Annotated in this window: 43 protein-coding genes (2 of these 43 running past the window's edge); 34 read left to right on the top strand and 9 right to left on the bottom strand. The window is 40.6% G+C overall.

What is annotated here, in order from left to right; all coding sequences use genetic code 11:
• A protein-coding gene (locus DK428_RS00965) for a MacB family efflux pump subunit (protein WP_109064094.1) crosses the window boundary here: on the bottom strand, window positions 1–1,170 show its 5' portion. Its footprint begins 762 nt before the window's first position; only the first 1,170 of its 1,932 coding nucleotides appear in the window; it begins with the start codon at window positions 1,168–1,170; its stop codon lies beyond the left edge, outside the window.
• A gap of 19 nt (window positions 1,171–1,189) precedes the next feature.
• Window positions 1,190–2,383 carry an efflux RND transporter periplasmic adaptor subunit gene (locus DK428_RS00960; protein ID WP_109064093.1) on the bottom strand — a complete coding sequence of 398 codons (1,194 nt, stop codon included), beginning with the start codon at window positions 2,381–2,383 and terminating at the stop codon, window positions 1,190–1,192.
• 273 nt (window positions 2,384–2,656) lie between these two features.
• On the opposite strand from DK428_RS00960, the gene glnS reads away from it, so the two are divergent.
• The 9 genes from glnS to DK428_RS00915 all read left to right on the top strand — a co-directional run bounded on the left by glnS (window position 2,657) and on the right by DK428_RS00915 (window position 18,260).
• Window positions 2,657–4,336, top strand: a complete 1,680-nt coding sequence (gene glnS / locus DK428_RS00955) for a glutamine--tRNA ligase (protein ID WP_162616582.1) — start codon at window positions 2,657–2,659, stop codon at window positions 4,334–4,336.
• Window positions 4,337–4,406: 70 nt separating this feature from the next.
• The gene (locus tag DK428_RS00950) at window positions 4,407–4,850 is read left to right on the top strand and encodes a YcgN family cysteine cluster protein (RefSeq protein WP_109064136.1); all 444 of its coding nucleotides are present in this window, start codon (window positions 4,407–4,409) and stop codon (window positions 4,848–4,850) included.
• Between the two features lie 91 nt (window positions 4,851–4,941).
• Window positions 4,942–7,041 (top strand): 4-alpha-glucanotransferase, encoded by a 2,100-nt coding sequence (gene malQ, locus DK428_RS00945; RefSeq protein WP_109089999.1) that lies wholly within the window; start codon window positions 4,942–4,944, stop codon window positions 7,039–7,041.
• 12 nt (window positions 7,042–7,053) lie between these two features.
• Window positions 7,054–9,246 carry a 1,4-alpha-glucan branching protein GlgB gene (gene glgB / locus DK428_RS00940; RefSeq protein ID WP_109064090.1) on the top strand — a complete coding sequence of 731 codons (2,193 nt, stop codon included), beginning with the start codon at window positions 7,054–7,056 and terminating at the stop codon, window positions 9,244–9,246.
• Window positions 9,247–9,380: 134 nt separating this feature from the next.
• Window positions 9,381–11,390, top strand: coding sequence for a glycogen debranching protein GlgX (gene glgX, locus DK428_RS00935; RefSeq protein ID WP_109064089.1), 2,010 nt, complete (start codon window positions 9,381–9,383; stop codon window positions 11,388–11,390).
• Window positions 11,391–11,417: 27 nt separating this feature from the next.
• Window positions 11,418–12,728: a glucose-1-phosphate adenylyltransferase gene (gene glgC, locus DK428_RS00930; protein WP_109064088.1), complete on the top strand. Its 1,311-nt coding sequence runs from the start codon at window positions 11,418–11,420 to the stop codon at window positions 12,726–12,728.
• Between the two features lie 382 nt (window positions 12,729–13,110).
• Window positions 13,111–14,550, top strand: a complete 1,440-nt coding sequence (glgA, locus tag DK428_RS00925; RefSeq protein ID WP_109064087.1) for a glycogen synthase GlgA — start codon at window positions 13,111–13,113, stop codon at window positions 14,548–14,550.
• A gap of 123 nt (window positions 14,551–14,673) precedes the next feature.
• Window positions 14,674–17,139, top strand: coding sequence for a glycogen/starch/alpha-glucan phosphorylase (locus DK428_RS00920; RefSeq protein WP_109064086.1), 2,466 nt, complete (start codon window positions 14,674–14,676; stop codon window positions 17,137–17,139).
• Between the two features lie 119 nt (window positions 17,140–17,258).
• Window positions 17,259–18,260 (top strand): CAP domain-containing protein, encoded by a 1,002-nt coding sequence (locus DK428_RS00915; protein WP_109064085.1) that lies wholly within the window; start codon window positions 17,259–17,261, stop codon window positions 18,258–18,260.
• Window positions 18,261–18,329: 69 nt separating this feature from the next.
• On the opposite strand, the gene DK428_RS00910 is transcribed toward DK428_RS00915, so the two are convergent.
• A complete protein-coding gene (locus DK428_RS00910; RefSeq protein ID WP_109064084.1) occupies window positions 18,330–18,935 on the bottom strand; it encodes a DedA family protein in 606 nt (201 codons plus the stop codon).
• Window positions 18,936–19,148: 213 nt separating this feature from the next.
• Between DK428_RS00910 and rplY the strand changes: the two genes are divergently transcribed.
• The 16 genes from rplY (at window position 19,149) to DK428_RS00830 (ending at window position 40,340) form a co-directional block, all read left to right on the top strand.
• Window positions 19,149–19,436 (top strand): 50S ribosomal protein L25, encoded by a 288-nt coding sequence (rplY, locus tag DK428_RS00905; protein WP_109064083.1) that lies wholly within the window; start codon window positions 19,149–19,151, stop codon window positions 19,434–19,436.
• 145 nt (window positions 19,437–19,581) lie between these two features.
• Window positions 19,582–20,187, top strand: coding sequence for a lipoprotein HlpB (locus DK428_RS00900; RefSeq protein WP_109064082.1), 606 nt, complete (start codon window positions 19,582–19,584; stop codon window positions 20,185–20,187).
• 118 nt (window positions 20,188–20,305) lie between these two features.
• Complete coding sequence (locus tag DK428_RS00895; RefSeq protein ID WP_109064081.1) at window positions 20,306–21,184, top strand: D-alanyl-D-alanine carboxypeptidase family protein; 879 nt, start codon at window positions 20,306–20,308, stop codon at window positions 21,182–21,184.
• A gap of 246 nt (window positions 21,185–21,430) precedes the next feature.
• Entirely contained in the window at window positions 21,431–22,753 is a 1,323-nt protein-coding gene (gene mukF, locus DK428_RS00890; RefSeq protein WP_109064080.1) for a chromosome partition protein MukF, read from the top strand.
• A 28-nt stretch (window positions 22,754–22,781) separates the two neighbouring features.
• Window positions 22,782–23,093 (top strand): hypothetical protein, encoded by a 312-nt coding sequence (locus tag DK428_RS00885; protein ID WP_109064079.1) that lies wholly within the window; start codon window positions 22,782–22,784, stop codon window positions 23,091–23,093.
• Between the two features lie 10 nt (window positions 23,094–23,103).
• Window positions 23,104–26,568: an acyl-[ACP]--phospholipid O-acyltransferase gene (locus DK428_RS00880; RefSeq protein WP_109089998.1), complete on the top strand. Its 3,465-nt coding sequence runs from the start codon at window positions 23,104–23,106 to the stop codon at window positions 26,566–26,568.
• Between the two features lie 20 nt (window positions 26,569–26,588).
• Window positions 26,589–27,329, top strand: a complete 741-nt coding sequence (mukE, locus tag DK428_RS00875; protein WP_109064077.1) for a chromosome partition protein MukE — start codon at window positions 26,589–26,591, stop codon at window positions 27,327–27,329.
• Window positions 27,329–31,822: a chromosome partition protein MukB gene (gene mukB / locus DK428_RS00870; protein WP_109064076.1), complete on the top strand. Its 4,494-nt coding sequence runs from the start codon at window positions 27,329–27,331 to the stop codon at window positions 31,820–31,822. Before mukE ends, mukB begins: the two co-directional genes overlap by 1 nt.
• 65 nt (window positions 31,823–31,887) lie before the next feature.
• A complete protein-coding gene (locus tag DK428_RS00865) occupies window positions 31,888–32,802 on the top strand; it encodes an endonuclease NucS domain-containing protein (RefSeq protein WP_109064075.1) in 915 nt (304 codons plus the stop codon).
• A gap of 3 nt (window positions 32,803–32,805) precedes the next feature.
• The gene (locus DK428_RS00860; RefSeq protein ID WP_109064074.1) at window positions 32,806–33,678 is read left to right on the top strand and encodes a DMT family transporter; all 873 of its coding nucleotides are present in this window, start codon (window positions 32,806–32,808) and stop codon (window positions 33,676–33,678) included.
• Window positions 33,679–33,692: 14 nt separating this feature from the next.
• The gene (gene sbcB, locus DK428_RS00855) at window positions 33,693–35,117 is read left to right on the top strand and encodes an exodeoxyribonuclease I (RefSeq protein ID WP_109064073.1); all 1,425 of its coding nucleotides are present in this window, start codon (window positions 33,693–33,695) and stop codon (window positions 35,115–35,117) included.
• Window positions 35,118–36,218: 1,101 nt separating this feature from the next.
• Window positions 36,219–36,704, top strand: coding sequence for a non-heme ferritin (gene ftnA / locus DK428_RS00850; protein ID WP_109064061.1), 486 nt, complete (start codon window positions 36,219–36,221; stop codon window positions 36,702–36,704).
• 16 nt (window positions 36,705–36,720) lie between these two features.
• A complete protein-coding gene (ftnA, locus tag DK428_RS00845) occupies window positions 36,721–37,221 on the top strand; it encodes a non-heme ferritin (RefSeq protein WP_109064060.1) in 501 nt (166 codons plus the stop codon).
• A 326-nt stretch (window positions 37,222–37,547) separates the two neighbouring features.
• Window positions 37,548–38,321 (top strand): FNR family transcription factor, encoded by a 774-nt coding sequence (locus DK428_RS00840; protein ID WP_109064059.1) that lies wholly within the window; start codon window positions 37,548–37,550, stop codon window positions 38,319–38,321.
• A gap of 122 nt (window positions 38,322–38,443) precedes the next feature.
• The gene (gene uspE / locus DK428_RS00835; protein ID WP_109064058.1) at window positions 38,444–39,376 is read left to right on the top strand and encodes a universal stress protein UspE; all 933 of its coding nucleotides are present in this window, start codon (window positions 38,444–38,446) and stop codon (window positions 39,374–39,376) included.
• A 127-nt stretch (window positions 39,377–39,503) separates the two neighbouring features.
• Complete coding sequence (locus DK428_RS00830) at window positions 39,504–40,340, top strand: DUF4198 domain-containing protein (RefSeq protein ID WP_109064057.1); 837 nt, start codon at window positions 39,504–39,506, stop codon at window positions 40,338–40,340.
• An 86-nt stretch (window positions 40,341–40,426) separates the two neighbouring features.
• Here the strand turns inward: DK428_RS00830 and topA are convergent, their stop codons facing one another.
• The gene (topA, locus tag DK428_RS00825; RefSeq protein ID WP_109064056.1) at window positions 40,427–43,033 is read right to left on the bottom strand and encodes a type I DNA topoisomerase; all 2,607 of its coding nucleotides are present in this window, start codon (window positions 43,031–43,033) and stop codon (window positions 40,427–40,429) included.
• 98 nt (window positions 43,034–43,131) lie between these two features.
• Between topA and DK428_RS00820 the strand changes: the two genes are divergently transcribed.
• Complete coding sequence (locus DK428_RS00820) at window positions 43,132–44,028, top strand: LysR family transcriptional regulator (protein WP_109064055.1); 897 nt, start codon at window positions 43,132–43,134, stop codon at window positions 44,026–44,028.
• Window positions 44,029–44,075: 47 nt separating this feature from the next.
• On the opposite strand, the gene DK428_RS00815 is transcribed toward DK428_RS00820, so the two are convergent.
• The 4 genes from DK428_RS00815 to pepN all read right to left on the bottom strand — a co-directional run bounded on the left by DK428_RS00815 (window position 44,076) and on the right by pepN (window position 49,258).
• Window positions 44,076–44,912 carry a PHP domain-containing protein gene (locus DK428_RS00815; RefSeq protein ID WP_109064054.1) on the bottom strand — a complete coding sequence of 279 codons (837 nt, stop codon included), beginning with the start codon at window positions 44,910–44,912 and terminating at the stop codon, window positions 44,076–44,078.
• Complete coding sequence (locus tag DK428_RS00810; protein ID WP_109089996.1) at window positions 44,909–45,541, bottom strand: Type 1 glutamine amidotransferase-like domain-containing protein; 633 nt, start codon at window positions 45,539–45,541, stop codon at window positions 44,909–44,911. Before DK428_RS00810 ends, DK428_RS00815 begins: the two co-directional genes overlap by 4 nt.
• Before the next feature lie 12 nt (window positions 45,542–45,553).
• Window positions 45,554–46,573, bottom strand: coding sequence for a quinone-dependent dihydroorotate dehydrogenase (pyrD, locus tag DK428_RS00805; protein ID WP_109064052.1), 1,020 nt, complete (start codon window positions 46,571–46,573; stop codon window positions 45,554–45,556).
• A gap of 75 nt (window positions 46,574–46,648) precedes the next feature.
• Window positions 46,649–49,258, bottom strand: coding sequence for an aminopeptidase N (gene pepN / locus DK428_RS00800; RefSeq protein WP_109064051.1), 2,610 nt, complete (start codon window positions 49,256–49,258; stop codon window positions 46,649–46,651).
• Window positions 49,259–49,411: 153 nt separating this feature from the next.
• Between pepN and purE the strand changes: the two genes are divergently transcribed.
• From purE to DK428_RS00765, 7 genes are all read left to right on the top strand, one after another.
• Complete coding sequence (gene purE, locus DK428_RS00795; RefSeq protein ID WP_109064050.1) at window positions 49,412–49,909, top strand: 5-(carboxyamino)imidazole ribonucleotide mutase; 498 nt, start codon at window positions 49,412–49,414, stop codon at window positions 49,907–49,909.
• A gap of 177 nt (window positions 49,910–50,086) precedes the next feature.
• Window positions 50,087–51,175 (top strand): 5-(carboxyamino)imidazole ribonucleotide synthase, encoded by a 1,089-nt coding sequence (purK, locus tag DK428_RS00790; RefSeq protein ID WP_109064049.1) that lies wholly within the window; start codon window positions 50,087–50,089, stop codon window positions 51,173–51,175.
• 92 nt (window positions 51,176–51,267) lie between these two features.
• Window positions 51,268–52,458 (top strand): amino acid aminotransferase, encoded by a 1,191-nt coding sequence (locus DK428_RS00785; protein ID WP_109064048.1) that lies wholly within the window; start codon window positions 51,268–51,270, stop codon window positions 52,456–52,458.
• Between the two features lie 229 nt (window positions 52,459–52,687).
• A complete protein-coding gene (locus tag DK428_RS00780) occupies window positions 52,688–53,674 on the top strand; it encodes a FecCD family ABC transporter permease (RefSeq protein WP_109064047.1) in 987 nt (328 codons plus the stop codon).
• Between the two features lie 9 nt (window positions 53,675–53,683).
• Window positions 53,684–54,472 carry an ABC transporter ATP-binding protein gene (locus DK428_RS00775; protein WP_109064046.1) on the top strand — a complete coding sequence of 263 codons (789 nt, stop codon included), beginning with the start codon at window positions 53,684–53,686 and terminating at the stop codon, window positions 54,470–54,472.
• A gap of 144 nt (window positions 54,473–54,616) precedes the next feature.
• On the top strand, window positions 54,617–55,600 hold the full coding sequence (locus DK428_RS00770) for an ABC transporter substrate-binding protein (protein ID WP_109064135.1): 984 nt from the start codon (window positions 54,617–54,619) through the stop codon (window positions 55,598–55,600).
• Window positions 55,601–55,685: 85 nt separating this feature from the next.
• Entirely contained in the window at window positions 55,686–55,895 is a 210-nt protein-coding gene (locus DK428_RS00765; protein WP_109064045.1) for a TOBE domain-containing protein, read from the top strand.
• 109 nt (window positions 55,896–56,004) lie between these two features.
• Here DK428_RS00765 and DK428_RS00760 read toward each other — a convergent pair whose 3' ends face one another.
• Window positions 56,005–56,562 carry a TetR/AcrR family transcriptional regulator gene (locus DK428_RS00760; protein WP_109064044.1) on the bottom strand — a complete coding sequence of 186 codons (558 nt, stop codon included), beginning with the start codon at window positions 56,560–56,562 and terminating at the stop codon, window positions 56,005–56,007.
• A gap of 146 nt (window positions 56,563–56,708) precedes the next feature.
• On the opposite strand from DK428_RS00760, the gene DK428_RS00755 reads away from it, so the two are divergent.
• Window positions 56,709–57,671 carry the 5' portion of an HlyD family secretion protein gene (locus DK428_RS00755; RefSeq protein WP_109064043.1) on the top strand. It continues 9 nt past the right edge of the window, so only the first 963 of its 972 coding nucleotides appear in the window; the start codon lies at window positions 56,709–56,711; its stop codon lies beyond the right edge, outside the window.

The following is a 57,671-nucleotide window of genomic DNA, read 5'->3' as shown; positions in this document are numbered from 1 at the left end:
CTCTTGTGTAAACGTATTACCTAGTTTTAACGTAAGCCCTTCCACATCAAAAGATTGTTCGCTAACGCCTTTTAAACTGGTCGATGAAAAGGTTTGGTTGCCGTAAATCAACGTGCCGCTGGAGGTACTGTTTGGCGTAACACTTTGTACATAGCTTTGATTGCTTAAGGCGTTGGCGTCATTTACCGTTAAATTTTGCATTTGTTCTGCACGTCGATCACCAAAGCCGGTACCGTTAAAAATAGTCATGGTGTTTGTGCCGATGCCTTTAATGTTTTCCAAAATTTTTTGTTGCGAACCGTTCCCTAATGCCACGACGGACACTACGGAGGTAATGCCGATAATAATCCCGAGCATGGTTAATAAGGAACGCATTTTGTGGGCAACAATGGCACTGACGGACATACGAAAGGCTTCCATCAGCTGATCTTTGCTAAAACCAAAACGCCCTTTAAAAACACTTGAATTTTTGACCGCACTTTTCACCGGATGGGTTTGCGTGTCGCCAATAATTTCACCGTCTTTAATTTCGATGACACGGTTGGCACTGGCGGCGATCTCGCGGTCATGAGTCACCATAATAATGGTGTGTCCTTCGGAATGCAGTTGACGCAGAATTTCCATGACATTTTCGCCACTTTGCGAATCCAAAGCACCGGTGGGTTCATCCGCTAAAATGATTTCGCCACCGTTCATCAAGGCGCGAGCGATACTGACCCGTTGTTGTTGACCGCCGGAAAGTTGGTTGGGCTTATTTTGCCATTTATCTCCTAAACCGAGTTTTTCCAATAACTGTTTGGCACGCGTTAGACGCTGTTCTTGCGACATTTCCGCATAGATTGCCGGCAAGGCCACATTTTCTGCGGCGGTGAGACTGGAAAGGAGGTTATAGCGTTGGAAAATAAAACCGAAGGTTTGGCTACGTAAATCGGAAAGTTGATCGTTGCTGAGTTCCACGGTTTCGTTGTTATGAATTTTATAAGAACCGCTGGTGGCCGTGTCCAGACAGCCGATGATATTCATGAGCGTCGATTTGCCTGAGCCCGATTGCCCGATAATTGCCACGAAATCGCCTTTTTCAATATTCAAAGAAATGTCTTTTAGAATATGAACGCGATTTTCTCCCGTGCCAAAGTAGCGGTTGATATTTTTCATTTCAATAATATTCATTGGAAATTTCCACCGCACTTTAGAAGATTCGTGGGCCGCGCATATTATTGCCAACAGTTTCACCTGCGGCAACTTGTGACACGATCACTTTTTCACCCTCGGCGACCCCGGATTTAATTTCCGTTTGGTAATCATTTTGTACCCCGATTTCCACTTCACGTCGTTCCGGTTGGTTGTTGCCGTTCAATATGTTCACAAAGGTTTTGCCGTGTTGTGTTTGAACCGCCATGTTAGGTACGGAGAGTACGTTTTTGGCTTCGGCAATTTTGATGTTGTTTTCTGTTGTCATGCCGATACGCAACACCTGGTCAGGATTATCTACAACAATATTGGCGTAATAATACACCGCACTTGAGCTTGAACTGCTCGAGCCGGAACTGCCGGAACTCGAACTGCCGGAGCCGGAGGAATTATCACTGATGGTTGTTGTTGCCGGATCGACAGAATCAATTTTGGCGTGATAAACTTTTTTATTGTCAGAAAGAATGGTAAAGCTCACCGATTGACCGGCTTTGACTTTGGTAATATCACCTTCAGAAATTTCCGGTTTAATACGCATTTTGCTTAAATCGGCTATTTTGACAATAGTCGGTGTTGTTTGATTGGAGTTTACGGTTTGGCCTTCGGAAACCGGCGTAGAAATCACGGTGCCATCAATCGGCGCGGTGATTTTAGTGTAGCCAACATTCGTTTCGGCGGTATTTACTTCAATTTCTGCTTGCTTAATATTTTCTTGAATAACATTCATTTCCGCTTTGGCGTTATCTAACGTTGATTTGGCGGTATTCAAGGTATCTAACGAAGTGGCTTTTTGGCTGTAAAGTTTCGATAAACGATGGTAATTGGATTGCGCCACATCATAAGCCGTTTTACGGGCGATTAGCTGTGCCTGATAACCGGCTAATTCTGCTTTACGGGTATTTAACGTATTGATTTGCGTTGTGGAATCAATATCGGCGATTAAATCCCCTTTTTTTACTTGCTGTCCTAAGGTGACATAGAGTTTTGTGACCTTACCGGAAACTTGCGCCCCCACATCGACGGTATTGACACTTTCAATAGAGCCTGTCGCTACAACATTTTTTTCAATATCGCCGCGTTGAACGGCTTCCGTTAAGTAACTTGCTTGAGCATCGGTATCTTGTGTAAAAAAATAACCGCCGGCAATGACGGCGGCAGCGACTAAAGCAATAATTAGAGGTTTTTTGGTCATATTTTTCTCAAAAGGCTAATAAAACAGTACAAACATAAAGAAAAAGGATTAACAAATACTTAATTTAATGAATGAACGTTCATTTAGTTGCGTATTTTAATGGGAAAAGGAATTTTTTGCACGAAAAATCTCAAAAGTGAGACAGGGATTTTCAGCGCAATTCGTTTTTTCATGGCAAATAACATAGGTGTTCTTTTAGATAAATTTTAGCTTTCAATGAAAAATGTGTAGAATAGTGGGGTTATTGTTTTATGTATCTTTATTGAGAAAATTATGACTAATCCAGAAACAAATTTAGAGAATAAGAATCCGGAAAGTGCCCGTACGCACAACTTCATTACCCAAATTATTGATGAAGATTTAGCTTCCGGTAAACACAAAAGCGTTCACACCCGTTTTCCGCCTGAGCCGAATGGCTATTTGCATATCGGTCACGCCAAATCTATTTGCTTAAACTTCGGCTTGGCAAAAGAATATAACGGGTTATGTAACCTACGTTTTGACGATACCAACCCGGTGAAAGAAGATGTGGAATATGTGGATTCCATCAAAGCCGATGTGGAATGGTTGGGTTTCAAATGGGAAGGTGAACCGCGTTACGCTTCCGATTATTTCGATGCGCTTTATGGCTATGCCATTGAGTTAATCGAAAAAGGTTTAGCATATGTGGATGAGCTTTCACCGGACGAAATGCGTGAATATCGTGGCACGTTAACCGAGCCGGGTAAAAACAGCCCATATCGTGATCGTAGCGTAGAAGAAAACCTAGCGTTATTCGAGAGAATGAAAAACGGTGAGTTTGCGGAAGGCACGCTTAGTCTGCGTGCGAAAATCGATATGACATCGCCGTTTATGGTGATGCGCGATCCTGTGATTTACCGCATTAAATTTGCCAGCCATCACCAAACAGGCGACAAATGGTGCATTTACCCGATGTACGATTTTACGCATTGTATTTCCGATGCCATCGAACGCATTACACACTCAATATGCACATTAGAATTCCAAGACAACCGTCGTTTATATGATTGGGTGTTGGAAAACATCAGTATTGAGCGTCCGTTGCCGCACCAATATGAATTCTCCCGTTTAAATTTAGAGGGCACATTAACCTCTAAACGTAAGTTATTGAAATTAGTGAATGAAGGTATTGTGGATGGTTGGGACGATCCGCGTATGCCAACCATTTCCGGTTTACGTCGTCGTGGTTATACCCCTGCTTCATTACGTGAGTTTTGTCGCCGTATTGGTGTAACTAAACAAGATAACGTTGTAGAGTATTCAGCACTTGAAGCATGTATTCGTGAAGATTTAAACGAAAATGCACCGCGTGCAATGGCGGTGATTGATCCTGTTCGTGTTGTGATTGAAAACTTTGAAGGTGAAGAAACTTTAACGGCACCAAATCATCCAAATCGCCCTGAATTAGGTGAGCGTCAATTACCGTTTACGAAAGAGCTTTACATTGATCGCGCTGACTTCCGTGAAGAAGCGAACAAACAATATAAACGCTTAGTATTAGGCAAAGAAGTGCGTTTACGTAACGCTTATGTAATTAAAGCGGAACGCGTGGAAAAAGATGCCAACGGTGAAATTACCACGATTTTCTGTACTTATGATCCAGAAACCTTAGGTAAAAATCCGGCGGACGGTCGTAAAGTAAAAGGCGTTATCCACTGGGTTTCTGCGGTTAATAATCACCCGGCTGAATTCCGTTTATATGAACGTCTTTTCACTGTGCCAAACCCGGGCGCTGCAGAAGAAATCGAAAGCGTGTTAAATCCAACTTCATTGGTCGTGAAACACGGTTTTGTAGAACAAAGCCTAGATAACGCGGAAGCTGAAAAAGGTTACCAATTTGAACGCGAAGGTTATTTCTGTGCTGACAATAAAGACAGTCGTGCAGAACATTTGGTATTTAACTTAACGGTAAGCCTAAAAGAAGGCTTCTAAGCCGATAGCGCATAAGGTGCGGTCGTTTTTCGTGATGAATTTCGACCGCACTTTTATTTCATTTTTTACTATGCAATTGGCCCCTAATTTCTGGCAACACAAACACCTGCTCGACATGAATGACGACGAATGGGAAGCGTTATGTGATGGCTGTGGAAAATGTTGTTATCGTAAATACATTGACGGTTATGGTAAACATGAACGCTTGTATTACACACGCATTGCCTGCAATCTGTTAGATTTGGAAACCGGAAAGTGCGGTAATTATTGTGAACGTTTTAAGCTGGAAGAAGATTGTACCAAGCTGACCAAAGATAACTTACCGGATTTTGAATGGTTGCCTTCCACCTGTGCCTACCGCCTGCTTTACGAGGGAAAACCTTTGCCCCAGTGGCATCCATTAATCAGTGGTGATCCTGATAGCGTGAGAAAAGCCAATATTTTGATTCAGCACGGTATTCATGAACGTGATGTAATTGATTGGTTTGATTTTATTCTTGACGGAGATCACTAATTTACATTAAAAACATTGTAATTCTTTCAACCTTCTCTAAAATACTCATAAATCGTTAGTTTTTTATCGCTGTATTTTGTTGTAGGTTTGTATGCAAGTTTTTGACTCTTTAAAACAATCAGCCGAAAAAGTCGGCATCTCCCTTTCCCATTACGATATTGACGGACATTTAATTTATGCACCGCCGGAAACGGTGCGTTACTTTACCGAGCTGTTGCAGCCACCAAACAATCGACACATAAATAAAGGTGCTTTTCATGATGTGTTTGCGGCCTTCGAAAATGAACCGATACACTATGATTTAACCCGCTTGTCCCTCACTGATGCCTCGTCATTACATTGTTCGATTCTTGATGAGCAAGGCAAAAAATGCTTTGAACAGACGTTTTCTTCTCCCCAATCTCTTACATTACCTTCGTTGCCGTTTGGCTATTATCAACTCCTTCTTGCCTCCGCAGAACAACAATTCACCGTTCGTCTTTTGGTTACGCCGCGCACGGCATACCAACCGGACGTGCTAAAAAATAAAAAAGCTTGGGGCATTAATGTTCAATTATATAGCTTACGCTCTAAAACGAATTGGGGTATTGGTGATTTTGGCGATTTGGCTTATTTAATCGAGCAGGGCGCAAAACAGGGGGCGGATTTTATCGGCATTAATCCGTTGCACATGCTATATCCAGCCGTGCCGAATTGGGCGAGTCCGTATAGTTCTTCCTCCCGTCGTTGGTTGAATTTTATTTATTTAGATATTCCTGCATTGCCTGAATTTAAACTCTGCCGACGTGTGCAAAATTGGTTTAATACTGATGAAATTCAGAAAAAAATCGCTTCTTTACGCGAACAGGCGAGTGTGGATTATACGCAAATAACAGAGCTAAAACTGACCGCACTTGAGGGCTTGTTTGCTTTCTTAAAGCGCAGTAAATCCGCTCAAATTATTGCCCGCCGTGATGAATTTAATGCGTTCGTGAAAGCACAAGGAGCGGTGTTGTTATGGCAAGGGTTGTTTAATGTGTTAGATCGTATTGAACATCAACACCAAGAAGCGGAAGAAAATACCATCGGTTGGTTAGGTTGGCGCAAAGAATGGCAAGTGTTAAGCGACAGTAAACGCAAAGCGTTATTAAAAGAACATGCCGAACAAGTGGAATTTTTTGCATGGCTACAATGGCTCACTACAGAACAATTGGCCGAATTGCAAGAGCGTTGTCATCAGGTAGGAATGCAACTGGGGATTTATGGTGATTTAGCGGTTAACAGTTCCCGTGGCAGTGCAGATGTATGGTCGGATCCGGAATTATATTGCGTTAATGCTTCAGTGGGGGCGCCGCCTGATCCGCTTGGTCCGGTAGGACAGAATTGGAATTTACCGCCTTATAATCCAAGCGTTCTCAAAGCTCGAGGATTCCAACCGTTTATTGATATGCTACGTGCCAATATGCAAAGTTTTGGTGTGTTGCGTATTGATCATGTGATGGGGCTATTTCGTTTATGGTTAATTCCGGAAGGCAAAACCGCCGCCGATGGTGTGTATGTGCATTATCCGTTTAACGAATTAATGGCTATTCTTGCCATTGAAAGCCAACGTAATCAATGTTTGATTATCGGTGAAGATTTAGGCACCGTGCCCGATGAAGTGCGGTGGAAATTAAACGAGTTTCGTATTTTCTCTTATTTCGTGTTGTATTTCGCACAACGCAACAAAATGTATCCGCTCAAACAGGATTATCCGCAACATGCCTTTGCCACTATTGGTACGCACGATGTGCCGTCACTACAAAGTTTCTGGCATTGCCGTGATTTAGAATTATTTGGTCAGTTGGGGATTTTACAGGGAGAGGTGTTAACACAAAAATATGAGCAACGGGTGATTGATAAACAAGCCCTGTTAGATAGTTTACACCGCGATAATTATTTATTGCCTGATTATTGGGGCGATGCTTTAAGTATGGCAATGCACGACAATTTGAATCGTCAAATTCACCGCTATTTGGCGGAAAGTCAAAGCCAATTGGTAGGCGTGCAATTAGAAAACTTATTAAGCCAAGAGATCTCTTTTAACTTACCGGGAACTTCGACGGAATATCCGAACTGGCGTAAGAAATTAAGTCAATCATTAGAACTGATTTTTGATGATCCGCACATGACGTCATTTCTTTCTTTCATTAATCAAGCCCGCAAAGCTTAGCGAGGATTTATTATGACCCAATTAGTAGCGCAATCCGTTATCAATCAATTTTTTGATGGAACACATTCCGATCCCTTTGCCGTGTTAGGAATGCACGAAACCGACAACGGCATTGAAATTCGAGCGTTGTTGCCCGATGCCAATCGTGTGTTTGTAATTGAAAAAGAAAACCAAACGACACTCTTTGAATTGACACGCTTGGATGAACGGGGATTTTTCGCCGGTGTGGCGCCGAAAACACGAGATTTCTTTGTTTACCAATTACAGGTGTATTGGGGCAAAGAGTCACAGATTATCGAAGACCCGTATCGTTATCACCCGATGATTAATGACTTGGATCAGTGGCTTTTATCGGAAGGTTCATTCTTGCGTCCGTATGAAGTGCTAGGCGCTCATTTTATTGAATGTGACGGTGTGTCGGGAGTAAATTTCCGTTTATGGGCGCCGAATGCCAAACGGGTTTCTGTGGTCGGTGATTTCAACTATTGGGATGGCCGTCGTCACCCGATGCGATTACATCCATCCAGTGGTGTGTGGGAGTTGTTTTTACCGAAAGTGTCATTAGGACAACTTTATAAATTTGAATTAATCGATTGCCATGGCAATTTGCGCTTAAAAGCCGACCCTTATGCCTTTTGTTCACAGTTACGTCCCGATACAGCGTCACAAATTAGTGCGTTACCGGATGTAGTCCCAATGACGGAAGCCCGTCGCAAAGCCAATCAATGGGATCAACCGATTTCTATTTATGAAGTGCATTTAGGCTCTTGGCGTCGTAATCTCGAAAATAACTTCTGGTTGGATTACGACCAAATTGGTGATGAACTCATTCCTTATGTACAAGAAATGGGCTTTACCCATATTGAATTTTTACCGCTTTCCGAATTCCCGTTTGATGGCTCTTGGGGGTACCAACCGCTCGGCTTATATTCGCCGACCAGCCGTTTTGGCACTCCGGACGGTTTTAGACGTTTGGTTGAGCGCGCCCATGAGGCCGGGATTAATGTGATTTTGGACTGGGTGCCGGGACATTTCCCAAGCGATACTCATGGTTTAGCCGCCTTTGACGGAACCGCGTTGTATGAACACGCTGATCCGCGTGAAGGGTTCCATCAAGATTGGAACACGCTCATTTACAACTACGGTCGAAACGAAGTGAAAAACTTCCTCTCCAGTAACGCTTTGTACTGGATTGAACGTTTTGGCATTGACGGCATTCGGGTGGATGCGGTGGCTTCGATGATTTATCGTGATTACAGTCGTGCCGAAGGAGAGTGGATCCCGAATAAATACGGTGGACGGGAAAACTTGGAAGCCATTGAATTCTTAAAACACACTAACTGGAAAATCCACAGCGAAATGCTGGGAGCTATTTCTATTGCAGAAGAATCTACTTCCTTCGGTGGCGTCACCCATCCATCGGAAAACGGCGGTTTAGGCTTTAATTTTAAGTGGAATATGGGTTGGATGAACGACACGCTTTCCTATATGCAAAAAGACCCGGTTTATCGCCAGTATCACCACAACCAAATGACATTCGGCATGATTTATCAATATAGCGAGAATTTCGTGTTGCCGCTTTCTCACGATGAAGTGGTGCATGGAAAATGTTCTTTACTCGGCAAAATGCCGGGTGATGCATGGCAAAAATTCGCTAACTTGCGTGCGTATTATGGCTATATGTGGGGTTATCCGGGCAAGAAATTGTTATTTATGGGTAACGAATTTGCCCAAGGTCGCGAATGGAATTATCAAGAAAGCTTGGATTGGTTCCTATTGGATGAAGGTATTGGTGGCAGATGGCACATCGGCGTACAACAATTAGTGAAAGATTTGAATAAAATTTACCGCGAAAACGCACCGCTCTTTGAGTTGGATTCGGATCCACAAGGCTTTGATTGGTTAGTGGTGGATGATGCGCAAAATTCCGTGTTTGCCTTTGAACGTCAAAGTCGTTCGGGTGAGCGGGTGATTGTCATCAGTAACTTCACTCCGGTGCCACGCCATGATTATCGCATTGGTGTTAATGTCGCCGGTAAATATCATGAAATTTTAAATACCGACTCCGCTTTCTATGAAGGTTCTAATGTCGGAAACTGGGGCGAGGTGGAAAGCGAGGCGATTCCAAGTCACAACCGAGAAAACTCTATTTCGGTAACGATTCCGCCATTGGCAACGGTTTATTTGAAGTTAAAAGATGAGTAGTAAATGCCTAATCCGTGGGTATTGATACCCACGGTTAAGAAACGTTTTCAATTAGAGCGCAATACAACAACCCCAAGAGGTTGGATTATGATTAACCTAAGGTAACTTGTACCCTAGGCAACAGTGAAAGAGATATGTTTAGAATTCATAATAACGGTACACCAACACCATTAGGTTATTCCCAATTTATCGAACAAGGTGAAACTATCACTAATTTCGCACTTTATTCCTCTGTGGCGGATGCAGTGGAGTTATGTCTCTTTGCAGAAGGCAAAAAAGAACAGCATTTTGCCATGGTGAAGACAGACAATGTCTGGCACTTGGCACTTGAAGGCGTGACATTCGGTGTGCAATACGCCTTTAGAATCTCTGCTGAAAATGACCGCACTTTGGCTAATCCAAACAAGCTTATGCTTGATCCTTATGCCAAGGCGGTAGTGGGAAAACCGGATTTAAGTTCAGCAGAAGTGCGGTCGATTTTTCAGTTAAATGATCCGCGCGACAATGCTGAGGTTGCACCGAAAGGGCTGATTATTAACACTGAATTTGATTGGAAAAATGATAAAGCCCCGAATACGCCTTGGTCTCAAACCATAGTGTATGAAATGCATGTAAAAGGCTTTAGCCAATTACAAACCGCCTTGCCGGAAACCTTACGCGGTACTTATGCCGGTTTGGCGCATCCCCACAGTTTGGCGTATTTAAAAGAGCTAGGCATTACTGCGGTGGAATTATTGCCGATAAATTACTACGTAAATGAACCGCACTTGCAAGAAAAAGGCTTGCAAGATTATTGGGGATATAACCCGTTGGCGATGTTTGCCGTGGAGCCGAAATATTGCTCACAAGCGAATAGCGAGAATCCGTTACATGAATTTAAAAGTATGGTGAAAGCCTTGCATGAAGCCGGCATTGAAGTAATTTTAGATGTTGTATTTAACCATACGGCAGAATCAGAAAAAACCTTCCCGACTTTTAGTCAACGCGGAATTGATGACCGGACGTACTATTGGCAAAACGAACAAGGGGAATACATTAATTGGACGGGCTGCGGCAATATGCTAAATCTATCCAATGATGTCACTCGAAAATGGGTAGTAGATTGCCTGCGTTATTGGGTAGAAGAGTGCCATGTAGATGGTTTTCGTTTCGATTTAGGTACGGTGTTAGGGCGTGAATCGCCGGATTTCAACCATCATGCCAAACTGTTTGACGGCATTGCCCAAGAGCCCGGTTTACAACAGGTGAAATTTATTAGCGAGCCTTGGGACATTGGACATTATGGTTATCAGCTAGGCAATTTCCCGCATTATTTTGCCGAGTGGAACGACCGTTTCCGGGATGACATGACTCGTTTCTGGCTATGGAAAAGCGGTGAAGTCGGCGCCTTTGCCGAGCGTTTGGCGGGCTCAGGTGACCTGTTTAAACTGGAAGCCCGCCTACCGCACACAACATTGAATTTTATTACCGCTCATGACGGTTTTACCTTGCGTGATTTGGTCAGTTATAACCATAAACATAACGAAGCCAACGGTGAAGAAAATCGTGACGGTCGAAATGAAAATTACAGTTACAACCACGGCATTGAAGGAAGTCAATTAGATCTTAATGACGAGTACCAAAGTGCAGTGGAAAATCAGCGTGTTTTAGCGCAAGGCGGATTGTTGGCGAGTTTGTTGTTAGCGAACGGTACACCGATGTTGCTTGCTGGGGATGAATTCGGTAATACGCAATTCGGCAACAATAACGCCTATTGTCAGGACAATGAAATCACTTGGCTTAAATGGCAGGATTTTAATCAGGAATTATTTGACTTAACCAAGCAACTCATTGCGGTACGCAAACAAATTCAAAGTTTGCGACAGGATGTTTGGTGGTCGGATGAAAATGTCACTTGGCTGAATATTGACGGAAAATCAATGCAGGTCGAGGATTGGCATAATCGTGAAAGCAGAGCGCTGCAGGTAGTATTAGATCAGCAATGGCTTTTCTTAATTAATGCGAAAGCAGAATCACAGTCTTTTACATTGCCACACATGATGAATGGTCAATGGAGGGCAGTAGCAGGTACAACAAACTTAACGATTCAACAACATCAAGTTGAAATAGGCGGTATGGCGTTTTGTGTGTTGCGGAAATATTAATTATGATAACAAAGAATGGAGTTCCCTATGAAAAGTAGTCTTTCCCAATTACCCAACAAATACGATCTTGTCAAAGATACCCTTGTTCTCATTTTAGCCGGAGGCCGTGGCTCACGTCTTCATGAGCTGACTGATAAACGTGCAAAACCGGCACTTTATTTTGGTGGGAATCGTCGTATCATTGACTTTGCGCTTTCCAACTGTATCAATTCCGGTTTAAACCGCATTGGTGTGGTGACGCAATATGCGGCCCATTCATTGTTACGTCATTTGCAAAAAGGTTGGTCTTTCTTACCACAAGAACGTGGCGAGTTCATTGATATGCTGCCGGCGCGTCAACAAATTGATGATTCTACTTGGTATCGTGGCACAGCGGATGCGGTGTATCAAAATATGGCGATTATTCGTAATCACTATAAACCGAAATATATTTTAATTCTTGCTGGTGACCACATTTACAAACAAGATTACAGTCAAATGTTGTTAGATCATGTCACAAGCGGCGCAAAATGTACCGTAGGTTGTATTGAAGTGCCACGTTCCGAAGCCAGTGAATTTGGTGTAATGGCAGTAAATGAAAATTTGAAAGTCAAAGCTTTCGTTGAAAAACCAAAAGATCCTCCAGCTATGGCAGGCAGACCTGATACTTCGTTAGCTTCTATGGGGATTTATGTGTTTACTGCAGATTATCTCTATGACATGTTAAATAAAGAAGTGAACACGCCTTGTACTTCTCATGACTTTGGTAAAGACGTATTGCCTAAGTGCTTGGAAGAGGGAACGTTATACGCCCATCCATTTAGTCGCTCCTGTATGGGACGCAACACAGAAGGTGATATTTACTGGCGTGACGTGGGTACATTGGATAGCTTCTGGCAATCTAATATCGACTTAGTATCTGAAAATCCACAATTAGATATTTACGACCAAACCTGGCCGATTCGCGGTAATCCGGTACAAGCCTATCCATCAAAATTCTTCTATAAAAACTCCAATATTAAGCCGGTAGATAACTCCCTTATTGGTGGCGGTTGCGTGATTACCGATGCTTCAATTAGTTATTCCGTGTTATTCGATGGTATTAAAATCAACGAAGGCTCCGTTATTGATCATTCTGTGGTGCTACCGGAAGTTACGATTGGTAAAAATTGCGTGTTGAAGCATTGTATTATCGATCGCCATTGTATTATTCCTGATGGTATGAAAATCGGTGTGGATCGTGAGTTAGACAGTAAACGCTTCCGTATCAGTTCCACCGGTAAAGTCGTTTTGGTTACCCCTTCTATGTTGAAAAAATTGGAAGGTGAAGAAGTGTTTTCGGAAGAACATTTAGACTAAAAGTGCGGTCGGTTTTAAAAATGTTTTCATTTTTACTCATAAATCATGGAAGTAATTTATTCGCTCCTTCGCGGCCGTTGGTAAAGCCAACGTTCAAAATTCTTCAGGTTTTGTGACCGCATTTTGAGAAAACTAATTCTGGTGCACTCTATGAAGAGTGCGCCAGAGATAAGATTTTTTATTACAACATTGTTGATAGCGTGCGTCTCTAGATGCGTGTTTGTGTTAAACAGTTTTTTTTCAGAAGTAAAGGGGCGCATTAAGAAACGCGTGCTATTTAAATAATTATGTGGGTTAAAGAACATGTTTAATTTTAACCGCACTTTTTTAGGGTAGAGCGTATTAACACGCTATAATAAATCAAGAGTTATTGGGAAATTAAATGAAAGTATTACACGTTTGCTCGGAGTTATATCCTTTATTAAAAACCGGTGGGTTGGCTGATGTGATGGGTGCATTGCCTTTTGCACAAAAAGAAATCGGCATTGATACCCGCATTGTATTACCTGCTTATCCAGCCATTGCAGCAGGAATTCCCCACACCAGCGTGGTAGCAGAATTTGATAATTTTGCCGGTCATATTGTTCTACGTTACGGTGAATACAACGGCATCGGCGTTTATTTAATCGACGCACCGCATTTATATGCGCGTGAAGGCAATCCTTATCATGACGCCAATTATCATGATTATGGTGACAATTACAAACGTTTTGCGTTATTGGGTTGGGTTGGTGCTGAATTAACCACTGGGCTGGACAGTTGGTGGAGGGCGGATGTGGTACACGCTCATGATTGGCACGCCGGACTTACCGCCGCGTATTTACATCACAAAGGTCGTCCTGCGAAATCCGTATTTACCATTCATAATTTGGCTTATCAAGGACAATTTGATTATCGCCATTTATTTGAAATTGGTTTACCGCAATCTATGTTCCATGTTGATGGTTTGGAATTATTTGGTCAAATTTCTTATTTGAAAGCCGGTTTATATTATTCGGATGCTGTGACTGCGGTGAGTCCGACATATGCCAAAGAAATTACTACCTCGGAATTTGCTTATGGCTTACAAGGTTTATTGTCTACATTGCACCAAGAGGGGCGTTTGGTGGGCATTTTAAATGGTGTGGATGAAAAAATTTGGCATCCGCACAGTGATCATTACATTCAACATGCATACAAATTGAAATACATGGGCGGCAAAGCAAAAAATAAAGCCGATTTACAGGCTTATTTTAACCTTCCTCAGCAATCTGAAGCATTATTGTTTGTGATGGTTACCCGCTTAACGGAACAAAAAGGCGTGGATTTATTGTTGGAAAGTGCCGATGAAATCGTTAAACAAGGCGGGCAACTTGCGATTCTCGGCTCAGGTGCACCGCACTTAGAAGCCGGCATTCGTCAATTAGCGGAAACATACCCGCAAAATATTGCGGTAAAAATAGGCTATGATGAGGCGTTGTCTCATTTAATGGTCGCCGGCGGTGATGTAATTTTAGTACCAAGTCGTTTTGAGCCTTGTGGTTTGACACAATTATACGGCTTGAAATATGGTACATTGCCGCTGGTTCGCGCCACCGGTGGATTAGCAGATACCGTGGTTAATGCTTCCGTAGAAAACATTCAAACCCGAACAGCAACTGGTTTTGTCTTTACTCATGCAACGGCAGATGATTTGCGTCACTCCTTGCAGGCGGCATTTGCTTTATGGAAAAAACAACGCTTATGGGCAACCGTTCGAGTTATTGCAATGGAACAAGATTTTAGTTGGCAAATTTCTGCAACTCATTACCAACATTTATATCAACGAATTTTATCCAAGTAATGAAATACTTATCTTCCGCATAAAGAAAAAATGGGCTTTGTGTGGAAGATTGTGGTTGTTTTTTTATCTTGAATGATTAAAATTCCATCCGTTTTTTTACTATTAAACTGAGGACTATTTTTTATGATAATGGATAATTTTGATTCTCCATTCCTGTATGATCATCCTGAAATCAATGTAGATTCATTGAAGAAGACGATTGTCTATAAACTTATTTTTCTGATTGGCCGTTCTCCAAAAGAAGCAAGCCAACGGGATTGGTTAAATGCCACATTGTATGCTGTGCGTGATTTCGTCACTGAAGGTTGGATTTCCACTGCACGCCAAGCCAGAGCAGAAGATTCTCGCCGTGTTTATTATCTTTCTATGGAGTTCTTAATTGGCAGAACTTTATCTAATGCTATGATTGCAGAAGGTATTTACGATATTGCCAAAGAAGCGCTTTCCGAATTAAACGTAAACTTGGAAGACATTATTGAGAAAGAAGTGGATCCAGGGTTGGGTAACGGTGGTTTAGGCCGTTTAGCTGCGTGTTTCATGGATTCTATTGCTACTTTAGGATTGCCAGGGATGGGATACGGTATTCGTTATGAATATGGTATGTTCCGCCAAAAAATTGAAGATGGTCAACAAATTGAACGTCCGGATGCATGGTTAGAAAAAGGTGCACCGTGGGAGTTTATTCGACCATCTAAGCGTTTTACAGTACCTTTTGGCGGTAGTATCCACTTTGAAGGTAAAAAATGTATTTGGAATAAAGGCGAGCAAGTGGTTGCGTTAGCTTATGACCAAGTGATTCCAGGCTATAAGAATGACTCGGCTTCTACGTTGCGTTTATGGTCTGCTCATGCCGGTGAATTATTTAATTTAGAAGACTTTAACCGTGGCCAGCATGTTGCCGCGATGGAAGGGCGTGCTTCTATTAAAAATATTTCCCGAGTGTTGTATCCTGACGATTCTACTTGGAATGGCCGTGAGTTGCGTTTACGTCAAGAATATTTCCTTGTTTCTGCGTCATTACAAGACATCATTCGTCGTCATAAACGCTCTCATGCTACCTTGGATAACTTAGCAGATAAAGTCGCAATTCATTTAAATGATACTCATCCGGCACTTGCCATTCCTGAGTTAATGCGCGTGTTAATTGATGAAGAAGGTTTTGAATGGCAAAAAGCTTGGGATATGACTCGTCGTATTTTCTCTTATACTTGCCATACTTTAATGTCTGAAGCCTTAGAAACTTGGCCAATCGAAATGATGGCGAAAATCTTGCCTCGTCATTTACAAATGATTTTTGACATTAACGATCATTTCTTGGAATACGTTAAAACTTATGTCACTACCGATATGGACTTTATTCGTCGCGTTTCTCTTGTTGAGGAAGGCTATCAACGTAGAATTCGTATGGGTTGGTTGTCCGTAGTTGGTTCACATAAAGTGAATGGTGTGGCAGCAATCCATTCCGATTTAATGGTGACATCTACTTTCGCTGATTTTGCCCGTATTTATCCTGAACGTTTCACTAATGTAACCAACGGTATCACGCCACGTCGTTGGATCGCCGTTGCTAACCCTAGATTGGCAGCCTTGTTTGATAAATATATCGGCAAAGAATGGCGTAAAGATTTAGCGCAAATTGAAAATCTAAAATCACATGTGAATAATGCTGAGTTAAAACATGAAATTGCAGATATCAAACATGCGAATAAAGTTAGATTGGCTAATTATGTGAAAAAAGAATTAGACGTAGACATTGATCCGAATGCCTTGTTTGATGTTCAAGTAAAACGTATTCATGAATATAAACGCCAAATTCTTAATGTATTACACATTATTGCCCGTTATAACGAAATGTTGGAGCATCCTGAAAAAGACTGGCAACCTCGTGTCTTTATTTTAGCCGGTAAAGCCGCTTCAGCTTATTATGCGGCAAAACAAACCATTCATTTAATTAATGATGTTGCCCATGTGATTAATAATGACGAACGTTTACGCGGTCGATTGAAAGTTGTATTTATTCCGAATTATAGTGTCAGTTTGGCGCAATTAATTATTCCAGCAGCGGATATTTCTGAGCAAATTTCCTTAGCCGGTACGGAAGCCTCCGGTACCAGTAACATGAAATTTGCACTTAACGGTGCACTTACACTAGGTACCTTAGATGGCGCAAATGTGGAAATTCTGGAAAATGTTGGTAAAGATCATATCTTTATCTTTGGTAATACCGTCGAACAAGTAGAACAGTTACGCCGTGAAGGTTACCATCCGTTTGATTTTTATCAACGTGATACGGAATTGAGAACTGTAGTTGATCAAATCATTAACGGTCGTTTTTCACCAAATGATATAAATCGCTACCAACAATTACTACAAGGTTTGCAATATCATGATTTCTATCAAGCTTTTGCGGATTTCCGTAGTTATGTAGATACACAAAAATTAGTGGATGAAAAATATAAAAACCGTGATGCATGGATTGATAGTACCATTCAAAACATTGTCAACATGGGATATTTCTCTTCTGACCGTACAATTAAAGAATACGCGGAGAATATTTGGCATGTTGAGCCATTAAAATTAACGCGGTAATTAAGCAGTTAAAAATAAACCCCATTCCTAATATTAGGGATGGGGTTTTCTTTACACGGTAATTTAATTAACAAATTTTGAATTTATTTAAACCTATTTTATTAAACTAAGGAATTTCAATGAAACCAATTTTTACTATTTTATCGTTATCCTCTTTGTTGCATTCTGTCATAGTCTATGCCGAAGTTGGAACAGTGCATACAATGCGGGAATTTTCTTATCGCAATGAAGCGGAGAAAATACAGGCGGAAGAGATTGCGTTAAAAATGTTGCGGTCAGCTTATGATTATTTTCCGGATATCGAAAATTGTTATGCGGGGAGCGTAACCTCTGATCAAAAAAGACGAGTGTTAAAAGAGCTTAATGCGATTCGCCGAGCTCACGAATTGGAAGAGGTAAAATATGATGCGTCTAAAGATCGTGCAACAGCCGCATCAGCGCTGATTTCCGCTGCAAATGGAAAATTGGATCATTACCCAAACAATCGAATGAAATGCTATTCTCAAGAGGGATATAACGGTAGTAGTCAAAGCAATTTACATTTAAGTCAGGATAGTTTGATTTTTGTGAGAGATGATTTTGCCGAGCAAGTCGTAGATGGGTTAGTGATTGATGATAACGTGTATTCTTTGGGACATAGGTTATGGTTTTTGGATCCATTTCTAGGTGATATTTCTTATGGACGTTCTACAAAAATAGATCGTAATAAAATAGTGCTGGATGCGGCAACAATTTATATCGGTAACCAACGAAAAAGTGCGGTGAATACAAAGGTTGATTATGTGGCTTACCCATATAAGAACTATAAGGCCAATTGGTTTTTACATGATTGGTTTCACTCGTTTTCGGTGATTGTTGATAAAAATGAAACCTATTTTAACCGCACTTTAGTCGATTTTTCACGGGCGGAAATTAAAGTCAGCAGTGCCGATGGAAGAACCTTAAAAGTGAGCGAAGTGACTTATTCTACTCATCAATCAAAGAGTGCCGGGTTGGGTAATGTACTTCAATGGCGTGTTGGCGGAACACGGGATAACGAGCGTTATTACGTTAAAATAAAAAATGTTTTAGTGAATGGACAAGCCAAGGATTATGAGTATTGGTTCAATATCGAATCTTAGAAAAAAGGAAACCCCATTCGTGATTGAATGGGGTTTGGTTTAAATTCATTACAAAAAAAGACCACACTTTTATTTAGCTGATTTTATTTTTCGACTTTTATACCATTTCCATGCTAAGAACAAGGCTAAGATGGCAATGAAAATATAGATAATTGATTGACCTTTTTTGATTTGCGCATGTAACCAATCTAAATTACTTGCACCGAAATCACCTAGATACACCCAAATCGGCACGGAGATAATAGCTGCGAAAAAATCCAATAAAAGAAAACGGGTGAAACTTACCCGACGGGTAATGCCGGCAACCATATAAATAGGAGCACGCAATCCCGGTAGAAAGCGGGCAACAAATAACACACGGTTGCCGTATTGGTCAAATTTGCTACGTACCATTCGTAAACGCTCTAAAGTTAAAAAGCGACGAATAGGGCGGAAACGTAGGATTTTTGTACCGTAAATACGGCCGAGCCAATACATGGTGCCATCACCTAACAAAACACCAAATAAGCTGACGGCTAACATAATATGGACGTTGGCATAGCCTAAGCCCGAGATAACACCGCCGGAAACCAAGGTGATGTCTTCCGGAATTGGAACACCGAAACCACAGATAATCAGAACAAATAGCACGGCGAAGTAGCCGTAGTTGCTAAAAAAGTCAATTAAAAATTCCATTAAATATATGCCCTTAGATAAATGAAAATGGCGTGCTATTTTAGCCTGTTTTACGTTGGAATATCTAGGATAAAATTACAGGATTTGATTTGCTTTACAATCGGTAATTCACTATAATTACCGACCTCAAAGTTTAGGCTTTGAGCAATATTTGTGAAATCGCTGGGTCGCCTGCGATTTTTTAATTTTAATCTTTAAAAGAGAACATTCAAAATGGCATTTAAATTCAACGCTGAAGTTCGTACAGCGCAAGGTAAGGGTGCGAGCCGCCGCCTGCGTCACAACGGTCAAATTCCTGCTATCGTTTACGGTGGTAGCGAAGAACCTGTTTCTATCATTTTAAATCATGATGAAGTAAACAATGCACAAGCACACGATGCTTTTTATTCTGAAGTGATCACATTAGTGATCGGTGGTAAAGAAGTTGCAGTAAAAGTTCAAGCAATGCAACGTCACCCGTTCAAGCCAAAACTTGTACACATTGACTTCAAACGTGCTTAATTGTAAAAACTCCGGTGTATTGCCGGAGTTTTTCTTTATAAGACATAAATTATTGAACAAATAGTTTTATTCTCTGTCTAAAGCCGCGTATTTTGCTCGATTAGTTGGGTTAATACTTGTCAATAAATTAATAAAGGACTTTTTTATGAATAAATTCACTAAAATTAGCGCAACTGCTTTATTTGCTCTTTTTTTAACCGCTTGTGATAAACCGGCAGACAAAGCGGCGGATACCAAAACTGATGCAGCAGCTCAAACTCAATCTGCACCGGCAAAAACTGAAGTAGCAAAAGCGGATACTAATACCGATGAAGCGGCTGATTACAAAAAATTAGTTGATTGGAATAACGGCCAAGAACAAACTCAACTTCAAGCACAACAAAAATTCCAACAAGATTTAGTTGCTGCGGTACAGGCAAAAGATGACAAGAAAGTACAAGAAGCAATTGATACTTTCAATAAATCCGTACAAGACACGATCAAAAGTTTAGATGCGTTAGACATCAAAGCGGATTCTGTAAAATCCGTCAAAGAACAAACTAAAAACGTACTTGGTTTAGCCAGCAATTTATTAGTTGAACAAGCTAATGTAAGTTTAGCCAATCCATCTGAAGCTCAACAAAAAGCTTATATGGAAAAAGCTGAAAAATTGAAAGAAGCAATGTTAGAGTTACAAAAACAAAGCGTTGCATTAGAACAAAAATTTAATCCGACTCCGGCTGTGCCTGCAAAAGCGCCAGAAGCTAAATAATTTTAGTTGATTGCAAATAACTATCGCCTTATTGCTTTTAGCAATAAGGCGATTTTTTTAACGTTATCCCTTGAAAACTGCTAGAATAACGCGTAGTTTTTATTTTGCAGAATATCCTATGTTAAAAAAGATTTTTCCCTTTCTTCTCGTCATGCCGACGTTTGTCATGGCGCAGTCTTACGTGGTGTATGATTTTACCCATAATAAAGTGTTGGAAAGCGGTACGCCGAATAAGGTACGTCCTATTGCTTCAGTCACAAAATTAATGACGGCAAATGTGTTTTTGGAACATAATAAAAATCCCCGTTGTATGGCATCCATCACTAACGAAGACTACGATTATATTAAAGGTACACATACCAAACTGCCAAAATATACACCGATTGCCTGTCGTGAATTGTTAAAAGCGATGTTGGTACATTCCGATAATTATGCCGCTCACGCGTTGTCTCGCTCCGCAGGCATGACCCGCCAGCAATTTATTAAAAAAATGAATGAAAAAGCTAAACACTTAGGGATGCGTTCAACCCGTTTTAGCGACAGTTCCGGTTTGTCCAACAGTAATGTATCCAGTGCTATGGATTTGGTAAAACTGGCTAAATATTCCTTGGCTAAACCGGAAATCAAAGCTCTATCAAATCTTTCCACCGCCTATATCCAAGCCGGGAAACGCAATATTTTTGTGAAAAACACTAATAAACTGGTACGTGATGAAATGTTTAGCGCTGCTATTAATAAAACCGGTTATATTCGTGAGTCAGGCTATAACTTGGTGTTTGTTAATAACATTCCTTGCAATCAGGCTACCATTGGCGTTATTAGCCTAAATAACAGTTCTTCTGCATTTCGTTCTAATTTTACGAAAAGTAAATTGGAAAAATACGGTTGCACAGTGCTAAATGGTCGAAAATTTAAGAGTTTTGAAGATGATATTCAATATGAAGAAGGCTATGATGAACAAGGCATGGATGAATTAATCAAAAAGGTAGCGGGGTAGAGAAGAAACCGCCATTGTCCAACTTTTATGAATGTGTATTTTTAATAGAAATCTTTTCTTTATCCGGAAAATTTTTATTTATAAATTCAATTATTCAGATATTCTTTCTTCCCTTTCAGACCGAATCAATGTTGAAAAAACGCTGTATTTTTCACCGCACTTACCACTTTCAAGCTGTTAGAAAGATCAAAATCCTGTATAATTCAAACAATTTTTTGCTTAAATAACGTGTTGTGAGATCCTCTAATGCTTGAAACATCACAAACTATTCCTGAACTGGTTTCATGGGCGAAAGAACGTGAATTTTCGTTGAATTTGCCAACAGAACGTCTCGCCTTTTTACTCGCCATCGCTATTTATAATAACGAACGCTTTGATGGAGAAATGATTGAAACGGACTTGGTGGATATTTTCCGCCATATTTCCAAGGCTTTCGAGCAATCCCAAGAAACCATCGCCACCCGCGCCAATAATGCCATCAACGAATTGGTTAAACAGCGCTTTCTTAATCGCTTTAGTAGTGAATTTACCGAAGGCTTAGCCATTTATCGTTTAACGCCTTTAGGTGTGGGGGTTTCTGATTATTATATTCGTCAACGTGAGTTCTCAGCGTTACGTCTTTCCGTACAGCTTTCTATTGTTGCTGAGGAAATTCAACGGGCGTCTGATTCCGCCGAAGAAAATGGCGATGAGCATTATTGGCGTCGTAACGTGTTTGCTCCCCTAAAATATTCCGTAGCAGAAATTTTTGACAGTATTGATTTGTCACAACGCATTATGGATGAAAATCAGCAGACCATTAAAGATGAAATTGCCGCGTTATTAACCAAAGATTGGCAGGCCGCTATTTCCAGTTGTGAACAATTATTAGATGAAACCTCCGGTAATTTACGTGAATTACAAGATACCTTAAATGCTGCCGGAGACAAATTACAAGCGCAATTGTTGCGTATTCAAGATTGTGTGATTGGGCGTAGTGAGTTGTATTTTGTTGATGAATTGATCACCAATTTACAGGCGAAGTTAGACCGCATTATTAGCTGGGGCCAACAGGCGATTGATTTGTGGATCGGCTATGACCGCCATGTACATAAATTTATCCGTACGGCCATTGATATGGATAAAAACCGTGTATTTTCCCAACGTTTACGCAATTCCATTCATAATTATTTTGATCAGCCATGGTTCTTATGGACGGCTCAAGCAGAACGTTTAGTGGACTTGCGTGATGAAGAATTAGCATTACGTGAAGAAGATGCACTGGGTGAATTGCCTGAAGAATTGCAATATGAATCTTTAGCCGATATCCGCGAGCAAATTGTAGAACATATGCAAACCTTATTGGTGGATTTTCGTGAACATCAACGCCCGATAAATTTAAGTTTGGTTTTAAAACAGCAATTAGAACATTATCCATTGTCACAGCATTTTGATGTAGCACGTATTATTGTGGATCAGGCTGTGCGTCTAGGCATGGCAAGCTCTGATTTAAGTGGTATTTATCCAATTTGGGAAAGTATCAATGACAAGGGCGCCGAAGTGCAGGCTAATGTAATTGACGAATATTAAAGTGCGGTCGTTTTTAGGAACGTTTTTTATGAAACACAAAACGCTTAAATTTTTAACCGCACTTATATTGTTCGTTATATTGTTACTTCATTCTTATGTTGGCATCGTCACAATTGAAGGTGAGTTCGGCGATGGTTATGCTTTTTTTATCAAGAAAGAATTTACAACCCAAGTGATGTTTTATGCTCCTCTAGTAATGCGGGATTATGGTCCTGACGTATCGAATGAAGAATTTGAAAAAATTGTCGAATTTTGTGAAATCGTGAAATCCCCACAGGATTGGAATTGTGATGAGACACCATTTTTATTGGAAAAACAAAAACGAGAACTAAAACAATAACGGAAACATTATGAAAGAATTACTGAAAATCCGAGGGTTTTTACCTTATCTAGCCATTGCATTTTTAAATGCCAGTGTAGATTTGGCACATAAAATCACTATTCAAAATGTGCTTCTCAAAAGTTTTGATGGTGATACCTTGGTGGTATTAACCGCATTAGTCAATGCAATGATCTTATTGCCGTTTGTGTTCTTATTTTCTCCTGCTGGTTTTATTAACGACAAATATTCTCATACCAAAGTCATTCGCTATGCTGCCGTTGTTGGTGTATTCATTTCTTTTGCGATTTTTCTAAGTTATTTGGCCGGCGCTTTTGAAATTGCTTTTATTTTAACGCTGATTTTGGCGGCCCAAAGTGCGGTCTATTCTCCGGCTAAATATGGGATTATCAAATCTATTGTCGGTACGGAGCATTTGGGGGCGGCGAACGGTATTATTCAAGCCTTAACCATTGTAGCGATTTTATTTAGTTCCTTTGCTTTTTCGTATATTTTTGAAGTCATTTATGTCGCAAGTGATAATCCATCGCAAATTCTTTCCAGTATTTATTTCATTGGTTTTCTTATCGTAATTTTTAGCGCTCTGGAAGCTATTTTTGCCTTTAAGCTGCCATTCTTTGCAGCGGTAGAAAGTGAAGAAGAAAGAACGCAATTTAGCACTAAAAAATATTTCTCGTTAAGCTATTTAAAAGAAAACGTCAAACTAGTGCGTTCAGATAAAAATATTTGGTTGAGCATTATTGGGTTAAGTATTTTCTGGGGTGTTTCTCAAGTTATTGTGGCTGCATTCCCGGCACATTATAAAATGCTGTTTAATGACGACAACGCGTTGGTTATTCAAATGATTTTAGCCATCAGCGGCATTGGATTGATTTTCGGTTCATACATTGCCGGCGCCATGTCGAAATACCATATTGAATTGGGTATTGTTCCTCTGGGCGCATTAGGATTGTTTTTGTCCTTATTTTTCTTAGCGTCTTCCGGTAGCGTTGCCATTATTAGTTTCTGTTCGTTCTGTTTTGGTTTATTCGGCGGCTTGTTGATTGTGCCATTGAATGCCACTATTCAGTTCTTCGCCCCGAAAGCCAGCATAGGGAAAATCCTTGCCGGTAATAACTTCGTGCAAAACATTGCGATGATTGGTTTCTTGTTGCTCAGCATCGCTTTTGTGTATGCGGATATTTCAACTACCGGTTTATTTATATTCGTTGCCGTAGTTTGTTTTATTGGCTCTTTATATGCCATTTTGCAAGTACCGCATTTATTTACCCGTTTATTTTTATTGGTATTTTTAAAAACCGGTTATCGCTTCCATGTAGAAGGATTAAAAAACTTGCCGCAAAGCGGAGGCGTGTTATTGTTGGGGAACCATATTAGTTGGATTGACTGGTTGGCTTTACAAGCTGCCAGCCCACGTGCCATTAAGTTTGTGATGTATCGTGGTATTTATAACAAATGGTATCTCACTTGGATTTTCAAGTTCTTTAAGGTGATTCCGATTGGCGCGGGCTCTAGCAAGGAAAGTATCGAAACCATTCGCCAATATTTAGAAAACGGCGAAGTGGTAGCCTTATTTCCTGAAGGGCATATCAGCTATAACGGCCAAATTAACGAATTTCAACGCGGCTATGAACTCAGTATTAAAGAATGGCAGGATGTCTGTGTTGTGCCGTTTTATTTGCGGGGCTTATGGGGTTCGAGCTTCTCCCGTGCCGATGCTCACTATAAGGAACTCACCAAACAGCGCGGCAAACGCGATATTATTGTTGCTTTCGGTAAACCAATTCGTGAGTTTGTCGATCACGTTGCCATGAAACAGAAAGTGGTGGAGCTATCTTTTTCCTCTTGGGAAAACTTTATTGCGCGCCAACAACCGCTAACTCATTATTGGTTAGATATGGCGAAAGGTAATTTGTTGGGTGAATGTGTTGTCGATAGCATGGGGACCGAACTTACCAATGCCAAATTTATCAGCGCAGTGTTGGTGTTTAGTAAGCTATTTAAACAAACCCTGACTAATGAAAAAAATGTTGGCATCTTGTTGCCAAGTTCTGCCATGGGTGCCATTGTGAATATGGCGTTATTTGTGAACGGTAAGGTACCGGTAAATCTAAATTACACCCTGAGCGAACAAAGCATGGCATTGGCACTGAAAAAAGCCAATATTCAACAAGTGATCACTTCTGAAAAATTTCTTACTAAATTAAGCGGTAAAGGCTTTGATTATCAGGCATTGTTAGCGGATAAAGCGGTGATGATGGAAGAATTAGGCAAAGCCGTTAGCAAAACACAAAAAACGTTGGCATTTTTGACCGCACTTTTCATGCCTGCAAATTGGATTAAACTATTTAATTTTGCTGATGTTAGCTTGGATGATACGGCTACTATTTTATTTAGTAGCGGCAGTGAAGGGGAACCGAAAGGCATTGAATTAACCCATAAAAACCTGCTGACCAATATCCGCCAAATCAGTGACTTATTAAACTTCAGAAAAGACGATGTGATTTTAAACTCATTACCGATTTTCCATTCTTTCGGTTTAACCGTGACAACGTTACTTCCTTTATGTGAGGGCGTAAAAATGGTCAGCGTGCCTGATCCGACGGATGGTGCAACAGTTGGGAAAATGGCGGCACGGCATAACGCGAGCATTTTATTCGGTACTTCAACATTCTTCCGTCTTTATATTAAGAATAAAAAACTGCATCCGCTGATGTTCCAGAATGTTCGCATGGTAGTTGCCGGTGCAGAAAAACTGAAAACCGATGTGAAAGAAGCATTTCGTTTGAAGTTCGGTTTAGAGATTTATGAAGGTTACGGCACGACGGAAACCGCTCCGGTTGCTGCCGTGAATATGCCGAATATTTTAGAAAAAGAAACCTTAAAAGAACTCACCTTCAATAAGCAGGGCTCCGTCGGTTTACCATTGCCGGGCACCATCATTAAAATTGTTGATCCGGAAAGTTTGCAGGAATTGGCAACAGGCGAAGACGGTTTAATTTTAATCGGTGGCGGGCAAGTGATGAAAGGATACTTAAACGATGCGGAGAAAACTGCTGATGTCATTGCCGAAATCGACGGTGTGCGTTATTACAAAACCGGTGATAAAGGACATATTGATGAAAACGGTTTTATTACCATTGTTGACCGTTATTCGCGCTTTGCTAAAGTGGGGGGCGAAATGATCAGTTTAGGCAGTGTGGAAGAGCAAATCGCACAAGTCTTAAATGACGATGTACAGTTCACTGCAGCCAATGTACCCGATGAGAAAAAAGGCGAAGCCGTTGTGCTTTTAGTGAAAACCGAATTAGATATTAATGAGGTCATCAATATCTTAAAAAATTCAGCCATACCGCCGTTAATGCAACCGCCTTTTGTCTTTAAAGTAGATGAAATCCCAACGTTGGCAAGCGGCAAAGTGGATTTCAAAGGGGCGAAAAAGCTCGCCGTGACATTAGTAGAAAATAACGAATAAACCCAAAACAGAGAAACAACATGACAGAAAATAACCTTGAAGTAATTTCCCCAAAATTGGCAGCTGCCATTGCCAATCCGTTATTTCCGGCTGTGGACAGCCAGTTGCGTTCCGGTAAGCATATTGGTACGGAACATTTGGATAACCACGCTTTTTTACTTGATTTTCAAACGGAACTGGATTTGTTCTACCGTCGTTATAATGTGGAATTGATTCGCGCACCGGAAGGTTTTTTCTATTTACGTCCGAAAGCGACAACACTCATTGCCCGTTCTGTCTTAACTGAATTGGAAATGTTAGTGGGCAAGGTGTTGTGTTATTTGTATTTAAGCCCGGAGCGTTTAGCGCAACAGGGGATTTTTAACACGCAGGAAGTGTATGATGAGCTACTGAATTTAGCGGATGAAGGCAAATTGCTAAAAGCGGTGAATCAACGTTCCAGCGGTTCTGATTTGGATAAACAAAAATTGGCAGAAAAAGTGCGTGCGGCAATTGGTCGTTTGCGCCGTTTAGGCATGATTTATACCGTAGGCGAACCGAACAGCGGCAAATTTACCATTTCCGAGTCCGTATTCCGTTTTGGCGCGGAAGTGCGTGCGGGTGATGACCCGATTGAAGCACAATTACGCTTAATTCGTGATGGTGAAGCGGCTACGCCACAATCTTTACAAGCAGAAAAAGCGGCATTACAAAGTGACGTGGAGAACGGCGAAAATGAGGCTGATGTTGAAGACGAATTCGTAGAAGAGGAACAAGAATAATGACTGAAGAATTATCCCTGGAAAATGAAGTAATGGATACGGCGGCTTCTGGTGTAGCGCCGGTTATCTTTAACCAAAACAGTGGGGTAGAACGCGGTAAGTTCCGTTCTTTAACGCTCATCAACTGGAACGGCTTCTTCGCCCGTACCTTCGATTTAGACGAATTGGTCACGACACTTTCCGGTGGTAACGGTGCCGGTAAATCTACCACCATGGCCGGATTTGTGACAGCATTGATTCCGGATTTAACCTTATTGCATTTCCGTAACACCACAGAAGCCGGTGCCACAAGCGGTTCTCGTGATAAAGGTTTGCACGGTAAATTGCGCCCGGGCGTGTGTTACGCGGCGTTGGATACCATCAACTCCCGTCATCAACGGATTATCGTTGGTGTCCGTCTGCAACAAGTGGCAGGCCGTGACAAAAAAGTCGATTTAAAAACCTTTTCTATTCAAGGCGTGGAATTGTCTGTCAATCCGACCGCACTTTTCACCGAAACCATTAACGAACGTCAAGCGCGCGTACTGACCTTAAATGAACTAAAAGACAACGTTGAGCAGAGCGGCGCACAATTTAAACAATATCATTCCATCACCGATTACCACGGCATGATGTTTGATTTGGGGATTATTCCAAAACGCTTACGTTCTTCTTCAGACCGTAGCAAATTCTATAAGCTTATCGAAGCCTCTTTATACGGCGGTATTTCCAGTGCCATTACCCGTTCATTACGGGATTATTTATTGCCGGAAAATCTTGGTGTGAAAAAAGCCTTCCAAGACATGGAAAGTGCTTTACGTGAAAACCGTATGACGTTGGAAGCCATTAAAGTCACCCAAGCGGATCGTGATTTATTCAAGCATTTAATCACTGAATCGACTAATTATGTGGCAGCAGATTATATGCGAAATGCCAATGAACGTCGTGGCAACATTGAAAGCGCATTGGGTTTCCGTCAAGAATGGTATAAAGCCAAATCCGAACAGGATTTATCGCAACATCGTTTGGTTGATTTAAGCCGTGAAGCCGCCGAATTGGCAGAAAATGAAAGAATCCTGGAAGTGGATCATCAAAGCGCGCTTGATCACCTGAATTTGGTGTTAAATGCGTTACGTCATCAGGAAAAAATTTCTCGTTATCAAGAAGATGTCAACGAACTGACCGAGCGCTTGGAAGAGCAAAAAATGGTGGTTGAAACCGCCAACGAACAATTGGAAGAAAGTCAGGCGCAATTTGAACAAACAGAACAAGAAGTTGACAACTTGCGTTCCCAATTAGCAGATTATCAACAAGCCCTTGATGCACAACAAACTCGCGCATTGCAATATCAACAAGCAATTCAAGCCTTAGAAAAAGCCAAGACTTTGTGCGGATTAGCCGATTTATCGGTAAAAAACGTGGATGCATATCACGAAGAATTTGAAGCGCAAGCGGAAGTGTTGACGGATAAAGTACTTGAGTTAGAGCAAAAGATGTCTATTTCCGAGGCGGCGAAAACGCAATTTGATAAAGCCTATCAATTGGTTTGCAAAATTGCAGGTGAGGTGCCACGTTCTGCCGCGTGGGAAAGTGCAAAAGAACTGTTACGCGAATATCCGACACAAAAGCTTCAAGCGCAACAAACACCGCAATTGCGTGCTAAGTTACATGAGTTAGAGCAACGCTTAAATCAACAACAAAGTGCGGTCAGATTATTAAACGATTTTAATCAACGTGCGAATCAAAGCTTAGAAACAGCGGATGAATTAGAAGCATTCTATGGCGATCAAGAAGCCTTAATTGAGGATTTATCTGCTGAACTTTCTGATTTAGTTGAACAACGTTCAACCCTACGTCAAAAACGTGAAAATTTGACCGCACTTTATGAAGAAAATGCGCGTAAAGCGCCGGCTTGGTTAACCGCTCAAGCCGCATTGGAACGTTTGCAGGATCAAAGTGGCGAGCAATTCGAGGACAGCCAGGATGTGATGAATTTCATGCAATCACGATTGATAAAAGAACGTGAATTGACCATGGAACGCGACCAGCTAGAACTTCAACGTCAGCAATTAGATGAGCAAATTAGCCGTTTAAGTCAGCCGGATGGTTCGGAAGATGCCCGTTTGAATGTGCTTGCAGAACGTTTCGGTGGCGTGTTGCTGTCTGAATTATACGATGATGTGCCGATCGAAGATGCACCTTATTTCTCTGCCTTATACGGCCCGGCACGCCACGCTATTGTGGTGCGTGATTTGAATGCGGTAAAAGAGCAACTCGCTAATTTGGAAGATTGTCCGGAAGATTTGTATTTAATCGAGGGCGATCCGGCGGCATTTGACGACAGCGTGCTGTCCGCGCAAGAGCTGGAGCTTGGTGTGGTTGTTCAGGTGTCAGATCGTGAATTACGTTATTCCAAATTCCCTGAAATTCCGTTGTTCGGCCGTGCTGCCCGTGAAAAACATTTGGAAGAATTACAGGCTAAGCGTGAGGAAGTGGCGGAGCAGTACGCACAACGTGCTTTTGATGTGCAAAAATGTCAGCGTTTACATGAGCATTTTAGCCAGTTTGTTGGCCTGCATTTAGCCTTGGCATTCCAACCGAATCCGGAACAACTGATGGCGCAAACCAATCAACAACGTAATGAAATTGAACGCGAGCTTAATCAATTGGTGATTGGAGAGCAACAAATTCGTCTTCGTTTAGATGATGCGAAAGAAAGAATGCAGTTGTTGAATAAATTAATTCCGCAATTGCCATTATTGGCTGATGATAGCTTAACTGATCGCATTGAAGAATGCCGTGAGCAATTAGATTTGGCAGAGCAGGATGAATTATTTATCCGTCAGTACGGCGTCACGTTGTCACAATTAGAACCGATTGCTAACACCTTGCAAAGCGACCCGGAAAATTACGAGCACTTAAAAGCCGATTATGAACAAGCCATTCAGCTACAAAAACAAGTACAACAAAAAGTCTTTGCCTTGGCGGATGTGGTGCAACGCAAAGCGCATTTCAATTATGCGGAAAGTGTACAAACGGAAACCTCTGAATTAAACGAACAGTTACGCGCGCGTTTAGAACAAATGCAGCAACAACGTGAAATTCAGCGCGAACAATTACGTCAAGTTCAAGCGCAATATGCTCAGTACAATCAAGTGTTGATTCAATTGCAAAGTTCTTTCAACAGTAAAAATCAAATGTTGCAGGAATTGATGCAAGAAATTGGTGAATTGGGTGTGCGTGCTGATGAAGGCGCGGAAGAACGTGCCAAAATTCGTCGTGACGAGTTATATCAACAACTTTCTACTAATCGCCAACGCCGTTCTTATATTGAAAAACAACTCACACTTATCGAAAGTGAAGCGGAAAATCTGACTCGTCGTATTCGTAAAGCAGAACGTGATTATAAAACCCAGCGTGAGTTGGTGACGGCAGCGAAAATGAGTTGGTGTGTGGTGCTTCGTTTATCCCGTAATTCTGATGTAGAAAAACGCTTAAATCGTCGTGAATTAGCCTATTTATCCGCAGATGAGTTGCGCTCCATGTCGGATAAAGCGCTAGGTGCGTTGCGTACAGCGGTTGCTGACAACGAATATCTGCGTGATGCTTTGCGTTTATCAGAAGATAGCCGTAAACCGGAAAATAAAGTGCGGTTCTTTATCGCCGTATATCAACATCTGCGCGAACGTATTCGTCAGGATATTCTGAAAACCGATGACCCGATTGATGCAATTGAACAAATGGAAATCGAGCTTTCTCGCTTAACGGAAGAATTGACCAGCCGTGAACAAAAATTGGCGATAAGTTCTGAAAGTGTGGCGAATATCATGCGTAAAACCATTCAACGTGAACAAAATCGCATTCGTATGTTGAATCAAGGCCTACAAAATATCGCCTTTGGTCAGGTGAAATCGGTACGTTTGGTGGTAAATATTCGTGATACGCATGCCATGTTGTTGGATGCGTTATCCGGTAATCAGTCGGATTATCAAGATCTGTTCAGCGACAACCGTATGACTTTCTCCGAGGCCATTGCGAAGCTATATCAACGTCTCAACCCACATATCGATGTAGGGCAACGTACTGCGCAAACTATCGGTGAAGAATTATTGGATTATCGTAATTACCTTGACTTAGAAGTGGAAGTTTACCGTGGCGCAGATGGCTGGTTACGTGCAGAAAGTGGCGCATTATCCACCGGGGAAGCCATCGGTACCGGTATGTCCATCCTCTTAATGGTGGTACAAAGCTGGGAAGAAGAAAGCCGTCGTATTCGTGGCAAAGACATCGTGCCGTGCCGTTTATTATTCCTAGATGAAGCGGCTCGTCTTGATGCGAAATCCATTTCTACGTTGTTCGAGTTATGCGAACGCCTGGATATGCAACTATTGATTGCTGCACCGGAAAACATCAGCCCGGAAAAAGGCACCACCTATAAACTGGTGCGTAAAATCTCCGGTAATCACGAACACGTTCATGTGGTCGGATTACGCGGATTCGGCGCAACAGACTAGTTTAATAAAAAGTGCGGTTAAAAAATGAAGTGTTTTTTGACCGCACTTTTACCTAGAGACATCCAATGAAAATCTTCACGATAAAAAAAGGGCAATTTAGCCAACTTAAACAACAAAAATTTAAGTTAGAAAAAGATATTCAGCGATTATTTGAGCAAAATCTCTCATTGATAACAGACGACTATCTGTTTATTAGTTCTGAATTTTCTATTAAAAATTCACGTATTGACACATTAGCTTTTGATAAGGAAAGCAATGCTTTTGTAATCATTGAATATAAAAAACAACAAAATACCAGTGTAGTTGATCAAGGTATTTCTTATCTAAATTTGATGCTTGAATATAAAGCAGATTTTATCATGGAATACAATGAGACACAGAAAAATCTACTCAAACGCAATGAAGTAGATTGGTCTCAATCAAAAGTTATTTTTGTTTCCCCTACCTTTAATGATTTTCAAATTCAAGCGACTAATTTTAAAAATCTTCCTATTGAATTATGGGAGGTAAACCGTTTTGATGACGAGATTATTACGGTAAATATCATTAATAAGTCAAAATCGGCACCGAATATTAAATCCGTAACAACAGAAAAATCAGAAGAGTTTGAATCCCTTAAGGAGATTCAAGTGTACGAAGAATCTGATCATTTAAATGATAAATCTGATGAAATTAAAGAACTTTATGAGGAGTTCAAACAAGCAATCTTAAACTTAGATAATAATATCGAGATTACCGCAAGGAAATTATATATCGCATTTAAAAAAGAGAAGAATGTGGTGTGTCTACGTGTTCAGAAAAAAGCCTTAAAAATGTGGATTAATCTTCCTTATCATGAATTAGATGATCCTAAAAGATTAGCGAAAGATGTAACAAATACGGGGCACTGGGGGAATGGTGATTGTGAAATCATCGCTCAAGACACGCAACATCTTGAATATATTATGAGTTTAATTAAGCAATCACTTAATAAGGAATAAAAAATGCACAACCTCATTATCGCCGTTCTCTGTAGTGTTGCGGTGTCTGTATTATTAAAAGTTGCCCGTAAACGTAATATTGTTATTCAGCAAGCTATTGCTTTTAACTACATTGTTGCATTGTCACTTAGTTGGTTTTTATTAAAACCGGATTTCAAAGGACTTGAGTTTACTGACTTTATCGCACAAAGCGAAAATACGCCGATTTTCTTAGCATTAGGTATTTTATTGCCAAGCGTGTTTATTATTATGTCCAAAGCCGTAGAATTCGCCGGAATTGTACGTTCTGATGCGGCACAACGCTTATCCTTATTTTTACCCATTCTCGCTGCGTTTTTAATCTTCCACGAAACCCTAAGTCAATCAAAAGTCGTTGGTATTGTGTTGGCATTTGTCGGGTTATTTTGCCTTTTAAGTAAACCAAATGAGCAAAGTGCGGTCGCTTTTCGAGGTATTTTGGGCTTAGTCGGTGTGTGGTTTGGCTATGGCATCATCGATATTTTGTTTAAACAAGTAGCGAAAAGCGGGGGAGCATTCCCAACGACTTTATTCATTGCGTTTTCCTTGGCTGCCTGCATTATGTTTATTTACTTGTTATTCAAACGAACTCAATGGAATGTCGCAAGTTTTGTGGGCGGCATTATTTTAGGTGTGCTAAATTTCTTCAATATTCTGTTTTATATTAAAGCTCACCAGAGTTTTGGTTCGAATCCAACATTAGTTTTTGCCGGCATGAACATTGGGGTGATTTGTTTAGGTACGATTACCGGCGCATTAATTTTTAAAGAAAAAATCAGCAAAGTTAACTGGTTAGGTATTGTATTCAGCTTGTCTGCAATTTTCTGTTTGTATTATCTAGATAAAATCTTGGCTTAAATTTGAGAAAAGTGATGGCAAAAAACGATTTCAGCTTTTTCATTTACGACTATGAAAGTTTTGGTGTCAATCCGGCTACCGATCGTCCGGCGCAATTTGGCGGTATTCGTACAGATGCCGATTTTAATATTATAGGCGAGCCCATTGTGTTGTATTGCAAGCAAACCAACGATTATTTGCCTGCTCCGGAGGCTGTGTTAGTGACAGGCATTACACCACAGGAGTGTAATGAAAAAGGCCTGCTGGAACCGGATTTTGCCGCTCGAATTTTACAGGAATTCAGCCAACCAAATACCTGTGTCATGGGCTTTAATAATATTCGTTATGACGACGAAATGACACGCTATACCTTTTATCGTAATTTTATTGATCCTTATGAATATAGCTGGAAAAACGGTAATTCCCGTTGGGATTTGTTGGATTTAGTGCGTGCGTGTTATGCCTTGCGTCCCGATGGCATTGAGTGGCCTTTGGATGATGAAGGCATGCCGAGTTTTCGTTTGGAAAAACTGACGAAAGCGAATGGAATAGAGCATACGAATGCGCATGACGCCATGTCTGATGTGTATGCCACCATTGAAATGGCAAAATTAATTAAGCAAAAACAGCCGAAGTTATTTCAATATTTCTTTGAAAATCGTGGGAAAAAAGAGATTGAAAAACTCATTAATACCGCAGAAATGACGCCGTTAGTGCATGTGTCGGGAATGCTAGGAAATTACCGCGGAAATACGACATTAATTGCACCTTTAGCTTGGCATCCAACGAATAAAAATGCTGTTATTGTATGCGATTTAACCGCCAATATTGATGATTTGCTAACAAAATCGGCAGAGGAGTTGCGTGAAAATCTTTATACGAAGAAAGAAACGTTGTTAGAGTCTGGAGTGCTTCCTGTTCCGTTAAAGCTCATTCATATCAATAAATGTCCTATTGTAGCGCCGGAAAAAACCTTATTGTCTCAAAATGCTGAACGTTTAGGGATTGATCGAGAGTTGTGTGCACAAAATCAACAGAGTTTGTTGGCATCTAAGGATATTCGTCAAAAAGTTATGGATATTTTTCAGCAAGATCGCGAGTTTGAAGCATCTGATAATGTTGAAACTGAACTTTATAATGGCTTTTTTAGTGATGCTGATAAAAACAATATGGCAATTTTACGCACTTTAAAGCCCGAAAAGCTCGCTGAACATAATCTGAGTTTTCAAGACCCAAGAATCCCTCAATTGTTGTTTCATTATCGCGCCAGACATTTTTATCGCACATTAAACCGAGCTGAACAAATTAAATGGCAAAAATATTGCCGGAAAAAATTAGATGCTGAAGTTTTGCGATTTGAGCAAAGCCTTCAAGAGTTAGCTGCACAAAATGAGAACAATGAAGAAAACCTCACTTTATTACAAAAAGTTTATGAATATGGCAATAAGATAATTGGTTAGAAAGTGCGGTCAAATTTTTTAATGTTTTTTCAATAGAAGAAAAGAGACAACGTCACTAAATATTAAATAATGAAAACACGCTGGATGAAAATTCAGCGTGTTTTTTTATTATGTATTTTAAAAATTCAGCATAATGAAGCCTGATAATTACCTCAGATTTCACGTAGCGCGATCTATTTCATATAGTTTATCTATAAAACAGAGTAATTTTTATAGTAAAAACATGACATTAAAATGGATAGACATAAGTTGTGATTTAGGCTCATTAGAATACTTTTATCGACTTCATTTCTTATTGAAGAATTATTTACATTTCAAATTTAAAGTCCATAACTTCATTTCTTAATTTGTTATATACCTTGCTAAAGCGAGTTTTTGTCTAGTTTTACTAGTAAGAGTGACTTGTGCATAAGTCTGTGTTTTTATTAAATAGTAGTGTTTGTTTACTTTGTCACTAACTTCGCATAACACATATTATGTTAAATATAAAATTACAAAAGTAACATTTAGGTAAATGATGCTATGACTCTTCTAATTCATTACCATGTAACGTCTTAAGGTCAGATTTTTGGTTTTATTAAATGAACTAATGATTAGGAAATATATAGACGCTTCTTTTTCAATGTTGCCACGACGTTCATTGGCATTTACTTTTCATACATCACTTTACAAAATGACTATTTTGAGATTATTAATAATGATCATGTCTCTTTTTAGTGATAACCCTATGTAAAAAATCGGAGATAATTTTGGGATTAAAGCACGGTTAATCTAAAGAAGGAAAATTGTCTTTTGATCTAAATTGAGTTCAGTGCATATACAATAAACCGGAAGCTATAACGACTCTTTATCTACTCTTTTTTATCCGGTCTATGGGGAAGCGTACTTTAACAATTTAGTTACAATTGAGAATTTATTTCAGTAACTTTATCTAAATGAGAATTGTTGTTATTGTAAAATTTATTTAAAATTAATGTGTTACATAAAAATAATTTTAAATTTAGGTTGACTATTCTCAATTGGATGAATAAAATGTGCACAGCAAATTAAGTTGTATTGTGATTAATCTTTTAACAAAATCATTAAGGAAAGGTGTTGGTTATGCTTAGTAAAGCGATTACAGCAAAATTAAATGAACAAATTAATCTTGAATTCTATTCGTCAAATGTTTATTTACAAATGAGTGCATGGTGTGACAACCATGGTTATGAGGGGGCGGCAGCATTTTTACTTCGCCACGCAGATGAAGAATTAGAGCATATGCAAAAATTATTCACTTATGTAAGTGAAACTAGCGGTATGCCGTTATTGGGTAAAATTGAAGCGCCTAAACACGATTATGCTTCATTAAAAGAAGTTTTTGAAACAACATTAGAACATGAAAAACTAGTGACATCCAAAATCAATGAATTAGTTGAATGTACTTTTGCTGAAAAAGACTACTCCACTTTCAATTTCTTACAATGGTATGTAGCAGAACAACACGAAGAAGAAAAATTATTTAACAGTATTGTTGATAAATTTAAACTTCTTGGTGAAAGCGGCACAGCGCTTTACTACATTGATCGTGAGTTAAAAACTTTATAAGAATAGGAGAAATAAAATGTTGTCAAATAGCGTGATTAAACTATTAAATGATCAAATGAATTTGGAATTCTATTCTTCAAATTTATACTTACAAATGAGTGCATGGTGCGAACAAGAAGGCTTTGAAGGTGCGGCTAAATTTTTATCTGCTCACGCAGCTGAAGAAATGCAACACATGCGTAAATTATTTACTTATTTAAATGAAACAGGTGCGTTGGCAGTGATTAGTCAAATTGATGAGCCACCACATCAATTTACTTCATTAAAACAAGTACTTGAATTGACTTATCAACATGAAAAATTAATTACCAGTAAAATTAATGAGTTAGTAGGTAAAACTTTTGAAGAAAAAGACTACTCTGCATTTAACTTCTTACAATGGTATGTGGCGGAACAACACGAAGAAGAAAAATTGTTTAGTCGCATTCTTGATAAATTAAATCTGCTTGGTGAAGATGGTAAAGGTTTGTTCCTTGTAGATAAAGATTTAGCAGCATTAGCGACAGCAAGTAACTAATCTAATAAACATGAAAAGGCTAAGTTTTATGACTTAGCCTTTCTTTTTATAATCAATTTATTCATCTTGTTGAAAGTGCGGTTGATTTTAGCGACGTTTCTTGAGAGTTCGTTTCAGGTTGATGGTAAAAAGTGCGATAAAAGAATGCAATAAGCAATATTATCAACATGATAAGAATCTGAATTAAACGTTTTTTTGTAAGTTTTTCGGCTGCCATATTTCCTCGTATGTGTTTTATACTTCTTAAATTTACTATTTAGTGGTATTATTGAGTTAGATCAATTTTACACGATTTTTGGTGTTTTTTCTTTGAGTTTGGGGAACAGATGAAAATTCTAACGGCAGACACAAAATTAGGACGTCGGGTGCAATCCGGTGGCTGTGCTATTCATTGTCAAAACTGCAGTATTAGCCAGTTGTGCATTCCTTTTACACTCAATGAGCACGAGTTGGATCAGTTAGATAATATTATTGAGCGCAAAAAGCCAATTCAGAAATCTCAAGTTCTTTTCAAGGCAGGAGATGAGTTAAGCTCGCTCTATGCTATTCGTTCGGGCACGATTAAATCCTACACAATTAGTGAAACCGGTGAAGAGCAAATTACCTCGTTTCATTTACCCGGTGATTTGGTCGGTTTTGACGCTATTATGAATATGCAACATCCGAGTTTTGCTCAAGCCTTGGAAACAGCCATGGTGTGTGAAATTCCCTTTGATATTTTAGATGATTTATCCGGCAAAATGCCGAAATTACGCCAACAAATTATGCGTTTGATGAGTAATGAAATTAAAAGCGATCAGGAAATGATTTTGTTACTGTCTAAAATGAACGCTGAAGAGCGCTTGGCTGCCTTTATTTATAATCTCTCTCAACGTTATTCTGCTCGCGGTTTTTCCGCACGTGAATTTCGTTTAACCATGACTCGTGGTGATATTGGCAACTATCTTGGTTTGACGGTTGAAACCATCAGCCGCCTGTTAGGTCGTTTCCAAAAATTAGGTATTTTATCGGTTCAAGGCAAATACATTACGATTAATAATATGGCTGAATTGATCGAATTATCCGGCACCAATAAAACCAAAATCAAAATGGTTATCTAATTTTTTTTCCTATCACTAGTGCAGCAAAAAATGTTGCACTAGATCATCTTTTTAAAAACCGCGCCTTGTTATTTCATCAAATATGTTCTACCCTATTTGAGTAGCAATAATGGAGGTTGTGTATGAAATTCAATAATATACTGGTTGTTTTAAACCCGGAAAATGACAAACAATACGCTCTTGCCAGAGCTGTTCGATTAGCGAAAGAGCAAAAAAGTCCAAATCCCGTCAAAATTACCCTATTCTTTGCCATTTATGACTTATCTTATGAAATGTCAGCTCTACTTTCTTCAGAAGAGCGTGAAGAAATGCATCACAATGTGATTGAACAGCGCAAGCTGGCTATCCAGCCTTATATTGAAAAATACGCCTCTGACGGTATTGAATTTGCATCTACTGTGGTTTGGCATAGCAATGAAGCAGAAGCCATTACCACCGAAGTGGAAAATCACAACTACGATTTGGTTGTGAAGTACACTAATGCGGAAGAAAGCCTGAAATCCTTAATTGTCACCCCGGTGGATTGGCAAATTTTGCGTAAATGCCCTACTCCGATTTTGATGGTTAAAGATGGTGATTGGAAACATCAACGTCGTATTTTGGTTGCCGTGAATGTTTCTGATGATGAAAATGAGGCCCACAGCACATTTAATGACGAATTGGTTTCATTAAGTATGGATTTAGCCGATTCTTTAGATCGTGGCAATATTCATCTTGTCACAGCTTATCCACCAACACCGATTAATATGGCCATTGACTTACCGGAATTTAGTTCCGGCGAATATAGTAGCGGATTACGTGGACAGTATTTGTTGAATATGAAAGCGTTACGTCAAAAATATGGTATTGATGGCGATCATACACACGTTTTGGAAGGTTTCCCGGAAGATGTTATTCCCCAAGTGGCTGAAAAATTAGAAGCGGAATTGGTTATTCTTGGTACTATCGGTCGAACAGGTCTGTCAGCCGCCTTTTTAGGCAACACGGCAGAACATGTGATTAGCAAATTAAACTGCAATTTATTAGCGATTAAACCGTCGAAAAAGGACGATTAAGATAAACTTGCGGAGTAGTTAATATTTTTTATTGACTACTCCTTTTTTTTGCATTACTTTTTTTATCCTGCGAAATTACTTTTTACTTTAATTTTTAATTAATTACCCCCCAAGAAGGAAATAAAGGATGAAAAAATCATTGCTTATTACATTATTAGGATTAGCCGGTTTAGCACAGGCACATGAAGTTTGGGTTGTTGCTCCGGCACATATTGAGGCGAAAGACGTACTTAAAGCCGAGTTAGCATATGGCCATCATTTCCCTTATGCAGAGAAAATTGCGGATGATCGGTTACATTTTTTTGCTCCGCTTGAAGTAACTGATAAAAACGCTATGGTAACCGCACTGAAACAACAAGGCGAAAATTATCAATACACTTTGGAAAAACCGTTAGCAGAAGGTTCATATTGGGTAAGTGCTACTTATAAACCGACTTTTTGGTCGAAGAATGCAAAAGGTTGGAAACAAGAAAATATGCAAAAAATGACTGACGCGACTTATTGCGAACAAACTCAAATGTTCGGTAAAAGCTTGGTCACCGTGGGTGATAAAGCTGATTCAACGGTGTTTAAAGAAAAATTAGGTCAAGAATTAGAAATTGTGCCATTAAAAAGCCCTACCGAATTGAAGGAAGGGGAAATTTTCCCATTGCAAATTTTCTATAAAGGTAAACCATTGGCGGGTGAAACCGTCATTGCGACCGCAGATACCGTTGTTGTTAAAGACATTGAATCTGCAGAAGAACACCGTGAAGTCCAAGGTTTTTCCAGTAAGACCGATAAAGATGGCAAAGTGAATTTTCTACCGTTAATTGAAGGGTTATGGAAAGTAAAAGTCGTACATAAAACTGAATTTAGCGATCCAAAAGTGTGCCAACATTCAGCCAGCTATGCCACATTGGTTTTACCTGTCGGGGAAAAACGCGCGCAATATACGCCACATGAACATCACCACCATCATTAATGGAAAAACAAAAAACACCAATAACGGTGGTTTTTTATAAGAAAAGTGCGGTCAAAAATTCATTTGTTTTTTTGACCGCACTTTATTTACTTCTTACGTTCTACCCATTTGCCATCTACAAAATCCACAATCCATTTGGTCGCTTTGCCATTTTTTTCGGAAGTCACATATTGGCGTTTTTCCTTGCGACTAAAACGAATAATTGCTTCATTGCCTTCCGGGTCGGTTTGTGGAGCTTCGGCTAAATAGCTTAATTTTTCCGGTAAACGATCACGATATAAGGCCAATTCAGCAACTTTTGGTGCTCGGGTTTCACGAGATTTCGGGAAATTATGGGCGGACATAAACACACCACCCGCGCCATCGCGCAACACAAAATACGCGTCTGACTTTTCACATCTCAATTCAGGGAAATGAATCGGCTCTTCTTTCGGTGGAGCGACTTCACCGTTTCTCAAAATCTTTCGGGTGTTGTCACATTGCGTACAAGCCATGTACTTACCGAAACGACCTAGTTTCAAATGCATATCGCCACCGCATTTATCGCACTCAACAATCGGACCGTCGTAACCTTTAATTTTGAATTTGCCTTCTTCAATTAAATACCCGTCACAATTCGGATTGTTGCCGCAAATATGTAATTTGCGATGTGGATCAATAATATAGCTGTCCATTGCAGTACTGCATTTAGGACAACGTTTCCGCTCCATTAATGCTTTGGTTTCGGAAGCATCATCCAGCACGTTTAATAATTCCGCTTCAGGAATCAAGTTAATGGTGGTTTTACAACGTTCTTTCGGAGGTAAAGAATATCCGGTACAGCCTAAAAATACGCCGGTACTGGCGGTTCTAATCGCCATATTGCGACTACAAGTCGGGCAATGAATATCCGTCGGCACCAAGCTATTTGGGCGCATACCGCCTTCTAATTCATCTAATTCTGCTTTGCTTAATTGTTTAGAGAAATCTTTGAAGAATTGATTTAATTCTGTTTTCCAGTCTTTTGTGCCGGATGCAATTTGATCCAACACGTCTTCCATATTCGCGGTAAAATCATAATTCATTAAATCGGCGAAAGATTGATTTAAACGATCAGTGACAATTTCCCCCATTTTTTCTGCATAGAAACGACGATTTTCAGTACGTACATAACCGCGTTCTTGAATGGTGGAAATAATTGCCGCATAAGTAGAAGGTCGTCCGATACCACGTTTTTCAAGTTCTTTAACCAACGCTGCTTCAGAAAAACGTGCCGGCGGTTTGGTGAAATATTGTTGCGGTTCCACCGTCAATAAATTCAGCGTGGTATTTACCGCTACATCCGGAAGTGCCTGATCTTCAGGTGATTTTCCTGGTTGTGGCAATACTTTCGTCCAACCGTCAAAGCGTAAAATACGCCCCTTCGCAGTTAAGGTGTAATCCCCTGCCCTTACCGTTAAGGTGGTGCTGTCATATTGTGCTGCCGGCATTTGACAGGCAACAAATTGACGCCAAATCAGGTCATATAAACGCTCGGCATCTTTTTCCATGCCGACCAAATCATGCGAACCGATATGAATATCCGATGGGCGAATCGCTTCGTGTGCTTCTTGCGCATTTTCTTTGCTGGAATAGAAATTCGGTTTGGCCGGCAAATAAGGTGCGCCATAATGTTTTTCAATATAACCGCGCACCATATTTAATGCATCTTGACTCAAATTGGTGGAGTCGGTACGCATATAAGTAATGTAACCCGCCTCATATAAACGCTGCGCCAACATCATGGTTTTCTTCACGCCAAAGCCCAAACGGGTGCTGGCAGTTTGCTGTAAGGTTGAGGTGATAAATGGCGCGCGGGCTTTAGAACTGGTGGGTTTGGTTTCCAAATCGGAAATGACATAATCAGATTTAGTTAAAAAATCCACCGCACTTTGTGCTTGTTCGGCATTTTTTGGCTCAAATTTTTTGCCTTTAAATTGCACCACATCCAAACGAATTTGTTCATGTTTCGCCGTGTCGGTTAAAACGGAAACTTCCCAGTATTCTTGTGGCACAAAGGCTTTAATTTCCCGTTCACGCTCAACAATCAATTTCACCGCAACAGACTGGACGCGTCCTGCTGACAAGCCACGTGCTACTTTTTTCCAAAGCAATGGCGACACCATAAACCCTACCACACGATCTAAAAAACGACGGGTTTGTTGAGCGTTAACGCGATCCATATTCAACGGTTCGGGGTGTTCAAAGGCCTGTTTAATGGCGTTTTTAGTGATTTCATTAAATACTACGCGGCTAAAGCGTTCGTTATCACCGCCAATTACTTCACGTAAATGCCAGGCGATAGCTTCCCCTTCTCTATCCAAGTCGGTTGCGAGGTAAATGTGATCGGCTTTTTTAGCGAGAGATTTTAATTCGGCAACAACTTTTTCTTTGCCGGGTAAGATTTGATAATTGGCTTTCCAACTGTGATAAGGGTCAACGCCCATACGTTTGACTAAGGCGTCTTGTTCTTTCTTTTGTTTAAGCGCCTGTTTTTCTTCTAAACTCAACCCTTTCGTTGAGATTGGCTTGGCTTTTTCACCATTGCCGGAACCCACTGTCGGCAAGTCACGAATATGCCCGATGCTGGATTTCACCACATAATTGCTTCCTAAATATTTATTAATGGTTTTCGCCTTTGCCGGCGACTCCACAATAACCAAGGATTTACTCATTATTATTACCTAATTCTGTTTAATTTATGTAAAATTGCCCGCTATATTGCTAACTATCTTTAGTCAGGTCAACTACTTTTTTCCAAAAGGCACAATAAATGGATAAACTCAATGCAATTTCAATTTTTTGTAAAGTGATCGAAACACAAAGTTTTACTCAAGCGGCCGCGTTACAAAATATCTCTGTTGCCATGGCAAGCAAACTGGTATCACAACTCGAAGAACACCTAAAAACCAGATTGTTACAACGTACCACCCGTAAAATTGTGCCTACCGAAGCAGGCAGTATCTATTATCAACGCTGCCAACCTATTTTACTGGAGTTAGAAGACGCCGATTCCAGTATCAGCAACCTTTCTACTTCCTTACAAGGTCATTTAACGGTGTCCGTACCGCGGGATTTCGGCTTGCGTTTTATTACCCCAAACCTCGCCTCTTTTATTAGATCCCATCCGAATTTACACATAGATATTGAGTTTAATGACCGCATTATCGATCTGGTGAGTGAAGGATTTGATTTAGCTTTACGTATCGGTTATTTGCAAGATAGCTCTCTGGTTGCCCGAAAAGTGGCCACTTCTTCCATGCATTTTGTGGCGTCTCCAGAGTATCTTGCCAAGCATGGTACCCCGCAAACACCGGAAGATTTAGAACACCATGATTGTTTATTGTATAAATCCTCTGGCAACCAAATTTATTGGGAGTCTGATAAGTATAATAAAACTCAACGAGTTAAAATGCGCTCCAAATTGACGTGTAACAACGGATTAACGTTAGCTGCCTTATGTACGGAGGGCTTAGGTATTATCAATTCTCCCCGCTTTTTTATAGAAGAAGAATTAGCGTCAGGCAAATTGGTTGAAGTTCTTGCAGACTATCGTCAGCAAAGTTTAGATCTCCATGTGGTTTACCCGAACCGTCGCCATCTCGCGGCCAAAGTCACAGCGTTCATTGATTTTATTCATCAACTGAATTTATGCCGAACAACGCCTTAAAGTGCGGTCAAAAAAAATGACATTTTTAATAACCTTGTTTAACTTTATTAGGCAAGGTTATTTTTTAGGTCTAATACAAACGGAATGTTAGGAGGTAATGGTGCTAATTTGCCCAACTCCAACCAAGTAGATGGAAAATGAAAGTCTGACCCTACGGAACCGGCCAATTGATTGTCTTCGGCGATTTTCACCAACAATTGAAATTGGTCACGGCTTTGCCCGCAACCTGAAATCTCCATAGCGTCGCCGCCCCAGGCTTTAAAACTTTCCACTAATTTACGCACCCACTTGGTGGTCATGGTATAACGCAAGGGATGAGCCAACACGGCAATGCCGCCTGCCGCATGAATAATCTCGATAGCACTTGGAATATCAATCCACTGCGGTTTGACGTATGCAGATTTGCCTTGTCCCAAATAACGCTTAAAGGCTTGATTATCACTAGATACTTTACCAATTTGAACCAAATGGCGGGCATAATGGGCACGTGTCACTTCGCCATCACCGGCTAATTGTTTAGCTTCCAAATAGGCATTTACCACACCAGCCTTCGCTAATTTAGCCCCTATTTCCTGCGCACGAATATCCCGCAAACGCGCTTGTTCTGCCAAAAGTGCGGTCATTTTTTCATGTAAAATATCAAAACCCAATCCCACAATATGAATGGAACGATTTTCCCAAAGGGTAGATAACTCCACACCATTAATAAGCTGAATGCCTAACAAATCAGCTTGTTTACGCGCTTCAGACACACCTGCTACCGTATCATGATCTGTTAACGCTAATACATTTACGCCTTTTTCATAAGCGCGTAGCACTACCTCCTTTGGTGATAACACGCCGTCAGAAGCCGTGCTGTGGCAATGTAAATCGTATTTTGTCATGTGTTAACCTGCGATTCTGTTCTAATTTCATGATTATTTTCTTTAACAATAACCGCTTGATGATTATTGATTGGAAATAAATTGTATGTGGATTGATAAGCACGAATGGTTTCCATTGCACTTTCTTCAAAAGGAAATTCACCATAATGTGGCACAATGGCAAAATTAACGAGATTGAATGAAGAATAATCAGTCAATGCTGAAGCAACCATCTTATCATCCATAATTTGACTGTATTTAATATCACCAGCAGTAATCATTGCTCCTGCAGATTCACCGATATACACCATTCCTTCTGAAATTCGTAAGTTAATCAGCTCAAGTAAATTTTTTTTCTTTAATTCTTGTAACAGATAAAACGTATTGCCACCTGAAATATACAGACATGGTGTTTGTTTTATTTTTTCCTTGATAATCACTTCAGACGTATTGGCAATATCTAAAATATCTACGGAGAATCCTAATGTCCGAAACAAATATTTCGCTTCATCAATATAGTCTACATAATGCTCTACATTGCCGGCAGTTGGGATAAATAATACCTGCTTGGCTAATGTTTGTTCTTGTATAAAATTTCTAAACAGATTTTCCACACCTGCAAAATAAGAAGTTAAAAATAAGGTTTTCATCTAGTTAGTCTCTTATTTAATTCCTTGAACCAATTCTTTAACTAATCTCGGCCCATGATAAATTATGCCCGAATACACTTGTAAAAGCTCTGTACCGGCTTGGATTTTTTCTTGTGCATTTTGTATGCCGTCAATACCGCCGCTACCAATGATTGGGATTTGTCCTTTTAGTTCTAGGTGTAATCGTTTAATGATTTCCGTACTTTTATGTTGTAACGGTTTTCCGCTTAATCCGCCCTGCTGTTCGGCATTTTTTAAATGTGTGACGTTGTCGCGAGAAATCGTTGTATTAGTGGCAATGACACCATCCATTTTGTGACGAACTAAAGTATCGGCAATTTGCACCAACTCAGCTTCCGTTAAATCCGGTGCGATTTTCACTGCAATCGGCACATACTTATTATATTGTTCGGCCAATACGGCTTGACGGGCTTTGATGCTTTGCAATAAATCGTCAAAATAATCGCCGTATTGTAATTGGCGTAAGTCAGGCGTATTTGGCGAAGAGATATTGACGGTAATATAGTCTGCATAGTTATAGGCTTTATTAAGACAGAAAAGATAATCATCCTTACCTTTTTCTAATGGGGTAACTTTATTTTTACCGATATTAATTCCAATCACGCCGTCATAGCGGGCATTTTTGACATTTTCAATGAGATGATCAATGCCATAATTATTAAAACCGTTGCGATTAATGATGCCTTCAGCTTCAACCAAACGGAACTGGCGTGGTTTGGCGTTGCCATCTTGTGCTAGTGGTGTCACTGTTCCTACTTCAATAAAGCCAAATCCCATAGCGCCGAAACCGTCGATAGCCTCTCCGTTTTTGTCTGCGCCGGCTGCTAACCCGATAGGATTTTTAAATTCAATGCCCATTACTGTTTTAGGTGTGCCTTGTGGGCAAGCGAATAATTGTTTTAACAATGTGCGTATCGGTGCGAATTTGGCCAGCCCAAGGGTTTTAATAGCCAAATCATGGGCGATTTCGGGTTCAAGGGAAAAAATCCCTTTACGAATGAAAGAATACATACTCGTTTATCTCTCCGGATAGTTAACTGTGAATGAATAGAAAAAGTGCGGTTAAATTTGACCGCACTTTTTTTGTTACTGTAATGCTTTCTCGATTTTCTCAAACAAATCACGAGACAAATCTTCCATTTCACTGATGCGTTCTAACGCCCGTTTCATGAGTGTTTGACGTTGATTATCATAGCGGGCAAAACGGATTAGCGGCTCAATTAAACGGGAAGCCACTTGCGGGTTGCTCTTGTTCAGTTTAATCAAAATATCCGTTAGGAAACGGTAGCCGGAACCATCAATGGCATGGAAGGCTTTCAAGTTCTGACCGGCGAATGTTCCCACCAAAGCACGTAAGCGATTCGGATTATTAAAGTTAAAACTTGGGTGATCCATAAGCTGCATCACGTTTTGCAATACGTTTTCTTCCGGACGAGTAGCTTGTAATGCAAACCATTTGTCCATCACCAAGCCGTCATGTTGCCATTTTTCTTCAAAATCTGCCAACAAATTATCCTGGCAAGCCAATTTGGCTTGTGTCGCAGAAGTTAAGGCGGCAAGGGTATCCGTCATATTGTTAGAATAGGTGTAATGTTTATTCACCAAGTTATTGCCAATATTGGTATAAGCCAAATAGCTTAAACATACATTACGCAGCTTGCGTAAGGCAATGTCTTCCCGATTGATTTTATATTCATCCAAGCGAATGGCGTTATAGGTTTTTAACAATAATTCTTGCAAACTGTCGGCGATGGCATCTGCCATAAATTCACGCACAGCACTGATTGCATCGGGGTCGATGGTTTTAAATAACTCGGCGAACTCCGTCGTTTTCGGTAACGTGAGAATTAAACTGGTGAGCTCAATATCTTTTTGATAGTTATCTAATAATTGATATAACACCGCTGCGGTTTCAGCCGATAAATCCAATGGTTGACCTTGTTGATAGTTGGTTACGTTACGGCGTAATTCGGCGGCCAGTAACATTTGTACCGCATCCCAGCGAATAAAACCATTTTCGGAATATTTTAACAGCGTAATCAGTTGGTTAGAGGTGTAATCATAATCCAATTTGACCGGTGCGGAAAAATCACATAACAAGGCCGGTACCGGTTTGTTATAAATATTATGGAACTCAAAGGTTTGGTCTTTCTGTGTAATATTTAACACATTGCCCACTACACCTTCCGAATCATACAGGGTTTGCGCCACGCCTTTTTCATCATATAACGCGATTTTCAACGGAATGTGTAAATTCACTTTTTCCATTTGATCGGCGGTAGGCGGTGTTAATTGTGAAATGTGCAACTGATAGACGTGATTTTTTTCGTCATAACGATCACTAATCGTCAATTCCGGCGTACCGGATTGACTATACCAACGGCGGAATTGCGTTAAATCCAAATCGTTGGCACGCTCCATGGCAGAAACGAAATCTTCACAGGTAGCCGCTTTGCCATCGTTTTCCGCAATGTATAATTTCATACCTTTTTGGAAACCGTTTTCGCCTAATAACGTATGGAGCATACGAATGACTTCTGCGCCTTTTTCATACACGGTAACGGTGTAGAAATTATTCATTTCAATGACTTTTTCCGGGCGAATCGGGTGTGACATCGGACCAGCGTCTTCAGCAAACTGTACGGTACGCAAGAACTTCACATTATTAATGCGATTTACTGCACGAGATCCCGTATCAGAAGAAAATTCCTGATCGCGGAAAACCGTTAATCCTTCTTTTAAACTTAATTGGAACCAATCACGGCAAGTTACACGGTTGCCTGTCCAGTTATGGAAATATTCGTGAGCAATGACGCTTTCAATAGCCAAATAATCATCATCGGTCGCTGTTTGTGGATTTGCTAAAACATATTTATCGTTAAAAATATTCAGCCCTTTATTTTCCATCGCGCCCATGTTGAAGAAATCCACGGCGACAATCATATAAATATCTAGATCATATTCCAAATCAAAGCGCTCTTCGTCCCATTTCATGGCATTTTTCAGACTTTGCATCGCCCAGTCGGCACGATTTAAATTGCCACGATTGACATACAATTCCAATGCGACTTCACGGCCGCTTTTGGTAATGAATTTATCTTTCAGAACATCAAAGTCGCCAGCTACTAAGGCAAACAAATAGCTTGGTTTCGGAAACGGATCATTCCACTCTATCCAATGACGCCCATCTTCCAAATCTCCACTATTAATGCGATTGCCGTTAGAAAGCAAAAACGGATATTTGGCTTTATCGGCGGTAATTTTCGTGGTGTAACGCGCTAATACATCTGGGCGGTCTAACATATAGGTAATTTGACGAAAACCTTCTGCTTCGCATTGCGTACAAAAGGCTTCTCCCGATTGATACAACCCTTGCAATGATGTATTCGCGGCCGGATTTAAAATTGTCGTTACTTCCAATTCAAACTGATTGGCATCGATCTGAGCTAAATCTAACGTCAAACTTTCATGATCTTGTTGATATTGAGTAAAGGGTTTTCCGTTTAATTTAATAGCGGAAAATTGGAAATCGCGTCCATCTAAACGTAATGTCGTGCTGTTTTGGTTAAGACGTTGATATTGACTTTTGGCGACTACAATGGTCTTTTCCGGCTCTAATTGGAAATCAAGGTGAATATCGGTGACGGTGAAATCGGGGCTTTGATAATCTTTTCTGTATTTGGCTTTAGCGTACATAAAACGACCTAATTCTAAGGGCTAAAAATTGCCGTTAAGGATATGATTTTCTGCCCTAAGTTGCAAATAGATTTTCTTCTGCAAAATTATCGCAAACGATTGCGCATTATGCTATTCTAGCGCCACTTTTTCTATCTAAATAATGAGGAAATCATGCCTTCAACTTCTCCCAAAATCGCTATTGTCATGGGGTCTAAAAGTGACTGGGCAACTATGCAGGAAGCCACGCAAATCCTAGATCAATTACATGTTTCTTACCATGTTGAAATCGTTTCTGCCCACCGTACGCCGGATAAACTCTTCCAATTTGCCGAAAATGCTCAACAACAAGGTTATGAAGTGATTATTGCCGGCGCCGGCGGTGCTGCCCATTTGCCGGGCATGATTGCCGCCAAAACCATCGTGCCCGTGCTTGGCGTTCCGGTGAAAAGCTCAATTTTAAGTGGTGTCGATAGCCTCTATTCTATCGTGCAAATGCCAAAAGGGATTCCTGTAGGCACACTTGCTATTGGTTCCGCAGGAGCGGCAAATGCAGGCTTATTGGCCGCGCAAATTTTGGCCATGAATAATGTAGAATTAGCGCAACGCCTACAGCAATTCAGACAAGAACAAACCCAAAGCGTGTTGGATAACCCTGATCCACGCATTTAAAAACACCTAAATTTTTCACCGCACTTGCCGTGTTTTTAAAGGTAGGTACAAAGTGCGGTCAGTTTTTTCGGTATTTTCACATGATAGCGCTCGTCTCCTGACGTGTGCTTATGAAAGAGTAAGAAGAAAAAATACGCGTTGAGAGACGCGTGCCAGCACACAACAATTGAGAATTCTATGCAAAAATCCGCTCTCTACCCGACTATTTACGTCCTTGGCAACGGACAGCTCGGCAGAATGTTACGCTATGCCGGTGCGCCTTTAGATATTCATGTTAAACCTTTGCCTTTTGACGCGCCGGTATTTGAATTGTCACCCAATGACATTATTACCGCTGAAATCGAACGTTGGGAACAAACCCCACTCACCACGCTTCTTGGTAATCACGCCAACTTTGTTAATCAAAAAGTGTTTGCACAATTAGCTGATCGCTTAAGCCAAAAATCCTTATTAGATAAATTACACCTTCCGACTTCGCCTTGGTGTCTGCTAAAAGAACCATCACAATGGGCAGAGGTATTTCAGCATATTGGTGAGAAAGTTGTTGTTAAACGTCGCATGGGTGGTTATGACGGCCGTGGACAATGGATTGTCACAAATGAAAGCAAAGACCAAATTACCGACGAGTTATTTGGGGAAACCATTGCGGAAAAATTCATTCCCTTTGATTACGAAGTCTCTTTAGTTGGCGCCCGTTTCCGTAACGGTGATACCCGTTTTTATCCGGTCACTCACAATTTACAGCAAAATGGCATATTACGTTACAGTGTCATGGATGTCACTTTTCCACAACAAAGCGCACAGCAACAGCAAGCTGAAATGATGTTAAGCAAAATCATGAATGAACTGAACTATGTGGGCGTGATGGCGATGGAATGTTTTGTGGTGGGCGATCAGCTTTTAATTAATGAGCTTGCGCCACGCGTACACAACAGCGGCCACTGGACACAACTGGGCTGTTCTGTTAATCAATTTGAATTGCATTTGCGTGCGTTGTTGGATTTACCGACGCCGCAATTAAAGGTCTCTGCGCCAAGCGTGATGGTGAATTTGATCGGCACCGCGCATAACCTACAATGGCTAAATACGCCATTTGCACAATTGCACTGGTATGGCAAAGAAGTTCGACCGGGGCGTAAAGTGGGACACATTAACCTTTCGCATACGGATAAACAGGTGATTATCGACCAATTAGATAAATTAGCTACCGAATTGCCGGAAGATTATCAATCCGGTTTGCAATGGGCAAAAAATAAATTGCGCTAAATGGTGGACGACAGCTTGTCAAACGTCCGTCATGGCAGTATAAATAAACAGATTTTTACACAACATCACAACAACATCATGAGGATTATTCTATGTTTGAAAATATTGTCGCCGCACCGGCCGACCCGATTTTAGGTTTAGGGGAAGCTTTTAAATCCGAAACCCGTAGTAACAAGATTAATTTAGGCATCGGCGTATATAAAGACGCCAAAGGCAATACCCCGATTGTTAAAGCGGTAAAAGAAGCGGAAAGACGCCTATTAGAACAAGAAAATACCAAAAACTATTTGCCGATTGATGGTGTTGCCGATTTCAACGCACGCACCAAAGAATTATTGTTCGGCGCCAATTCTGACATTGTGAAAAACAATCGTGCAAGAACCGTACAAAGTTTGGGTGGCACCGGTGCGCTCCGCATTGCCGCAGAGTTCGTTAAACGCCAAACTAACAGCCAAAATGTGTGGATCAGCACACCAACGTGGCCAAACCACAATGCGATTTTCAAAGCGGTGGGCATCAACATCCGTGAATATCGTTACTATGATGCAGAACGCAAGGCCTTAGATTGGGACAACTTAATTGCGGATTTAAGTCAAGCCGGTGAAGGCGATTTAGTTTTACTTCACGGTTGCTGCCACAACCCGACCGGTATCGACCCAACACCGGAACAATGGGACAAACTGGCTGAAATGTCCGCACAAAAAGGTTGGTTGCCATTATTCGACTTCGCTTACCAAGGCTTTGCCCACGGTTTAGAAGAAGATGCTTACGGCTTACGCGCCTTCGCGAAAAATCACAAAGAACTTTTAGTGGCAAGCTCCTTCTCTAAAAACTTCGGTTTATACAACGAACGCGTTGGCGCATTCACGGTGGTGGCAGAAAATTCCGATATCGCCGCGACTGCATTAACCCAAGTGAAAGTCATTATTCGTACCCTCTACTCTAACCCGTCTTCTCACGGGGCAAGTACCGTGGCATTAGTGTTGAATGATACGAAATTACGTCAAGAATGGGAAAATGAGTTAGCCGAAATGCGCGACCGAATCAAAAAAATGCGTCACCGTTTTGTCGAGTTACTTAAAGAATACGGCGCACAACAAGATTTTGGCTTTATCATTAACCAAAATGGCATGTTCTCTTTTAGCGGTTTAACTGCAGAACAAGTAGATCGTTTGAAAGAAGAATTTGCGATTTATGCCGTGCGTTCAGGGCGTATCAACGTTGCCGGCATCACTGAAGACAACATTCGTTATCTATGCGAAAGCATTGTTAAAGTGTTGTAATTTTTGACCGCACTTAAAAAGAAAACGGCATCGAAATAGATGCCGTTTTTGTTTTCTAAAAAACAATGTTAAAACTGACCGCACTTTTTATCTATTAAAAACAAAAGTGCGGTCAGTTTTCCAAGTATTTTTGACTTCCCTACTTATTTTCGCTATATAAAATAAATTACAAAGATATATATAGTTTCATATATAATGAAACACATCGAAAACCAACCGCACTTTCCCAATGAATAAAAACACACTGATTTTTATCTTACTTATTTTATTGCTTTTCGGGCTTGCTTTGTTTTCTTTGTCATGGGGGCGCTTTGCCATTCCTGTTGAAAATGTGATTCAAACGTTACTAGGCAATAATAGCAATGATGTGCAAAACAACATCATTTTCAACCTCCGATTACCTCGCATTCTTGCCGCCATTTTAGTAGGCTCTGCGCTTGCGGTGGCAGGCGCAACGTTTCAGGGGATTTTCCGCAATCCGTTGGTGTCGCCCGATTTACTGGGCGTTTCCGGCGGTGCTTGTGTTGGTGCGGCTGTTGCCATTTTATTAGGTTTGGGATTGTTTGTTATTCAAGGTTTGGCGTTTATAGGCGGATTGATTGCGGTGCTAATGACCGTGAGTTTGCCTAAATTGGTACGCCGTGATTCTACGATTGTTCTTGTGTTGTCGGGCATTATCATTGCTGGGTTTATGATGGCTTGCCTTGGCTTAATTAAATATCTTGCCGATCCGGAAACCCAACTTGCCGATATCGTGTATTGGCAAATGGGGAGTTTGACCAAAGTGGATTACAAAAATCTGAGCCTGCTTTCACCGATGATTTTGCTGACTACCGGCGCGTTATTAATGATGCGTTGGCGCATTAATGTGTTGTCATTAGGTGATAGGGAGGCGAAATTGATCGGCGCCAACATTCGTTTGGAACGTAACCTGATGGTGATTTTTGCCACTTTGCTTACCGCCTCTGCGGTCTGTTTAAGTGGTACGATTGGTTGGATTGGTCTCATTATTCCGCATTTGGCGCGTATGTTTATTGGCGACAATAACCTTCGCACCCTACCGCTTTCCGCGCTGATCGGCGCCATTTTCTTATTGGTTATCGACACCTTGGCCCGCAACTTATATACCCAAGAAATTCCGCTTGGCATTCTCACAGGCTTTATTGGCGCGCCGTTCTTTGCTTGGGTATTAGTAAAACAAAAAGTCGCGGAATAAGGAGCTGATATGTTAAAAATCAACCAACTTTATTTTCAACATCAACGTCATGTTCCGCTTTTAAACGGTATTGATTTAATCCTCCAAAAAGGCGAATTGATGACTATTCTTGGTGCCAACGGACGCGGAAAATCAACGTTACTGAACTGTATTGCAGGGTTGCTTACACCACAACGGGGCGAAATTTATTTAAATAATGCGGAAATCAAAACGTTTTCCGGTAGGCAAATCGCCCGCCAAGTAGCTTATGTATCGCAACATTCACCGCAAACGTATCAATACAAGGTGTTGGATTATGTAGTATTGGGGCGTGCCGCGCATCTAGGCTTATTCGGCAAACCGAGCGAAGAAGATTATCACTTGGCAGAACAAGCGTTAGCGCAACTGGGTATTAGTCATTTTGCCGACAAAATTTATATGCAAATGAGCGGCGGCGAAAAGCAATTAGTGAATTTAGCTAAAATTCTAGTGCAACAGCCACAACTGATTTTGTTTGATGAGCCGACGTCTGCCCTAGATTACGGCAATGTATTTAAAACCTTGAGCCTGATTAAGAATTTATCCCATCAGCAATTTTCCATCATTATGACCACTCATAATCCCGATCACCCGATGCTTTTGCATGATGTGATCACGAACAGCAAAGTGGCCATTTTGAATACCCAAGGAAAATTGCACTGTGGTTTAACCCAAGACATTCTCACGGAAGATAATCTGCGAGAACTTTATCAAACGGATTTGCGTTTAATTGACGTATCTGAATTACGGCGTAAAATCTGTGCTATCACGCATATTTAAGAGGACATATTTATGACCCTGAAAAAAACTTCCCTAAAATTATTCACAAGTTTGCATACAAACTTGTTCACCCCTATCGGGGCCGTTGGCAAAGCCAACGTTCAAAAAACAGTGTTTTTTGTAACCGCACTTTTTGCTGCTACTATGTTGGCATTTTCCGCACAGGCGAAAATGATTACCGATGTGGAAGGAAACCAAGTGGAACTCGCTGATCGCGTGGAACGCGTCGCCGATCTTTGGCATGCCAATAACCAAATTGTGTTGTTATTAGGTGGTGCCGACAAATTAGTCGCAACGACCACTGCCATTGCGGCGAATCCTTGGTTCAGAGAAGTCTATCCAAATATTAAAAAAGTGCCGGTGTTAACCAACGGCGAAACTATTCAAGTGGAAGAATTGTTATCACAAAAGCCGGATGCCGTGTTGTTGTCGAAAAAATCTATGTTAAATGAAGTTAAGAAAGCCGGTTTAAAAGGCGTACACGTGAGTTTTCAAGATTTTGAGGGCTTAAAGAAAACTGTGCGCATCACTGCTGAGGTTTTAGGAGACAAAGCGCCTAAAGTAGCGAAAAGTTACATCAAAGAACTAGAAGGTAATATTCGATTTGTAGAATCACGTATTAAGGACGTGAAGGAAAAACAACGTCCGACCGTATTGCACATCACTAACGGCTCTGATTTACTTAAGATTGACGGCGGAAAATCTATGATCGGAGAATGGATTAGAATGGCAGGCGGAAAAAGCGTGTTACCGGACGAAGCCAATATGGTCACTGTCACTATGGAATCCATTGTGCAAGCCAACCCAGATGTGATTATCATCGGCAGCAGCGGCAATAAATCCCAAGCTGCCATTGAGAAAATCAAAGCGGATCCGAGTTGGCAGTCTATCAGTGCGGTGAAAAATAATCGCATTTATGCCAACCCGACCGGTACTTTCCCATGGGATCGTTACAGCGCAGAAGAAGCGTTACAAATTTTGTGGGCCGCACAATTATTCCACCCGGAACGCTTTGCTGATGTGGATATGGTTACTAAAACACAGGAGTTTTATAAAAAGTATTACGGTTATGCGTTAAGTAAAGAAAATGCTGAGCAAATCTTAAAAGGGCTATCACCTCTTAAGTAGTATCTGTTTTTATTGTCATTATCGATAAAATGTAGTCTCTTTTTCATCCACCTACTTTTTTAGGCATCAACACAAGGAAATTTCTATGAAAATTAGTGCAAGAAACCAATTAAAAGGTAAAGTAGTTTCAATCGAAAGCGGTTCTGTAAACGCGATTGTTCACCTTGATATCGGTGGCGGCAACATTATCTCTTCTACCATTTCTCTTGAAGCGGTAAAAGAGTTAGGTTTAGCCGTAGGCAAAGAAGCTTATGCAATTATCAAAGCGACTTCCGTTATGGTTGGCGTAGAATAATTACTCGCTTATTTACTTATTTAAATAACGAAACAACCGTACTTGAAAAAGTGCGGTTGTTTTTTTATATATTTTCTTCTATAAAAGTGCGGTGTTTTTTCTCAACGTTTTACTCAGTCCTAATAACAAACTGGTCAAATACCACGTTCACGTTGTGTATTAATGCATCTCCCTGTGGCATTTCCCCTTTTTCAATAATGTATCTCATCATGCCAAGTGTAATTGTTGCGAACAGGTGACCTTGGAAATCTAAATCCTCTTCAGCGGACACATTTTCTGTTTTCAAATGTTCAATATATTTTTCTTTTACTATTTTATGAATGTCATTATATAAATGAATTTTTGGTGTTTCGATTTGGCCGATGAGGTAAATCAGTTGATGGTACTGCTCAAAAATCGGTCGATTGCTATCGATAAATTCTTTGGTCGGTATAGAAAAACGTTGTTTTAATCGCTCTTTCACTAAGGCCATAAGCTCTTCTACCAAGACTTTCGCCACTTCGTTTTTGTTGGAAAAATGCTTATAAAAAGTAGAACGATTAATCTGTGCTCTATCCAAAATATCCTGCACTGTCATGGCGTGAAAGCCTTTTTCTGCCAATAACGCTAAAAATGCAGTGCGAATTAAATTGTTGGTTTTAATAACCCTCACATCTTGATTATTCATAAAATGCCTTCCAAATTTGAAAAATAAGTCAAAAATTACTGCTTTTTAGCTATTTAAGCAACAAATTGTCGCTTTTTGGTGGTTGAGCGATTTTTGTTCGTTCACTATAATCAAAACATAAGCCTATAAATAAAAAGGATATGGATATGAAAATAAAATATGTCATTTTAGGTTTAGGCGTTATTGGCGCCGCGAGTTTTGCAGTTTGGAAGAATCAGCAATTACAAGCGGATGAATTGGTTGGCATTAGTGGTATTAACGGGCGGCTAGAATTAAAACGATTGGATGTGGCTACCCTTTATGCCGGGCGGGTGGAAGCTATTTGGGTGCAGGAAGGCGAGAAAGTAAAAGCCGGTCAAGATTTAGCACGCCTTTCTTCCGATATTTCCCGTACTCAAGTTGAGGCGGCGGTCGCACAGAAAACGCAAGCAGAAGATCGCGTCAAGCGCGCTTTAGCCGAAATTGAAGCGCGCGAACAACAGATGAAAGTGGCTAAATTGGAATTGGATAACGCCGTGAAATTGCGTCGGGATAATCTTGTTTCTGCCAGTGAGTTAGAGCGTCGTCAAGCGTCTTATCATGCAGCTGTTGCCGCCGTTAATACAGTGCAAGCCGCTAAAGCGGAGGCCGAAGCTGCCGTGTTGTTGGCGCAAGCGCAATTAGCGAAAGCCGAATCGCAAAATGCGGATATGATTATTAAAGCGCCGAAAGATGGGCGGGTGGAATATCAAGTTGCCGACGTGGGGAATGTATTGGGCCCGGGTGGCAAGGTGGTGAGTTTACTTGACCCGAGCGATAGCTATATCAATGTGTTTCTTGCCGCCAATCAAATGAATCAACTTAACATCGGCGATGATGCCCGCATTGTCGTTGACGGCATTGACGCCGTATTTCCCGCCAACATTAGTTTCATTGCCAACAATGCACAATTCACCCCAAAATCGGTAGAAACTACGGAAGAACGCGCCAAGTTGATGTTTAAGGTGAAATTACAGATTCCCGTAGAAATTGCACTGAAATATAACGGATTGTTAAAAGGGGGCATGACGGCATTAGGCTATGTGAAATATGATCCGCAGGTGCAATGGCCGGAATGGTTAACCGTAAAA

Source organism: Aggregatibacter kilianii (assembly GCF_003130255.1).
Lineage (GTDB): Bacteria > Pseudomonadota > Gammaproteobacteria > Enterobacterales > Pasteurellaceae > Aggregatibacter > Aggregatibacter kilianii.
Note: the sequence above shows the minus strand (reverse complement) of the source record. Positions and strands in the feature narration are given on the sequence as shown.

What these genes read in the sequence shown, in the direction of transcription:
- DK428_RS00960 (WP_109064093.1), bottom strand. Translation starts at nt 2,383, where the DNA reads ATGACCAAAAAACCTCTAATTATTGCTTTAGTCGCTGCCGCCGTCATT.
- glnS (WP_162616582.1), top strand. Translation starts at nt 2,657, where the DNA reads ATGACTAATCCAGAAACAAATTTAGAGAATAAGAATCCGGAAAGTGCC.
- DK428_RS00950 (WP_109064136.1), top strand. Translation starts at nt 4,407, where the DNA reads ATGCAATTGGCCCCTAATTTCTGGCAACACAAACACCTGCTCGACATG.
- malQ (WP_109089999.1), top strand. Translation starts at nt 4,942, where the DNA reads ATGCAAGTTTTTGACTCTTTAAAACAATCAGCCGAAAAAGTCGGCATC.
- glgB (WP_109064090.1), top strand. Translation starts at nt 7,054, where the DNA reads ATGACCCAATTAGTAGCGCAATCCGTTATCAATCAATTTTTTGATGGA.
- glgX (WP_109064089.1), top strand. Translation starts at nt 9,381, where the DNA reads ATGTTTAGAATTCATAATAACGGTACACCAACACCATTAGGTTATTCC.
- glgC (WP_109064088.1), top strand. Translation starts at nt 11,418, where the DNA reads ATGAAAAGTAGTCTTTCCCAATTACCCAACAAATACGATCTTGTCAAA.
- glgA (WP_109064087.1), top strand. Translation starts at nt 13,111, where the DNA reads ATGAAAGTATTACACGTTTGCTCGGAGTTATATCCTTTATTAAAAACC.
- DK428_RS00920 (WP_109064086.1), top strand. Translation starts at nt 14,674, where the DNA reads ATGATAATGGATAATTTTGATTCTCCATTCCTGTATGATCATCCTGAA.
- DK428_RS00915 (WP_109064085.1), top strand. Translation starts at nt 17,259, where the DNA reads ATGAAACCAATTTTTACTATTTTATCGTTATCCTCTTTGTTGCATTCT.
- DK428_RS00910 (WP_109064084.1), bottom strand. Translation starts at nt 18,935, where the DNA reads ATGGAATTTTTAATTGACTTTTTTAGCAACTACGGCTACTTCGCCGTG.
- rplY (WP_109064083.1), top strand. Translation starts at nt 19,149, where the DNA reads ATGGCATTTAAATTCAACGCTGAAGTTCGTACAGCGCAAGGTAAGGGT.
- DK428_RS00900 (WP_109064082.1), top strand. Translation starts at nt 19,582, where the DNA reads ATGAATAAATTCACTAAAATTAGCGCAACTGCTTTATTTGCTCTTTTT.
- DK428_RS00895 (WP_109064081.1), top strand. Translation starts at nt 20,306, where the DNA reads ATGTTAAAAAAGATTTTTCCCTTTCTTCTCGTCATGCCGACGTTTGTC.
- mukF (WP_109064080.1), top strand. Translation starts at nt 21,431, where the DNA reads ATGCTTGAAACATCACAAACTATTCCTGAACTGGTTTCATGGGCGAAA.
- DK428_RS00885 (WP_109064079.1), top strand. Translation starts at nt 22,782, where the DNA reads ATGAAACACAAAACGCTTAAATTTTTAACCGCACTTATATTGTTCGTT.
- DK428_RS00880 (WP_109089998.1), top strand. Translation starts at nt 23,104, where the DNA reads ATGAAAGAATTACTGAAAATCCGAGGGTTTTTACCTTATCTAGCCATT.
- mukE (WP_109064077.1), top strand. Translation starts at nt 26,589, where the DNA reads ATGACAGAAAATAACCTTGAAGTAATTTCCCCAAAATTGGCAGCTGCC.
- mukB (WP_109064076.1), top strand. Translation starts at nt 27,329, where the DNA reads ATGACTGAAGAATTATCCCTGGAAAATGAAGTAATGGATACGGCGGCT.
- DK428_RS00865 (WP_109064075.1), top strand. Translation starts at nt 31,888, where the DNA reads ATGAAAATCTTCACGATAAAAAAAGGGCAATTTAGCCAACTTAAACAA.
- DK428_RS00860 (WP_109064074.1), top strand. Translation starts at nt 32,806, where the DNA reads ATGCACAACCTCATTATCGCCGTTCTCTGTAGTGTTGCGGTGTCTGTA.
- sbcB (WP_109064073.1), top strand. Translation starts at nt 33,693, where the DNA reads ATGGCAAAAAACGATTTCAGCTTTTTCATTTACGACTATGAAAGTTTT.
- ftnA (WP_109064061.1), top strand. Translation starts at nt 36,219, where the DNA reads ATGCTTAGTAAAGCGATTACAGCAAAATTAAATGAACAAATTAATCTT.
- ftnA (WP_109064060.1), top strand. Translation starts at nt 36,721, where the DNA reads ATGTTGTCAAATAGCGTGATTAAACTATTAAATGATCAAATGAATTTG.
- DK428_RS00840 (WP_109064059.1), top strand. Translation starts at nt 37,548, where the DNA reads ATGAAAATTCTAACGGCAGACACAAAATTAGGACGTCGGGTGCAATCC.
- uspE (WP_109064058.1), top strand. Translation starts at nt 38,444, where the DNA reads ATGAAATTCAATAATATACTGGTTGTTTTAAACCCGGAAAATGACAAA.
- DK428_RS00830 (WP_109064057.1), top strand. Translation starts at nt 39,504, where the DNA reads ATGAAAAAATCATTGCTTATTACATTATTAGGATTAGCCGGTTTAGCA.
- topA (WP_109064056.1), bottom strand. Translation starts at nt 43,033, where the DNA reads ATGAGTAAATCCTTGGTTATTGTGGAGTCGCCGGCAAAGGCGAAAACC.
- DK428_RS00820 (WP_109064055.1), top strand. Translation starts at nt 43,132, where the DNA reads ATGGATAAACTCAATGCAATTTCAATTTTTTGTAAAGTGATCGAAACA.
- DK428_RS00815 (WP_109064054.1), bottom strand. Translation starts at nt 44,912, where the DNA reads ATGACAAAATACGATTTACATTGCCACAGCACGGCTTCTGACGGCGTG.
- DK428_RS00810 (WP_109089996.1), bottom strand. Translation starts at nt 45,541, where the DNA reads ATGAAAACCTTATTTTTAACTTCTTATTTTGCAGGTGTGGAAAATCTG.
- pyrD (WP_109064052.1), bottom strand. Translation starts at nt 46,573, where the DNA reads ATGTATTCTTTCATTCGTAAAGGGATTTTTTCCCTTGAACCCGAAATC.
- pepN (WP_109064051.1), bottom strand. Translation starts at nt 49,258, where the DNA reads ATGTACGCTAAAGCCAAATACAGAAAAGATTATCAAAGCCCCGATTTC.
- purE (WP_109064050.1), top strand. Translation starts at nt 49,412, where the DNA reads ATGCCTTCAACTTCTCCCAAAATCGCTATTGTCATGGGGTCTAAAAGT.
- purK (WP_109064049.1), top strand. Translation starts at nt 50,087, where the DNA reads ATGCAAAAATCCGCTCTCTACCCGACTATTTACGTCCTTGGCAACGGA.
- DK428_RS00785 (WP_109064048.1), top strand. Translation starts at nt 51,268, where the DNA reads ATGTTTGAAAATATTGTCGCCGCACCGGCCGACCCGATTTTAGGTTTA.
- DK428_RS00780 (WP_109064047.1), top strand. Translation starts at nt 52,688, where the DNA reads ATGAATAAAAACACACTGATTTTTATCTTACTTATTTTATTGCTTTTC.
- DK428_RS00775 (WP_109064046.1), top strand. Translation starts at nt 53,684, where the DNA reads ATGTTAAAAATCAACCAACTTTATTTTCAACATCAACGTCATGTTCCG.
- DK428_RS00770 (WP_109064135.1), top strand. Translation starts at nt 54,617, where the DNA reads ATGTTGGCATTTTCCGCACAGGCGAAAATGATTACCGATGTGGAAGGA.
- DK428_RS00765 (WP_109064045.1), top strand. Translation starts at nt 55,686, where the DNA reads ATGAAAATTAGTGCAAGAAACCAATTAAAAGGTAAAGTAGTTTCAATC.
- DK428_RS00760 (WP_109064044.1), bottom strand. Translation starts at nt 56,562, where the DNA reads ATGAATAATCAAGATGTGAGGGTTATTAAAACCAACAATTTAATTCGC.